Origin of the sequence: Duganella sp. S19_KUP01_CR8 (genome assembly GCF_036688705.1) — a bacterium.
Taxonomy (GTDB): domain Bacteria; phylum Pseudomonadota; class Gammaproteobacteria; order Burkholderiales; family Burkholderiaceae_D; genus Rugamonas.
In genome coordinates this window covers 1-57206 of the sequence record NZ_JAQQPR010000019.1, presented here as the reverse complement: position 1 = coordinate 57206, position 57206 = coordinate 1, and the positions used below count along the sequence as shown (strand labels likewise).

Genomic DNA, 57206 nt, shown 5'->3' with positions numbered 1-57206 from the left:
GCAGCTGGAACGACTGGAGCGACGCACTTGCCGTCAACCAGTTTCTCTGGCTCGACGCACAGTGGCAGATCGCAACCTGGAACGGCATCAGCCGGGGTCCAGTAGCCGGTGCGCCAGCACAGGCCGAACGGGTCGCGGGCGATAACGCCGCGAGCATCCTGAACGTATGCGCTCTTAGGGGTTGCTGCCTTGATGTCCTGGGTAACTGGAGCATACGGAGGAGCGGTTGGAGCGGTTTGTGCGATAGCCGAACCAGCGAATGCAGCCGATACGGCCAACATCGAAATCAGTTTTTTCATATTTTTCTTCCTTTCGGGGGTGATATCCGCAGAAAAACTGCGCGACGTAGTAATACGTGGGGCGAATTCTACCACGCAGGGGCGTCACGCCTGTCTCCCGATTGCGAAACGAGCAATTAACTTCTAATCCATTTTGCCACAAGCTATGTTTGGTCGTGAAAAGGGTCCAACACGACTCCTTTTTGATTCCGACCAAAATGTTGTTTTGTTGCAACGTGATTATCGATAATAATTGAGTAATGTGTCATGAATATTACATGGCGTTACAACGTGCGCGCTCCCTGTCGTAGCGGGGCTGCGCCGGAATTGTGCTGGTTGCTGTGCGCGCATGCTAAAATCGCACGCTTGCCTGTCCGTAGTGAGGGGCGACGCTAGAAATGCAGTAAGTGCGGCATACATTGCTTAATAAACCACAGTCAAAGATCAGTCGACCCGCCAATGGATCAATTCGCAAAAGAAACAATCCCTATTTCCCTCGAAGAAGAGATGCGCAAGAGCTACCTCGATTACGCCATGAGCGTGATCGTCGGCCGCGCCTTGCCGGACGTGCGCGACGGCCTCAAGCCGGTGCACCGCCGGGTCCTCTTCGCGATGCACGAAATGAACAACGTGTGGAATCGCCCTTACGTCAAATGCGCCCGTGTGGTGGGCGAGACGATGGGTAAGTACCACCCGCACGGCGACGCGTCGATTTACGACACGCTGGTCCGGATGGCGCAGGACTTCTCGCTGCGCTACATGCTGGTCGACGGCCAGGGCAACTTCGGTTCGGTCGACGGCGACGGCGCCGCGGCGATGCGTTACACCGAGTGCCGCCTGGACAAGATTTCCGCCGAGCTGCTGGCCGACATCGACAAGGAAACCGTCGACTTCCAGCCCAACTACGACGGCAAGGAAAAAGAACCGACGGTGCTGCCGACCCGCATCCCGAACCTGCTGATTAACGGCTCGTCCGGTATCGCGGTCGGCATGGCGACCAACATCCCGCCGCACAATCTGCACGAAGTGATCGCCGGCGCGCTGCACGTGCTGCGCAATCCGACCTGCTCGATCGACGAGCTGATCGAACTGATCCCGGCGCCGGACTTCCCGACCGGCGGCACCATCTACGGCGTCTCCGGCGTGCGCGACGGCTACCGCACCGGCCGCGGCCGCGTGGTGATGCGCGCCAAGACCCACTACGAAGAGTACGGCAAGGACGGCGGCCGCACGGCCATCATCGTTGACGAGCTGCCGTACCAGGTCAACAAGAAATCGCTGCTGGAACGCATCGCCGAAAACGTGCGCGACAAGAAGCTCGAAGGCATTTCCGACATCCGCGACGAGTCCGACAAGTCGGGCATGCGCGTGGTCATCGAGCTGAAGCGCGGCGAAGTGCCGGAAGTGGTGCTCAACAACCTGTACAAGCAGACGCAATTGCAGGACACCTTCGGCATGAACATGGTGGCGCTGGTCGACGGCCAGCCGCGCCTGCTGAACCTGAAGGAAATGCTGCAGTGCTTCCTGTCGCACCGCCGCGAAGTGGTCACGCGCCGCACCGTGTTCGAGCTGCGCAAGGCGCGCGAGCGCGGCCACGTGCTGGAAGGCCTGGCCGTGGCACTGGCCAATATCGACGACTTCATCGCCATCATCAAGGCCGCGCCGACCCCGCCGGTCGCGAAAACCGGCCTGATGGAACGTTCCTGGGATTCGTCGCTGGTGCGCGAGATGCTGGCCCGCACCGCCGACGGCACCACCATCGGCGGCATCGATGCCTTCCGTCCGGAGCACCTGCCGAAACACTACGGCATGCAGCAGGACGGCATGTACAAGCTGTCCGACGACCAGGCGCAAGAGATTCTGCAGATGCGCCTGCAACGCCTGACCGGCCTGGAACAGGACAAGATCGTCAACGAATACAAGGACGTGATGGCCGAGATCGCCGACCTGCTGGACATCCTGTCCAAGCCGGAACGCGTGACCACCATCATCACCGACGAGATGACCCACGTGGTCAACGAATTCGGCGACCCGCAGAAGGATCCGCGCCGCTCCAACATCGAGCACAACGCGACCGACCTCGGCACCGAAGACCTGATCACGCCGCAGGACATGGTGGTGACCCTGTCGCACACCGGCTATATGAAGGCGCAGCCGATCACCGAGTACCGCGCGCAGAAACGCGGCGGACGCGGCAAGCAGGCCATGGCGACCAAAGAAGAAGACTGGATCGACCAGCTGTTCATCGCCAACACGCACGACTACATCCTGTGCTTCTCCAACCGCGGCCGCATGTACTGGCTCAAGGTATGGGAAGTGCCGCAAGGTTCGCGCAACTCGCGCGGCAAGCCTATCGTCAACATGTTCCCGCTGGCGGACAATGAGAAGATCACCGTTATCCTGCCGCTGTCCGGCGATAACCGCGTCTTCCCTGAAGACCACTACGTGTTCATGTCGACCAGCCTGGGCACCGTGAAGAAGACGCCGCTGAAGGACTTCAGCAATCCACGCAAGGCCGGCATCATCGCGGTCGACCTGGACGAGGGCGACTTCCTGATCGGCGCCGCGCTGACCGACGGCCAGCATGACGTGATGCTGTTCTCCGACGCCGGCAAGGCGGTGCGCTTCGACGAGAACGATGTGCGTCCGATGGGCCGCAACGCCCGCGGCGTGCGCGGCATGAACCTGGACGAAGGCCAGCGCGTGATCGCGCTGCTGGTGGCGGAAAACGAGCAGCAATCGGTGCTGACGGCAACCGAGAACGGCTTCGGCAAGCGTACTCCGATCACCGAGTACACCCGCCACGGCCGCGGCACCAAGGGCATGATCGCGATCCAGACCTCCGAGCGTAACGGCAGGGTAGTGGCGGCGACGCTGGTCGATTCGACCGACGAAATCATGCTGATCACCACCGGCGGCGTGCTGATACGCACCCGCGTTTCCGAGATCCGCGAGATGGGCCGCGCCACGCAAGGCGTGACCCTGATCGCGGTCGAAGACGGCACCAAGCTGTCGGGCCTGCAACGCGTGGTGGAGACCGATATCGACGAAGTCGAGCTGGAACCGGGTCCTGACGCCAAGCCGGACGACGCTCAGCCAGACGAAGCTCCTGCTGAGTAAGTCCTAGCACACACCGCCCCGGACCCAGGTCCGGGGAGAGCGGGGTCAGGTTTATTGCGCGGATAAATGCGACAATAAGACTGATCCCGCTTTTTATTTTCGAACGAACTTTTGAGACGACTATGAAAAAAATTGTAGCAAGTATCGTTGCCGCGTTCGCCCTGGTCAGCGCTCCCGCGTTCGCGCAGGCCGACGCCGCCTCCACGGCGGCCGCGAAAGAACTGTTCGACGCGATGAACTACCGCACGCTGATGACCGGCGTGATGCAGCAGATGTCGCAGGGCATCGGCCAGTCGATGCGCGCCGGCGCCGAGGCGGCCATCAAGGGCAACCCGAAGAGCACGCCCGAGCAGAAACAGCAGGAGCTGGCCAAGTTGGATACCGAGCTGCCGGCCGCCGTCGGCGTGCTGCAGGGCGCGATGAACGATCCGGCCCTGATCGAGGACATCCTGACCGAAACCTTGCCGCTGTACGCGCGCACCTACAGCGCCGACGAGCTGAAACAGATCGCCGCTTTCTACCGCACCCCGATCGGCGCCAAGATGCTGGCCACCATGCCCAAGCTGACGGCCGAGGCGATGCAGATCGGCCAGCAGGTCGCGGCGCGCCGCATCACGCCGCTGATCCAGAAACTGCAGGAACAAAAACAAGCCACCAAATAAGGACCGCAACGTGACTCATATCTATAATTTTTCCGCCGGCCCCGCCGTATTGCCGAAGGAAGTGCTGGCGCAAGCCGCTGCCGAAATGCTGGACTGGCATGGCAGCGGCATGTCTGTCATGGAGATGAGCCACCGCGGACCGGAGTTTATTTCGATTTACAAGGCGGCCGAGCGCGATCTGCGCGAGCTGCTGGCAGTACCGGACAACTACAAGATCTTGTTCATGCAGGGCGGCGGATTGTCGCAGAACGCCCTGGTGCCGCTGAACCTCGTCGGCCACAAGCCGCAGCCAGCGACCATCGATTTCATCCATACCGGTTCGTGGTCGGGCAAATCCATCAAGGAAGCCGCCAAGTACGCCAACGTGAACGTCGCCGCCTCGTCGATGACGTCGGTGCCGCCGCAGTCGGAGTGGAAGCTCACGCCCGGCGCCGCCTATCTGCACTTGTGCACCAACGAGACCATCGACGGCATCGAGTTCGACTTCGACGCCGGCGTGCCGGCAGCGCAGGAAGGCGTGCTGCTGGTGGCCGACATGTCCTCGCACATCCTGTCGCGCCGCATCGACGTCTCCAGGTACGGCCTGATTTTCGCCGGCGCCCAGAAGAACATCGGCCCGGCCGGCGTCACCATCGTCATCGTGCGCGAAGACCTGCTGGGCAAGGCGCTGCCGGCCTGCCCGTCGGCGTTCGACTTCAAGCTGGTGGCCGACAACGAATCGATGTACAACACGCCGCCCACCTACGGCATCTACATCGCCGGCCTGGTGTTCCAATGGCTGAAGCAGCAGGGCGGCGTGGCCGAGATGGAGCAACGCGCCATCGCCAAGGCCAAGCTGCTGTACGACGCGCTGGACGCCAGCGATTTTTACCAGACCCGCGTAGCGAAAACCAGCCGCTCGCGCATGAACGTTCCCTTCTACCTGAAGGATGAAAGTCGGAATGAAGCATTCCTGGCCGGCGCCAAAGCGCGCGGCCTGCTGCAACTGAAGGGCCACAAGTCCGTCGGCGGTATGCGCGCATCGATCTACAACGCGATGCCTATCGAGGGCGTGCAAGCGCTCGTAGACTACTTGAACGAATTCGCCGCCAGTGCGGGCACCGGAAAATAAACCCATCATGAACGACAAACTGACACCCTTGCGCGAGCAGATCGACGCCATCGATGCCCAGATCCTCGACCTGTTGAACCAGCGCGCCAAAGTGGCGCAGCAGGTCGGCCACGTCAAGGCCGAGACCAACGCCCCGGTATTCCGTCCCGAACGCGAGGCGCAGGTGCTGCGCGGCGTGGCCGAGCGCAATCCCGGGCCGATGGGCGACACCGAGCTGCAAACCATCTGGCGCGAGATCATGTCCGCCTGCCGCTCGCTGGAGAAACGCGTCACCATCGCCTTCCTCGGCCCGGCCGGCACCTACACCGAGCAGGCCGCGTACCAGCAGTTCGGCACCGCCGTCGATGTGCTGCCTTGCTCGTCGATCGACGAAGTGTTCCGCGCCACCGAGGCCGGCACCGCCGAATTCGGCGTGGTGCCGGTCGAGAACTCGACCGAAGGCGCCATCGGCCGCACGCTGGACCTGCTGCTGCATACCTCGCTGTCGATCAGCGGCGAAGTGTCGCTGGCGGTGCGCCACAGCCTGCTGACCGGCACCGGCAATATGGACGGCGTCACCGCCATCTGCGCCCACGCGCAGGCGCTGGCGCAGTGCCAGATCTGGCTGAACAACAACTACCCGGACATCGAGCGCCGCGCCGTCTCGTCCAACGCCGAGGCGGCCCGCATGGCGCGCGACGACCACAGCATCGCCGCCATCGCCGGCGAGCGCGCGGGCGTGCGCTACAGCCTGGGCACGGTCAAGGCCAACATCCAGGACGATCCGCACAACCGCACCCGCTTCGCCGTGATCGGCCAGTTGCAGGCCGGCCCGTCGGGCAAGGACCGCACCTCGCTGGCGCTGGCCGCGCCGCACAAGGCCGGTTCGATCTACCGCCTGCTTGGTTCGCTGGCCCGCCACAATGTGTCGATGACGCGCTTCGAGTCGCGCCCGGCCCGCACCGGCACGTGGGAGTACTACTTCTACGTCGACGTCGAAGGCCATGTGCAGGACGAAGGCGTGGCCAAGGCGCTGGAAGAATTGCAAGGCAATGCCGCCTTCTTCAAGGTGCTGGGTTCCTACCCGGTCAGCCTGACCTAATTTTCACTTCAAAATAGAGAGAGATCATGCCCAAGAACTACGGCCCCGAATACGTCCGCGCTATCGCTCCTTACCAGGCCGGCAAACCGATTGCGGAAGTCGCGCGCGAATTTGGCCTCGATGAAGCAGCCATCGTCAAGCTGGCGTCGAACGAGAACCCGTTCGGCGTGCCGCCGTCGGCAGTGCAGGCGATGACCGCCGCCGCCGCGGACCTGGGCCGCTACCCGGACGCCAACGGTTTCGACTTGAAGGGCGCGCTGTCCAAGCGCTACGACGTGCCGGCCGAGTGGATCACGCTGGGCAATGGCAGCAACGACATCCTGGAAATCGCCGCCCACGCCTTCGTTGAGCGCGGCCAGTCGGTGGTGTACTCGCAGTACTCGTTCGCCGTGTACGCGCTGGCGACCCAGGGCGTCGGTGCGCGCCACATCGTGGTCCCGGCCAAGGACTACGGCCATGACCTGCCGGCCATGCTGGCCGCGATCCAGGACGACACGCGCCTGGTCTTCATCGCCAACCCGAACAACCCGACCGGCACCTTCATCCCGGCCGCCGACATCCAGGCCTTCCTGGACCAGGTGCCGGCCAATGTGGTGGTGGTGCTGGACGAGGCCTACAACGAATTCCTGGCGCAAGAAAACCAGTTCGAATCGGCTTCCTGGGTCAAGAAGTATCCCAACCTGCTGGTCTCGCGCACCTTCTCCAAGGCTTACGGCCTGGCCGGTTTGCGCGTGGGCTTCGGCATCGCCCAGCCGGCGTTGACGGACCTGATGAACCGCATCCGCCAGCCGTTCAACGTCAACTCGATGGCGCAGGCAGCGGCCATCGCGGCGCTCAACGACAAGGCCTTCCTGGCGCAGAGCGCGACCAACAACGCCGCCGGCTACCAGCAGTTCACCGAGGCGTTCGACAAACTGGGCCTGCAGTATGTGCCGTCGTACGGCAATTTCGTGCTGGTCAAGGTCGGCGACGATGCGGGCGCCGGCGCGCGCGTCAACCTGGCGCTGTTGAAGCAGGGCGTGATCGTGCGTCCGGTCGGTAACTACGGCCTGCCGGAGTGGCTGCGCATTTCCATCGGCCTGCCGCAGGAGAACGCGGTGCTGATCGCGGCGCTGACCAAGGCATTGGCGGAGTAAGAATGTTGAACAAGGTCGTCATCTTTGGCGTGGGCCTGATCGGCGGATCGTTTGCGCGGTCGCTGAAGAAGGCCGGCGCCGTCGGCAGCGTGGTCGGCATGGGGCGGTCCGCCGCCTCGCTGAAACGCGCGCAGGAGTTGGGCATCATCGACGTCATCGGTGTAGCCGATGCGGGCGGTGGCGGCTGCACGATGGCCGAGGCGCTGGACGGCGCCGACCTGGTGCTGCTGGCCGCGCCGGTGGCGCAGACCGAAGCGATCCTGGCGGCGCTTGCGCCGCATTTGCAGCCTGGTACCGTGGTCACCGACGCCGGCAGCACCAAGTGCGACGTGGTGGCCTCGGCGCGGCGCGCGCTGGGCGGCAAGATCGCCCAGTTCGTGCCGGGCCATCCGATCGCCGGCCGCGAGACCAATGGTCCCGAGGCGGCGATCGACGATCTGTACGTCGGCAAGAAGGTGGTGCTGACGGCATTGGATGAAAACGCGGCGGTGGATGTCGAGCGTGTGGCGGCCGCGTGGCGCGCCTGCGATGCGATCATCCATCGTTTGACGCCGCAAGAACATGACAAGGTGTTTGCCGCCGTAAGCCATTTGCCGCATTTGCTGGCGTATGCGCTGGTGGACGACATCGCGAACAAACCGCATGCAGATTTACTGTTCCAGTATGCGGCCAGCGGCTTCCGCGATTTCACAAGGATCGCGGGATCGTCGCCCGAAATGTGGCGCGACATTAGCCTGGCCAACCAGTCGGCGTTGTTGACGGAGCTGGATGCTTATCTGGCACAATTGACGGGCCTGCGCGCCCGTCTGGCCGCCGGTGACGGGGCAGGGCTGGAGAGCGTGTACAGCAACGCCCAGCGCGCCCGCCACCAGTGGATTACAGCGATCGAGGCGGCCGAGGCGCCGCCGAACCCCGCAAACCAAGGGGGCTGACCCCGTGGGGTCAGACCCCGGCCGCCGCGCAGTGCGGGTTTTGCGGGCGCCGCACACTTTAGAACGGAACAGCATGAACCACGAATTTATCGATCTCCAACCCGTCGCCCATGTTCAAGGCGCGGTGCGCCTGCCAGGCTCCAAATCCATCTCCAACCGCATCCTGCTGTTGTCCGCGCTATCGCAGGGCGACGTCGCCATCGTCGACCTGCTGGCCTCGGACGACACGGCCGTCATGCTGGCCGCGCTGCGCTCGCTGGGCGTGCAGTGGACCGAAGAGAAAACCGCCACCGGCACCATCCACCACGTCAAGGGCGTGGCCGGCGTGCTGCCGAACAAATCGGCCGATCTCTTCATGGGCAACGCCGGCACCGCGATCCGTCCGCTGACCGCGGCGTTGGCCGTGATCGGCGGCGACTACACGCTGCACGGCGTGCCGCGCATGCACGAGCGTCCGATCGGCGACCTGGTCGATGCGCTGAACGCCGCCGGCACCAACGTCGAATACACCGGCAACCCAGGCTTCCCGCCGCTGCACATCAAGCAGGGCAAGATCCACGCGCAGCGCCTGTCGGTGCGCGGCGATGTGTCCAGCCAGTTCCTGACCGCGCTGCTGATGGTGGCGCCGCTGATGGCGCGCGAACACGCGATCTCCATCGACGTGGTCGGCGAGCTGATCTCCAAGCCCTACATCGAAATCACGCTGAACCTGATCCGCCGCTTCGGCGTGACGGTCGAGCAGAACGGCTGGGAGTCGTTCACCATCCAGCCCGGCCAGGTCTACCAGTCGCCGGGCACCATCCACGTCGAAGGCGATGCCTCGTCGGCGTCCTACTTCCTGGCGGCCGGCGCGATCGCCGGCGGCCCGGTGCGGGTCGAAGGCGTGGGCAAGGACAGCATCCAGGGCGACGTGCGCTTCGCCGCCGCGCTGGAGCAGATGGGCGTGCAGATCACCATGGGCGACAACTGGATCGAGGCCAAATCGAACGGCGTGCTGAAAGCCATCGACGCCGACTTCAACCACATCCCCGATGCGGCGATGACCATCGCCATCGCCGCGCTGTACGCCGACGGCACCAGCACGCTGCGCAACATCGCCAGCTGGCGGGTCAAGGAAACCGACCGCATCGCCGCCATGGCGATCGAGCTGCGCAAGGTCGGCGCCATCGTGGAGGAGGGGGCCGACTACATCAAGGTCACGCCGCCTGCCGTCATCACGCCTGCTACTATCGACACCTACGACGATCACCGCATGGCGATGTGCTTCTCGCTGGTGTCGCTGGACGGCGCCGCGCGCAAGGGTAATGTCATGCGCATCAACGATCCTAAATGCGTGGGCAAGACCTTCCCCGAGTATTTCGCGGCATTTGCCGCTATAGCAAAATAAATAAAGTAGATTAAATGGTAACTTCCGCAATTCCAGTCATCACCATCGACGGCCCTACCGCATCCGGCAAGGGCACTGTCGCGCATCGCGTCGCCGATAAGCTCGGCTTCCACTACCTGGATTCGGGTGCCCTGTACCGTTTGACGGCGCTGTCGGCCATCCGCCGCGGCACCGACCTGAACGACGAGCACGCGCTGGCCAAGCTGGCCGAGCACCTGCAGTGCAGTTTCCAGGGCGGCGACATCATCCTGTCGCACGAAAACGTCAGCGAGGCCATCCGTGCCGAGGAGGTCGGCAACACCGCTTCAAAAATTGCAACATTCCACGCAGTGCGCCACGCGCTGCTGGGGCTGCAGCTGGGATTCCGCAAGGCTCCCGGCGTGGTGGCCGACGGCCGCGACATGGGCTCGGTGATCTTCCCGAACGCCGTGTTGAAGGTGTTTTTGACCGCCAGTGTGGCGGCCCGTGCGGAACGCCGCTATAAGCAATTGATTGGCAAAGGAATTTCTGCTAATATGGAAGACCTACTGATGGATTTGCAGGCGCGTGACGATCGGGATACGAACCGGACCATCGCGCCGCTGGTCCCCGCAGAGGGGGCGCATGTGCTCGATACCTCGAATTTGACCGCTGATGAAGCGGTTGCCCAGGTGTTGCAGTGGTATGCGGCCATCGGTAAATAGCTGGTGTTGCGGTCGCTCTGATGTCCGCAACGTTTATTAACCCTAACCCAACTGAAGTCGCATATCGCGAGCCTTGTTGGTAACCTGGAAGTTACAATGTCTAATATGGAAAGTTTTGCAGCCCTCTTCGAAGAATCCCTGTCGCGTCAAGACATGCGTTCGGGCGAAGTGATCTCGGCTGAAGTCGTTCGTCTGGATCACAACTTCGTGATCGTCAACGCCGGCCTGAAATCGGAAGCATTCATCCCTGTTGAAGAATTCAAGAACGACCACGGCGAACTGGAAGTCAAAGTAGGCGACTTCGTTTCCGTGGCGATCGAATCGCTGGAAAACGGTTTCGGCGATACCATCCTGTCGCGCGACAAAGCCAAGCGTCTGGCTTCGTGGCTGGCACTGGAAAAAGCAATGGAATCGGGCGAAATCGTCGTCGGTACCGTCAATGGTAAAGTCAAGGGCGGCCTGACCGTTCTGACCAACGGCATCCGCGCGTTCCTGCCAGGCTCCCTGGTTGACACCCGTCCAGTTAAAGACACCACCCCATTCGAAGGCAAGACCCTCGAATTCAAAGTGATCAAACTGGATCGCAAGCGTAACAACGTGGTTCTGTCCCGCCGCGCCGTCATCGAAGCTTCGATGGGCGAAGAGCGTCAGAAACTGATGGAAACCCTGAAAGAAGGCACCGTGGTTACCGGCGTCGTCAAAAATATCACCGACTACGGCGCGTTCGTGGATCTGGGCGGTATCGACGGCCTGCTGCACATCACCGACCTGGCATGGCGTCGTGTGCGTCACCCATCGGAAGTGCTGACCGTTGGCCAGGAAATCACCGCCAAGGTTCTGAAGTACGATCAAGAGAAGAACCGTGTGTCCCTGGGCGTCAAGCAACTGGGCGACGATCCTTGGACCGGTCTGTCCCGTCGTTACCCACAAAGCACCCGTCTGTTCGGTAAAGTAACGAACCTGACCGACTACGGCGCGTTCGTTGAAGTTGAACAGGGCATCGAAGGCCTGGTTCACGTTTCCGAAATGGATTGGACCAACAAAAACGTCGCTCCAAACAAAGTTGTCCAGCTGGGCGACGAAGTTGAAGTGATGGTTCTGGAAATCGACGAAGAGCGTCGCCGTATTTCGCTGGGCATGAAACAGTGCAAAGCAAATCCATGGGATGACTTCGGCGTTACCCACAAGAAGGGCGATAAAGTCCGTGGCGCGATCAAATCGATCACCGACTTCGGCGTGTTCATCGGCCTGGCCGGCAACATCGACGGCCTGGTACACCTGTCCGACCTGTCCTGGACCGAAACCGGCGAAGAAGCCGTGCGTCGCTTCAAGAAAGGTGACGAACTGGAAGCCATCGTTCTGGCCATCGACGTTGAGCGCGAGCGCGTTTCCCTGGGCGTCAAGCAACTGGAAGGCGATCCATTCAACAACTTCGCAGCCATGAACGACAAGGGCGCACTGGTAACCGGCACCGTTAAATCGGTTGAGCCTAAAGGCGCCGTGATCCAACTGTCCGAAGAAGTTGAAGGCTACCTGCGTGCATCCGAAATCTCCCGCGACCGCGTGGAAGATGCCGGTACCCACCTGAAGGTTGGCGATTCCGTTGAAGCCCTGGTCATCAACATCGATCGCAAAGCTCGCAGCATCCAGCTGTCGATCAAAGCGAAAGACAATGTCGAGACCCAGGAAGCCATGCAGAAAATGGCAGCGACCGACAACAACGCAGCTTCGGGCACCACCAGCCTGGGCGCGCTGTTGAAAGCCAAGTTCGATAACAAGAACTAAGAACTAGTCGATGACTAAGTCCGAATTGATCAACCGCCTGGCTGAGCGTTATTCTCAGCTGGTGGCCAAAGATGCGGAGTATGCCGTCAAGACCATTCTGGATGCGATGACCAACGCCCTGGCGACCGGTCAACGCATCGAGATCCGCGGTTTTGGCAGTTTTGCTCTGAATAGCCGGCCACCGCGTATCGGACGTAATCCGAAGTCGGGCGACAAAGTGATGGTGCCCGAAAAACGGGTGCCTCACTTCAAGCCGGGCAAGCAATTGCGCGAGCGGGTTGATGCGATGGTCGGGCAACCGATCATTGAGGACTGAAGCGTCTGATGAGTTAAAATAAAAGCGGCGTCTACGGATGCCGCTTTTTTTTAGAAATACTGAACAGGAAACCTGGCTAATGAAATTCATATCCACGATTATTGGATTCGTTCTTTTCGTCCTGTTTTTTGGCTTTGCCCTGAAGAACACGCAGGAAGTCGATCTGCATTTCTTCCTTCACTACGATCTGCACGGACCGCTGGTCCTGATGCTGCTGGGCTTCTTTGTGGCCGGCGCCTTCCTGGGCGTGCTGGCACTGACGCCGACCGTGTTCCGCCACCGCCGCGAAACGAACAAGCACAAAACCACGATCACCACGCTGCAATCGACCGCGCTGCAAGCCAACGCCCAGCCGCAGCCGGACAGCGTCAATACACAATAAACGCACAATAAAAAATACAAAGCATGGAATTCGAACTCTGGTGGTTATTGGGGATCCCGGTCTTCTTCGGACTGGGTTGGGTCGCCGCGCGCGTCGATATACGTCAACTGGTGTCGGAATCGCGCACGCTGCCGCGCGGTTATTTCAAGGGCTTGAACTTCCTGCTCAACGAGCAGCCGGACAAGGCCATCGACGCCTTCATCGAGATCGTCCGCATGGACCCGGAAACGGCCGACATGCACTTCGCGCTGGGGAATCTGTTCCGCCGCCGCGGCGAGACCGAACGCGCCATCCGCGTGCACCAGAACCTGCTGTCGCGTCCCGACCTGCCGCAGGAGCAGAAGGAGCATGCGCAATATGAACTGGGCATGGATTACCTGAAGGCCGGCCTGCTGGATCGTGCCGAGGAAACCTTCAACGCCATGGTCAGCGGCCAGTACGCCGTGCAGGCGCGCCGCGCGCTGCTGGAGATCTTCCAGCGCGAAAAGGAATGGCCGCGCGCCATCGAGGCGGCGCTGGGCTTGCAGGAATCGGGCGCCGGTTCGCGCCAGAAGGAAATCGCGCAGTTCTACTGCGAGCTGGCGCAGGACGCGCTGGTGCACATGCATCCGGAACAAGCCTTGCCGCTGCTGGAGAAGTCGCTGCAGGCGGACCGCGTCAATGTGCGCGCCACCATGCTGAGCGGCGATGCCCAGCTGGCGCAGGGCGAGGTCGAAGCCGCGCTGCTGACCTGGCGCCGCGTCGAGCAGATCAGCGTGCCGCATACGGCGCTGGTGGCGCAGCGCATCATGGATGCCTACCGCAAGGTCGGCCGTCCGCAGGAAGGCGTCAACCTGCTCAAATCGTATCTGGAACAGGCTTCGTCGATCGACCTGATCGAAGTGGTGTACAAGGCGGTGCTGGAGCTGGACGGCGTGGACGCCGCCAAGCAGCTGGTCAGCAATGAGCTGCGCCGCACGCCGACCCTGCTGGGCCTGGACAAATTGCTGGAGGCGCGCCTGATGGATGCGCCGGCCAACCTGGTGCCTGAACTGTCGATGGTGAAGAACCTGGTACACGGTTATACGCAGAAGCTGGCGCGCTATCAGTGCAGCCACTGTGGTTTCAAGGCGCGCCAGTTCTACTGGCAGTGCCCGGGATGCAGCCGCTGGGAGACCTACCCGCCGCGCCGCACCGAAGAACTCAACGTCATGAATTAAGAAGAGCACCAACATGAAAATCACCATCATCGGCACCGGCTATGTAGGCCTCGTCACCGGCGCTTGCCTCGCCGAACTGGGTAACGACGTTTTCTGCCTCGACGTCGACCAGAAGAAAATCGACCTGCTGAACAACGGCGGCATCCCTATCCATGAGCCGGGCCTGGAAGAAGTGGTCGCGCGCAACCGCGCCGCCGGCCGTCTGCAGTTCTCCACCGACGTCGCGGCCTCGGTCGCCCACGGCTGCCTGCAATTCATCGCCGTCGGCACGCCGCCGGACGAAGACGGCTCGGCCGACCTGCAATACGTGCTGGCCGCCGCCAAGAATATCGGCAAGTACATGACCGAGTTCAAGGTCATCGTCGACAAGTCGACCGTGCCGGTCGGCACCGCCGACCGCGTCAAGGCCGCCGTGCAGGCTGAGCTGGCCACGCGCGGCGACGCCTCCAAGTTCTCGGTGGTGTCGAATCCCGAGTTCCTGAAAGAGGGCGCGGCGGTGGAAGACTTCATGCGTCCCGACCGCATCGTCATCGGCTGCGACAGCACGCCGGAAGGCGAGAAGGCCCACGGCCTGATGAAGAAACTGTACACGCCGTTCAACCGCAACCACGAACGCACCTTCTGGATGGACGTGCGCTCGGCCGAGTTCACCAAGTACGCCGCCAACGCCATGCTGGCGACCCGCATCTCGTTCATGAACGAACTGGCCAACCTGGCCGACCAGGTGGGTGTGGACATCGAGGCGGTCCGCCACGGCATCGGTTCCGATCCGCGCATCGGCCACAGCTTCCTGTACGCCGGCGCCGGCTACGGTGGTTCCTGCTTCCCGAAAGACGTGCAGGCGCTGGAGCGCACCGCGCGCCAGTACGACCAGGACCTGCTGATCCTGCGCGCGGTGGAAGCGGTCAACGACAAGCAAAAGCTGGTGCTGGGCCAGAAAGTGGTCAAGCGCTTCGGCGAGGATTTGAGCGGCAAGCACTTCGCCATCTGGGGCCTGGCCTTCAAGCCGAACACCGACGACATGCGCGAAGCCCCGGCCCGCGTGCTGGTCAAGCAGCTGCTGGACGGCGGCGCGACGGTGGCGGTCTACGACCCGGTGGCGATGACCGAAGCCAGGCGCGTGCTGGAGCTGGACCTGACTGCCGACGAAATGACGCGCATCCGTTTCGCCACCACGCCGATGGACACGCTGACCGGCGCCGAGGCGCTGGTGATCGTCACCGAATGGAAGGCCTTCCGCAGCCCGGACTTCGACCGCATCAAGTCGTCGCTGAAGCAAGCCATCATCTTCGACGGCCGCAACCTGTTCGAGCCGGAAGTGATGGCCGAAGCAGGCTTTGAATACCACGGCATCGGCCGTTCCATCCTGACCCGCGTTTAAACGAGGTATCTGTGAGCACCAACGTCACGACTTATCAAGCACCGGCACTGGATAAAGTGCGCATCCTGGTGGTAGGCGATGTCATGCTGGACCGTTACTGGTTCGGCGATGTCAGCCGCATTTCGCCGGAAGCGCCGGTGCCTATCGTTCGCATCGAGAAGCGCGAAGCGCGCCTGGGCGGCGCCGCCAACGTGGCGCGCAACGCCGCAGCGCTGGGCGCGCGCGCCGGCCTGCTGGGCGTGGTCGGCGCCGACGAAGCCGGCAACGAAGTGGAGCAGATGCTGCAAAGCGGCGGCATCCACAGCTACCTGAAGCGCGACGAGGCGATTTCCACCATCATCAAGCTGCGCGTGATCGGCCGCCAGCAGCAGATGGTGCGCATCGACTTCGAGGAAGCGCCGACCGACACCGTGCTGCGCGACAAGCTGCTGCAGTTCAAGGCGCTGCTGGCCGACTACGACGTGATCGTGCTGTCGGACTACGCCAAGGGTTCGCTGGTCAACGTGGCCGACATGATCGCTTCGGCGCGGGCCGCCGGCAAGGTGGTGATGGTCGACCCGAAAGGCGACGACTTCACCCGCTACGCCGGCGCCACCGTGCTGACCCCGAACAAATCGGAAATGAAGCGCATCGTCGGCAGCTGGAACAGCGAAGAGCAATTGACCGCCAAGGCGCAGCAACTGCGTACCGAACTGAAACTGGATGCGTTGTTGCTGACCCGCTCGGAAGAGGGCATGACCCTGTACACCGACGGCGAGCAATTCCACATGCCGGCGCAGGCGCGCGAGGTGTTCGACGTGTCCGGCGCCGGCGATACGGTGATCGCCACCATGGCCGCCATGCTGGGCGCAGGCGTGGGCTGGAATGAAGCGGTGCAGACGGCCAACCGCGCCGGCGGCATCGTGGTCGGCAAGCTGGGTACGGCGACGGTCACGCGCGAGGAGTTGTTCAGCCTTTGAGCGATGTCATCAAAGCTTCATGGATTTTCTGTCAACCGTCGTCGAGGCTGGCCGTTAAGGGTGTTCAAGGCGCGGTTGTCGCCCTTGCTTTTCACCCACCGTCATGGAGATTGAGACATGTTCAAGAAAATTTTGCTGGCAGTTGCGACCCTGATCGTAACCATGGGCTTCGCTTTCGCGCAGGTCGACGTCAACAAGGCTGACGCCGCCGCGCTGGATGCGGTCAAGGGCATCGGTCCGGTCAAATCGAAGGCCATCCTGGAAGAGCGTAAAAAAGGCGATTTCAAGGATTGGGCGGACTTCGAGAAGCGCGTGAAGGGCATCGGCGAGAAAAGCGCCGTCAAGCTGTCGCAAGCCGGCCTGGTAGTGAACGGCAAGCCACTGGACGGCGCGCCGGCCGCAGCGGCACCGGCCGTCAAGGCCGATAAAGCCGCCGACAAGGCAGCCGCCAAAGCCGACAAGGCCGCAGCGAAAGCCGCCAAGGCCGACAAAGCCGCAGCAGCTTCCACGCCAGCCGCTCCGCCTGCCAAGTAATTCCGCAGTTGCTGAAACCCACCAGCCTGAACGCGCTCAAGATCGCGTTCAGCGCAGGTGGGTTTTTTTGTTGATGATTTGTTTCCGAACGTAAATTACTCACGGTTACGTGAGAAGATATTGCGACCATTTCACCGGAGACAGCAGATGCATAAAAATTCGCTCATCTTGTCCGCACTGACCGTGCTGGCCGCCGTGCCCGCCGTCGCGGCCACCCCCGACACAGCCCGCCACCAGGCCCAGATCGACCAGATCGTCCAGGAGATTTCTCCGGCCCGCATCGAAGGCTATATCAACAAGCTGGTTGGTTTCCGCACGCGCCACACGATGTCGGACACGGTCTCCGAGACCGAAGGCATAGGCGCGGCACGGCGCTGGATCAAGAGCGAACTGGAGCGCTGCGGCGCGTCCCAGGGCGGCCGCCTGCAAGTGGCGTTCGACAGCCACATCGCGCCGGTCTCCGCGCGCATCAGCCGTCCGACCGAGATCGTCAACGTGGTGGCGACCTTGCCGGGCACGCAGCCCGCGTCCGTGGATCGGATGTACGTGGTCAGCGGCCACTACGACTCGCGCAACACCGACATCATGGACGCAAAGGGCGACGCGCCCGGCGCCAACGACGACGCCTCCGGCACCGCAGCCGTGATGGAGATGGCCTGCGTGATGGCCAAGTACAAATTCGACGCCACGCTGGTGTTCATGACGGTGGCGGCGGAAGAGCAGGGCTTGCTGGGCGCGGCGCACTGGGCCGAGCAGGCCAAACAGAAAAACCTGAACATCGCCGGCATGTTCACCAACGATATTATCGGCAGCTCGCGCGACGAGCACGGCAAGGTCGACAACACGCAAGTGCGCTTGTTCGCCGAAGGCTTGCCGGTGCAGAAGGAAAACAGCGACGCCGTGCGCACCTTGATCCAGACCGGCGGCGAGAACGATTCGCTGTCGCGCCAGCTGGCGCGGGCGGTGAAGGAAGCGGGCGAGCGTTATGTGCCGAAGTTCAAGGTCAACGTCATCCAGCGCCGCGACCGCTACCTGCGCGGCGGCGACCACATGCCGTTCCTGGAGCGCGGTTATGCGGCGCTGCGCTTCACCGAGCCGGCCGAGGATTTCAATCACCAGCACCAGAACATCCGCACCGAGAAAGGCGTGCTGATCGGCGACCTGCCGCAGTACGACGACTTCAACTACATCGCCCAGGTGGCGCGGGTGAACGCGGCGGCCTTGTCTTCGCTGTCGCTGGCGCCGGCCGCGCCGGCCAAGGTGCAGGTGCGCACCGCCAAGCTGCAGAACGATACCGAGCTGGTATGGCAGGCCAACGCCGAGCCGGACCTGGCGGGCTACCGCATCGTCTGGCGCGACACCTCGTCGGCCGAATGGCAGGGCAGCCAGTTCGTCGGCAAGGCCACCGAGTTCACGCTGCCGCTGTCGAAGGACAACTACTACTTCGGCGTGCAAGCCATCGACAACGACGGCAACACCAGTCCGGCCAGCTATCCGACGCCGCTGCGGTGATAACATGGCGGGATGACGCTAAAAATCTCCCGCATCCTGCACGCAGGCTATGTCTTCGAATGCGATGGCACGCTGATCGCATTCGATCCCATATTTGAAAACCCGTTCAGCAGGAATTGCCACGCCTTCCCCGATGTGCGCTTCGATCATGCGCTGATACGCGGAATGAAACCGGATGCGGTGTTCATCTCGCATTTCCATGACGATCATTGTTCGCTGGAGAGCCTGGACCTGCTCGACCGCGATACGCCGATCTACCTGTACTGCCTGTTCGACGAACTGTTCGCGATGATACGGGAACTGGGCTTCGTCAACGTGCTGCCGTTGAAGGTGGATGCGTCGGTGCAGATCGGTGCGATCGAAGTTATTCCGCGCAAGGCTCTGGACTCTGATGTCGATTCGATGTTCCACATCCGCGCCGCCGGACTGAATGTGCTCAACGTAGTCGATTCGTGGATGGACCCGGAAACGCTGGAGCAGCTCAAGCCCTACGCGCCGTGGGACATGGTGCTGTGGCCGTTCCAGACCATGCGCGAGATCGACGTCATCGCGCCGTCGCGCGCGGAGGGCGGCGTGCCGCAGTTGCCGGAAGAATGGCCGGAGCAGTTGCAGGCGCTGGCGCCGCGCTACGTGGTGCCGAGCTCCTGCCAGTTCGTGCAGGAGCCGTGGTCCTGGTACAACCACGCGCTGTTCCCGATCACCTACCGCCAGTTCGCCGACGAGGTCAGCGCGTGGCTGCCCGGCGCAACTGTCGTGCGCCTGAATCCTTCGGTGTCGGTGGGGCTGACGCCGCAAGGGCTGGCGCCATCCGCGCCGCTGCCATGGGTGCAGCCGGTCGGCGAGCAGGATGTCGACTACCAATACGACGCCGATATCGCGCCGCCGCCAACGTCCGACATCGCCCGCCACTTCGCCCCGCTGAGCGCAGAACACACCGCGCTGGCGCTGGACTACTGCCGCACCGGCCTGCTCGAAAAATACCGCGACATGGAGCTGACGCCGGACAGCTACTTCGAAACGCCCTGCATCTGGCAGCTGTCGGTCTACGCTCATGACGGCGTGGCGCAGCAGTTCCGCTACCGCATCCACGGCGACGACATCGCGCTGGCCGGCGACGAGGAGGCGCCGACCTGGATGACGGAAATCCCCATCGCCAAGCTGTACGCCGGCCTGGCGCTGGGCGAGTCGCTGACGTCGATGTACATGCGCATCAACGGCGCGCCGCCCGATGCCGACATCGTCGATGATCCTTTGATACGCTGCATGTTTAACGACGCCTTCGGCGCCTACCAGTCGGCACAACTGAAACGCATCAAGGAGCGAACTGCAGAATGACGTCATTGATACCGGCGCTGGGTCGCTCCCTGGTTATCGCTGCTGCGCTGTGCGCCTTCACCGCGCAGGCGCAATCGGCGGCCGCCGCTTTGGACGACGGCCCCAGGCTGGAAACGACACCTGCGCCCGATCCGAAAGATACGCCTAAAATGGCGCAATGCCGCGCGCTGCTTGCCCCGCCGTTTCCGATAGCGCAGTTTGAAGCGCTGTTCAAAACGACGTTGATACTGGACGTGAAAAGGACGACACGAGAATGCATGTACGGCTATTTCGACAAGGCCCATCCCGATGCCGGCGCGCTGCTGGTGTTGAGTTTTTCACCCCGCGACTATTCGCTGAAGAACTATGAGTTAGCAAAAACCTTGCCGCGCGGTGAAGCGCCTCACCCGCCCGGCACTGTATTCGACCTTCAGTACCTTGAGTTCGGCCTGTACTTCGTCCAGGCGCTTACCGACGACCAGGACTGGGTGGTGGTGGCGACTTCGCGCAAGCAGGCCTTGCCCGAAGCGACGGCGCTGGCGATCAATTTCATGAAAACGGCGCCGATGCAGAATTGGGCGCGCCTGCCGGAATAGGTTTCGTTAGCCAATCAATATCACCGGGAAGCAACAGTATTGCCTGCCGTTCTGTTGAACGCGCCAGATTGGTGCGCTTGGGTCTACAATGATCCGAGAACCGATCACTGGGGGCCTTCATGAAAAGCAAATTCTCTATCAAGAATATTTTCATCGTGTTCTTTCTGGTCAGCCTCTCGCTGTCCAGTCTGACCTTGTGGGCGCTGGTGCGCATCTCGACCAAGGAGGGCGATCTGAACCGTGCGAACGAGGCGCGCTACCACTCCTACCTGCTGGCCGACGAATTGCGGCAAAGCTCGGACGACCTGACCCGGCTGGCCCGCACCTACGTCGTCACCGGCGATCCCAAGTACGAAAAAGAATACCTGGACATCCTCGATATCCGCAACGGCAAGAAGCCGCGGCCGCAGCACTACGAGCGCATCTACTGGGACTTCGTCGCGGCCGGCATCGACAAGCCCACGCCCGACGGCGACACCGTCGCGCTGGCCGAGCTGATGCGCCAGGCCGGGTTCACCGATGAGGAATTCGGCAAGCTGAAAGAGGCGCAGGCCAATTCGGATGGTCTGGTGAAAACCGAAGTCATCGCCATGAACGCCGTCAAAGGCCTGTTCGACGACGGCAGCGGCAAGTTCACCAAGACCGGGCCGCCCGATCCGGAAATGGCGCGCAAGATCATGCACGACGAGCAGTATCACAAGAACAAAGCCAAGATCATGCAGCCGGTGAACGAGTTCCTGGTGCTGCTGGACCAGCGCACCGGCGCGGCCGTGGCGAGCTCGACCCAGAGCACCAGGATGGCGTTCTGGACCGCGATCGCCTTGCTGGCGCTGCTGGTCGGCGTGTCGCTGTTCTGCCTGTTCATGATTTACCGCCATATCAAGCTCAGCTTCGACCACGCGATCGATACCGCGCGCAATATCGCGGCAGGCGACCTGGATCACGACATCCGCATCGAACGCGATGACGAGGTCGGCCACCTGATGGATGCGATGAACACCATCAACACCAACCTGACCAGCATGATAGGCCGCATCCGTTCCAGCACCGACGAGATGCTGGTGGCCACCGACGAGATCGCACGCGGCAATGCCGACCTGTCGTCGCGCACCGAGGCCCAGGCCAGTTCGCTGGAGCAGACCGCCAGTTCGATGGAACAATTGACCGACACCGTCAAGCAAAACGCCGACAGCGCGCGCTCCGCCAACCAGTTCGCGGCCGACGCCTCCACCGTGGCGGTGCAGGGCGGCGCGATGGTGGCGCAGGTGGTCGATACGATGGGCTCGATCAAAGCCAGTTCCAGCCGCATCGTCGACATCATCGGCGTGATCGACGGCATCGCTTTCCAGACCAACATCCTGGCCCTCAACGCCGCCGTGGAAGCGGCGCGCGCCGGCGAGCAAGGGCGCGGTTTTGCGGTGGTGGCGTCGGAGGTGCGCAACCTGGCGCAGCGCAGCGCGGCGGCGGCCAAGGAGATCAAGCAACTGATCGGCGCTTCGGTGGAAACGGTCGATGCCGGCAGCAAGCTGGTGAACGACGCCGGCAGCACCATGACGCTGCTGGTGGCCTCGGTGCAAAAAGTGGCCGACATCATGGCGCAGATCACCGCCGCCAGCCAGGAGCAAAGCACCGGCATCGGCGAGGTCAACCGGGCGGTGACGCAGATGGACGATATCACGCAGCAAAACGCCGCGCTGGTGGAGCAGGCGGCGGCGGCGGCGGAAAGCTTGCAGGAGCATGCGCAGGCATTGGCGCAGTCCGTCAAGGTATTCCATTTGAAGGGGGAGGCGGCGGCCCATCTGCAACGGCCGCAGCCAGCCGCGCGGACGGCGGCGCCTGTCCGGCTGGCGCTGCCAGGCCGGACGTAGCGCCGAGGTTAGCTGAACACCTTGTCGGCCGGCAGGTTGGCCAGGAAGGCGTGGATCTGCGAGACCACGGCCGCGCCTTCGCCCACCGCCGCGGCGACCCGCTTGGTCGAACTGGCGCGCACGTCGCCGATGGCGAACACGCCCGGCACACTGGTCTCCAGCGCCGCGCGCGACGGCAGGTCGCGCGGGTACACGCCGTCGGAGAAGTTGGCCCGGCACTGCGCCTTGGTGACGTCGAATCCGGTGCGGATGAAGCCGTGGGCGTCGACGTCGACGCCGCAGTCGCTGAGCCAGTCCGTATTCGGATCGGCGCCGATGAACAGGAACACGCGGCACACGTCGTAGTCGCATTCCTCGCCGCTTTTGGTGCCACGGATGCGGACCTGCTTCAAGCCATCCTCATCGCCTTCCAGCGCGACGATTTCGGTTTGCGTGTGCAGCTCGATGTTGGGCGTGGCCTGGATGCGCTCGATCAGGTAGCTCGACATGGTCGAGGCCAGGCTGTCCTTGCGGATCAGCATATGCACCTTGGCCGCATGGCCAGCCAGGAACACCGCCGCCTGGCCGGCCGAATTGCCGCCGCCGACCAGCACGATCTCTTCGGTCTTGCACAGCTTGGCCTCGATCGGCGAAGCCCAGTAGTACACGCCCTTGCCCTCGAACTGGCGCAGGTTGGCCAGCGACGGCCGGCGGTAGCGCGCGCCGCACGACAGCACCACGGTGCGCGCCTTCAGCCGTTGCAGGCTGCCGCACATTTCCACTTGCAGCGGATAGGTGTCGCAGATCAGGCGGCCGGCCGGGGCGGGGATCATCACCTCGACGCCGAACTTCTGCGCCTGCACGTAGGCGCGGCCCGCCAGCGCGCGGCCGGAGACGCCGGTGGGGAAGCCCAGGTAGTTCTCGATGCGCGCACTGGCCGCGGCCTGGCCGCCGTAGGCGCGCGTTTCCAGCGCCAGCACCGACAAGCCTTCGGAGGCGGCGTACACCGCCGTCGCCAGGCCGGCGGGACCGGCGCCGACCACGATCACGTCCCAGACTTTTTCGCTGTCGATCTCGGGCAGCATGCCGAGGCAGCGGCCGATGTCGACCACGGTCGGATTCTTCTTCACCACGCCGTCCGGGCACACCACCAGCGGCAGCTCCTCCGGCTTGGGCTGGTAGTGCGCCATCAGGTCGGCGGCCTGCTGGTCCAGTTCCGGATCGAGCACGCTGTGCGGGTGACCGTTGGCCGACAGGAAGCTTTGCAGCGTGTGGATGCGGCCGTGGCCGCGCGGGCCGACGATCACCGGTCCGCCGGAGTTCTGCTCGATCAGGCCGACGCGGCGCAGGATCAGCGCGCGCACGATGCGCTCGCCCAGGTCGGCGTGCGCCACCAGCAGCGCGCGCAGCGATTCGGACGGCAGCTCCAGCACCTCGACCGCGCCGATCGCCAGGCCGTTGCCCAGCGAAGGCCGGCCCGACAGCTGCGCCACTTCGCCGCTGAACTGTCCGGGGCCGTGCGTGGTGATGTAGGATGTATTGCCCAGGCCGTCGTAGCGGCTGACTTCGATGCCGCCTTTGAGCACCAGCATCAGGCCGAAGCTGGTCTTGCCGGCTTCGAAGATCAGTTCGCCGTCGTTGAAATGGCGCACGCGGCCGAAGCGGTGCATATGCTTGATGTCGGCCGCGCTGAGCGTGGGGAAGATCTGGTGGCGGCGCTTTTCCAGGTCGAGACCGGTGAGCGGAGTCGGCTCGTCCGGCGTGTCTTCGGGGAGCAGTTCCATAGGGGTTGTAGCCATGACGATTCCGGAAAATGAAAGTGGTGACAGAAGTGTTGCAAGTCTAGCGCAAGGCGGCCGCCCGGTGCAAAATCTTCAAGCTCGGGCAGCTTGCCATACGCGCAATCCGAACTCGGATTAAAATGCCTCTTTTGGCGAAATAACTGAAGATAGAACACGATGGCTTACAAGACTCTGGAAGATACGATAGGCAACACGCCGCTGGTGCAGCTGACGCGCCTGCCGGGCGCCGACGCGCTGGCCCGTAACAACGTGATACTGGGCAAGCTCGAAGGCAATAATCCGGCCGGTTCCGTCAAGGACCGCGCCGCCATGTCGATGCTCAAGCGCGCCGAGGAACGGGGCGACATCAAGCCCGGCGATACGCTGATCGAAGCGACCAGCGGCAACACCGGCATCGCGCTGGCGATGGCGGCCGCGCTGCGCGGCTACAAAATGCTGCTGCTGATGCCGGAGAACCTGAGCGTGGAACGGCGCCAGAGCATGGCCGCCTACGGCGCCCAGATCATGCTGACGCCCAAGACCGGCGGCATGGAGTACGCGCGCGACATGGCCGAGCAATTGCAGAAGGACGGCAAGGGCATCATCCTCGACCAGTTCGGCAACGCCGACAATTCGCGCGCCCACTACGAAGGCACGGGCCCGGAAATCTGGCGCGACACCGAGGGCCGCGTGACGCACTTCGTCAGCGCCATGGGAACCACCGGCACCATCATGGGCGTGTCGCGTTATTTGAAGGAACAGAATCCGCAGGTGCAGATCATCGGCGCCGAGCCGGAAGAGGGCTCGTCGATTCCCGGCATCCGCAAATGGCCGGAAGCCTATCTGCCGAAAATCTACGACCGCGCGCGGGTCGACCAGGTGGAGCCGGTGTCGCAAGCGGCGGCCGAACGCATGGCGCGCCGTCTGGCTGCCGAGGAAGGCATCTTCTGTGGAATTTCGGCGGCGGGCGCCTGCGAGATTGCGCTGCGCATATCGCAAACGGTGGAGAACGCAACCATCGTGTTCATCGTTTGCGACCGCGGCGATCGCTACTTGTCGACCGGGGTATTCCCGGCGTAAGGTGTTGCTTCCCTCTCCCCTGGATAAGGGGAGGGAGTCGCTACAGGACGGCGGCTGGAATCAGCCTTGGCCGCCTGGTTCGCCTTCTTTAGGCTTGAATTGCTTGTCGCTGATGCGGAACTTGTTGCGGCGATCGCCCATCAAGTAACGCAGGTCGCGGATGCTCAGGTCGCTCACTTCGTGCATGCGGATCAGCAGCGAAGCGCCAACCGGCAGGCGGTGGTGGCGGATTTTGCTGATGACCGGCGGCGCCACTTCCAATGCGCGCGACAGGGCTGCATCGTTTTTCAGACGCAGGTTCTCGATCAGGGTATCGAGCAGGCGGTTGGGATTGTATTGCAGCAGATCATCGCCATCCGCATCGTTGTTCATATCTATGCCGACTTGGTTTGTCATGATTTCGTCTTTTCCTTCTGTAAAGTTGTCCTGCAAAGTAAAACACTCGGAGCTCGCTTTGCTGCGTTAATGTTCATCCTTACCAAGGAACGAATTCACACACGGACGGATTCCGGGATAACAAGTTTCATAATATATACACAATTGTACAACAACACGCCTTCTAATACTCATAAGCAATAAAAAAACCTGATTGCCATGGGTTATTGTTGTCCGGTTGCAACATTGTGTGAGAATTATACACCCACTGATATGCTAAGCTGCCTGTGCACACTTTTAATGAACACACAAAGTTAATTATAAATTAATTTTGTTGTAGAACGGCTTACGTTTGCCGCGCAGTTACCGCAAGTTTGTACAAATAATTGCCAAGTGTCAACTAAACAATACAGCCAACAAGTCTGCGCGGCAACATACTTTACGCTTCCTTACAAACCGCCGCGCGCCAGACGCACGGCGCGCCCCAGCTCCACCACCGACATCGCATAGAAATAACTGCGGTTGTATTGAGTGATCGCAAAGAAATTATTGTTGGCCAGCCAGTACTCGGTGGGCTCGGCGCCGTTCTGCAAATCCACCAAACCGTAAGTCTGCTGTTCCGGCACCGGCACCGTGGTGGTGACGCCTGCCGCCGCCAGTTCCTGCGGCCGGTACTTGGCGCTCAAGCCCTGGTTGGTCATGCTTTCCCAGGCGCGGTTGGGCGACACGGCGGCAGAGTATACCAGCGGGCCGCCGACGTCGCGCTGCCAACCGTGCGCCACCAGGAAGGCCGCCACGCTGCCGATGGCGTCGACACCGGAGTTGAGCAGGTCGACCTTGCCGCTGCCGTCGAAATCGACCGCGTACTTCATTACGCTGCTGGGCATGAATTGCGGCATGCCGATGGCGCCGGCGAACGAGCCGCGCAGCGACAGCGGATCGAGCTCGTTCTGGCGCGCGAACAGCAGCGTCGCTTCCAGCTCGCCGCGGAAGAAGGCCATGCGCTCGGTGCGCTGCGGCGCCTCGGGATAGGAGAAGGCCAGCGTGGTCAGCGCGTCGACCACGCGGAAGCGGCCGGTGTTGCGGCCGTACACGGTTTCCACGCCGATGATGCCGACCAGGATTTCGGCCGGCACGCCGTACAGGGCTTCGGCCCGCTCCAGCGCGTCGCGGTTCTCGTTCCAGAATTTGACGCCGTTGTCGATGCGTACCGGGTCGACGATCAGGCGGCTGTAGGCTTGCCAGTTCTTCGGCTTGCCCGGCGGCGCCGGCTTGACCAGCTGCACCGCCGAATCGACGTAGCGCACCTGGCCCATCAGCGTGTTCAGGGCGGCGCGGTCGAAGCCGTCGCGGCTGGCGACCTCGTCGAGGAAGGCGCGCACTTCCTTCCATTCGCCGAAGTTGACGAACTCGCCGACGTAGTCGATCGGCGGCGGTCCCTTCTTGGCGGCGGGCGCTTTTTTCTTCGGTTGCATGCTGGGCGGCAGCTTGTAGCCGTAGGGGTCGACGGCGGCGGCCTGGCTTAAGGTGGCGGCGCCCAGCAGCAGGGCGGTAATCAGAGTCTTCATCGGCATAAGGGTAGCAGTGTTTTCAACGTCGTCAGCGACGCCGAGCGTGATTCGGAACCGGCGTCGCCATACTTCAGCGCGCCGTACAGTATTAAAAATTTCTCCATCGCGGCATGCTTGTCCGGGCCGGCCTGCATGGTGCGCAGGCGGGCGGCGTAGCTGAGCGGGCCCTCGTCCGGGCGGCGCGCGTAACCGTGGCGCGCCTGCTGCCGGCAAAAACGGTGGTACAGCCCGTCCAGCGGCGCCAGCGGCCGCTGTTGCCGCCGCCAGTACAGCCCATACAGCAGGCCGCACACCAGCGCCGCACCGAGTGCGCTGCGCCAGTTGGCGAAGGCCGAGCTTAGTTCTTCAAGGAAACCTCGCTGCCTCTCTGGATTGTAATCCAGGACCCATTGATTCCAAGCATTATTCAACGCGGCGTAGTTGAATCTCAGCTTGCCCAGCCACGAATTGGGGTCGTTTTGCAGGTTCAGCAGGGGGCCGAGGCCGAATCCGGACGACTGCGGCAGCGCCTGCGCCAGGTTGTGGGCGATGCGTTCGGGGGCGACGGCGGCGGTCGGGTCGATGCGGCGCCAGCCGGCGCCGGGCACCCAGAATTCGGCCCAGGCGTGGGCGTCGGACTGGCGCACGGTCAGGTAGCCGTCCACCGGGTTCAGTTCGCCGCCCTGGTAGCCGGTCACCACCCGCGCCGGCACGCCCATGGCGCGCATCAGCACCACGAAGGCGCCGGCGTAGTGTTCGCAGAAGCCGGCCTTGCTGCCGAACAGGAAGTCGTCGACCGCGTCGCGGCCCAGCAACGGCGGCTGCAAGGTGTAGGCGTAGCCGCCGTCATGGAAGCGCTGCAGCACTTGCAGCGCGGCGCCGGCGGCTTCGCGCGCGGACAGCGCGGTGTTGGCGGCGGCGTTGGGGGCGGCGCCCTGGCGCAGCGCGCGCGCCAGCGCCAGCGTGCGCGGGTTGAAGCCGGACGGCAGTTCGGTCCAGCGCGCCATGCGTTGCGGCTGCTCGTCGGCCTGCACGCGGAAATCGGTCCAGGCCTGGGCTTCGTAGCGCACCCGCTGCGTGACCGGCTCGCTGGTGAAGAATTCCAGTTCGTCGGAATCGCGCACGCGGTAGCCGGGCAGCGACAGCATTGGTCCGCTCAGCTCCAGCGCCGCCAGCCAGCGGGTGTTGGTGGGCTCCATCGTGATTTCGTGGCGGGTCGGCTGGCCGCGCGTGGCGACGCCGATGTCTAGCCGTTGCAGGCCGCGCCGGCGCGGCACGCGGGTCCAGGTGCGGCCGTCGTAGTCGCCCAGCACGATGCTGCGCCAGTACAGCTGGCTTTGTTCCGGCATTTTGTCGAGGAAGCGCACGCGGAAGGCCACCGCGTCCGACTGCGCCAGCGACGACAGCGTGCCCGGCGCCATGCTGTCGGAGATGCCGGTGTGGCCGCTGTGGGCGTCGCCCGGCAGGCCCCACAGCGGTCCCTGGATGCGCGGGAAGCCGACGAACATCAGCAGCGCCAAGGGCGCCGCCAGCAGCGCGGTCTTGGCGGCGGTGCGCAGGCGTTTGAGCAGCGGCGGCACGGCGCCGGTGTACTGGAACGATTGCTGCGCCGTCAGCAGCACGATCAGGGTGGCGCCCATGCACAGCGCGGTCAGCATGGTTTGCGAGTAGAAGAAATTCGTCAGCAGCACGAAGAAGCTGAGGAAGATCACCACGAACAGGTCGCGCCTGGCGCGCATTTCCAGCAGTTTGAAGGCCAGCAGCAGCGCCAGCATGGCGACGCCGGCGTCGCGCCCCAGCAGCGTGTGGTAGCTGCGGTAGACGCCGGCCATCGCGGCCACGGAGATCGGCAGCAGCAGCCACAGCGGCGGCATGCGCTTGCCGCGCCAGGTGATGGCGGCGCGCCACAGCAGCGTGCCGCACACCACGGCGCTGGTCCACAGCGGCAGGTGGTCGAAGTGCGGCGCCAGCACCATCAGCGCGGCGGCCAGCAACAGCAAGGTGTCGGACTTGTCGCGGGTCAAGCGCAGCGCCAGGCGGCCGCGCGCGCCCGCGCTGGCGGGCGACGGCGGTGGCACTGGCGCGGCGTTCACGCCTGCCCCTCGCGGCCGAACAGCGCCAGCGCGCGCAGGCAGGCGGCTTGGTGGGCGTCGCCCAGCGCCGGGCCGTATTCGTGCTGCGCCAGGCGGAAGGTGTAGGGCAGGGCGCGCTGCTCGGCCTCCAGCACCCAGCGCGTCATGCGCGACAGCTTCAGTTCCAGCGCCATCGACAAGGGCAGCTCGGCGAAATCGAGGCACAGCTCGGCCACGGCGCCGCCGTCGAAATGCTTGGTGACCAGCTGCCCGCCCAGCGCCGGATCGTGGCGGGCGATCTGGCGCCAGGCCAGGTGGCGCATCGGGTCGCCCGGCTGGTAGCTGCGGATGCCGGCGAAATTATCCAGCCCCACGGTGCCGTGGCCATCCTCGCTGGCGGCGCCGCTGGACGGCAGCGGCTGCGGCGGGAATTCGGGCGCCGGATACACCAGCGCCTTCAGTTCCGGCCGCCAGTAGCTCCAGGCGCGGAACAGGCCCAGCGGGAAACGGGTGACGAGGCGGATGCGCGGCGCCTCCAGCCAGCCGCGTTCGCTGGTGGCGGCCGACAGCCGCACCGCGCTGGCGCCGCCGGCCAGGATGTCGGTGACCTGGCGCGGTTCGCCGTCGGCCTGGAAGCCCAGCCAGACGGCGTAGCGATCGAGCTTGCCGCGGTTGTGCAGGTGCAGCTCGAACTGCGCCTCCTCGCCGGCGAACACCGCCTGCGCGCGCCCGGGCGCCAGCTGCAGGCGGGCCAGGTTGCTGGCGGTCTGGACCATGTCGGCCACGGCGCAGGCGCCGGCAAAGAAGGTCAGCGCGAAACCCAGGCCGAGGTTGTAGTTGAGGGCGCCGATCAGCATCAGCAGCAGCAGGCCGGCGAAGGCCAGGCCCGGCCGCGTCGGCACGATGAACACGCGGCGCATCGTCAGCGTGACTTCGCCCGGCTCGCTGGCGCCCAGCTGGAACAGCCACTTGTCGCGCGCCCGTCGGTAAAACTCGTACAGCGATGGCAGCGGGCCGTTCATGGCGGCCTAGACCGGCACCGACTTTTGCAGTTGCAGCACCAGGTCGCGGCTGGCCAGCGCCACGCCGTGCGCCGATTTTAATGGGCGCAGGCGGTGCGCGCAGACCGGCACCAGCACCGCCTGCACGTCTTCCGGCAGCACGTGGTCGCGCCCCTCCAGCGCGGCCCAGGCGCGCGCGGCCTGCAGCAGCGCGATGGCGGCGCGCGGGCTCATGCCCTCGGCGAACAGGCCGTTCTGGCGCGAGGCGGCGGCCAGCGCCTGCACGTAGTCGATCAGCGCCGGCGCGGCGTGGATCTGCCTGAGCGACAGCTGGGCTTCGGCCAGCTCGGCCGGCGCCATCGCCGGTTGCAGGGCCTTGAGCAGCACGCGGCGGTCTTCGCCCATCAGCAGCGCGCGCTCGGCGGCGGCGTCCGGGTAGCCCAGCGACAAACACATCAGGAAGCGGTCCAGCTGCGATTCCGGCAGCGGGAAGGTGCCGATCTGGTGGGTGGGGTTTTGCGTGGCGATGACGAAGAACGGTTCCGGCAGCGGCCGGGTGACGCCGTCGGCGCTGACCTGGCGCTCTTCCATCGCCTCCAGCAGGCCGGACTGGGTCTTCGGCGTGGCGCGGTTGATCTCGTCGGCCAGCAGCACCTGCGTGAAGATGGGGCCGGGGTGGAACACGAAGCCGTTCTTCTCGCGCTCGTAGATGGAGATGCCGTGGACGTCGGCCGGCAGCAGGTCGCTGGTGAACTGGATGCGGTTGAAGCGCAGCCCCAGCGAGATCGCCAGCGCGTGCGCCAGGGTGGTCTTGCCCACGCCCGGCACGTCCTCGACCAGCAGGTGGCCGCCGGCCAGCAGGCAGGTCAGCGCCTGGCGGATTTGCAGGTCCTTGCCGACGATGATGCTGCCGACCTGCCGGGCCACGGCGTGCAGTTTTGTGTACATGGTATCGATGGGAGTTGTGCGCTGTACAGATTCTATGCGAGAAACTGCCCAGGCGATACCATGCGGCCAGGCCGGTTATTCGGCCTGCTTCAGATTACGGTCGAGGAAGGTCTCGACCTGCTGCCAGAAGGCGATGCGATTTTCCGGGTGGCGCCAGCCGTGGCCCTCGTTGTCGTAGATGATGGAGGTCACGTTCGGGTTGTTGACCTTGACGGCGGCGGCGAAGCTGTTGGCGTGCTCGATCGGTACGCGGCGGTCCATCAGGCCGTGCGCCATCAGCAGCGGTTGCTTGAGTTCGGCGGCGCGCAGCAGCGGCGAGTTCTGGCGCAGCATCTCGGCGTCGGCCGGGTTGTCGGGATCGCCGACCAGCAGGCGCAGGCTGTAGCCCAGGGTTTCCCTCGACGCATCCGACTCGGTCGACGTGAAGCGCAGCTTGATGTCGGTCACGCCGGCCCATTCGACGCCGCAGCGGAACACGGCCGGGTCCTTGATCAGGCCCATCAGCGTGGCGTAGCCGCCGTAGCTGGCGCCCATGATGGCGACGCGCTTGGGATCGGCCCAGCCCTGCTTGGCGGCCCAGCGCGCGGCGTCGGCCAGGTCGTCCTGCATGGTGCCGCCCCATTGCTTCCAGCCGGCCCGGAAGTGCTCGCCGCCGAAGCCGGTGCCGCCGCGGAATTCCGGCTGGATCACGACATAGCCGCGCGAGGCCAGGAAAGCCGCCTCGGCGTCCCATTCCCACGAGCCGCCGCGCACCATCGGGCCGCCGTGCACCAGCACCACGGCCGGCTGCGGACCGCTGGCCTTGGCGGCCGGCAGCGTGACGTAGACGGGGATGGAGCGGCCGTCGCGCGCCGCGTAGTGGTGGAAGCTGCGCTTGCCCATCTGGGCCGGCTTGAGGTCGGGATGGGTGCCGCCCAGGCCGATCAGGGCGCCGGTGGCGCGGGTGTAGAGGATGAATTGCTGCGGCTGGCGGTCGGAGTTCGAGGCGATCAGCAGCACCGGGCTGGCGGCGCAGTCCTGGGCGCAATGCACGGTGTTGATGGTGCCGGGCAGGGCGGCGTCGATCCTGGCCTGCTCGGTCTTCATCACCGGGTCGAGCCAGGCGGTGGTGCCGGCGTCGGTGTGCAGATGGATGCCGAGCAGCTTCTTGGTGACGCGGTCGATTTCGGGGCCGCCGATGAAGTCGTAGCCCGGTGTTTCAACGAAGGGTTCGGCGTCCATCTTCATGGTCTTCAGATCGTAGCGGAACAGCGCGCCGTAGCCCTTGTAGTTGGCGCGCACGTACAGGGTGTCGGTGCCGTCGAAGAACAGCGGCGTGAAGCGCTGATCCTGGAAGCAGACGCTGTTGCCGATTTCGCGCCAGCTGGTGTCGTCGGCGTTGCGGTAGGAGGTGATGCAGCGGCCCTTGAGCTGCGCGCTCACCACGCGCGGCACGTCGTTGCCGTCGGTCAGCCAGGACTTGACCGCTTCCGGCTGGTTGCCGTCGAAGGCGCGGCGCAGCGCCTGGGTGCGGGTGTTCAGGCGCATCAGGCGCGAGTGGTCGGGCGCGCGGTCGGTGTTGTTCCACATGTAGCGCTCGACCAGGATGTCGTCCGAGCCGTCGTGGGTGACGCTGTTGTAGGCATATTCGGCGGTCAGGGTGCGGTTGACCAGATTGCTGCCGGTCTGCTTTTGCTGGTGGTTCCAGTTGCCTGCGATCAGGTGCACGCGGTTCTCGCCGTTGCGGTCGATGGCGAATTCGTCGAGATTGCCTTCGAATTCGATATCCAGGTTCTTGACCGTGAAGCCGAGGCGTTTTTCGTTGATCCAGTGGATGCTGGTGACGGTGGCGCGGTCGATGGCGGTCTTGGCCAGCACGGTCACCTTGCTCAGGTCGCTGGTGTCGCGCACGGCCAGCGCCTGCACGCCGCCGGGCAGCATGGTGGTGATGGCCACGTAGCCGCCCTTGGGCGACAGCTTGGCCTGGCCGATCTGGGGCGTATCAAAGAAGCTGGCGACGGCCGGGACGGCGTCGGCGGCATGGCCGTCAAGACTGAGCAGCGCGGCCGACGCCAGCGCAAGGGAGCGGAAGAAAGGAAAACCTGCCATGCATAACCTTCATTGTTAAATAATCGGCAATGATATGCGGCAATTGTTTTTTTGTCCATCTGATGGCGGCAGGCCATTCGGCCGGAGGGCTATCTATGGTAGATTAGCGCCTACAGAGCAGACCTTCGCGACATGACTACAGCCATCTACAGCCATCCCGATTGCGCCCGCCACGACATGGGCGAGTGGCACCCCGAATCCCCCGCCCGCCTGCAAGCGATTGCCGACCAGCTGATCGGATCGCACATCCACGACCTGCTGGAGCACCGCGAGGCGCCGCTGGTGGCGATCGCCGACCTGGAGCGCAACCACAGCCGCAACGCCATCGCCATCGTGCGCGACAACGTGCCGGCGCCGGGCGACAGCTATCCGATCGACGGCGACACCTCGCTCAACCACTACAGCTGGCGTGCCGCCCAGCGCGCCGCCGGCGCCGCCGTGGCCGCGACCGACGCCGTCATCGACGGCGAGATCTCCAACGCCTTCTGCTCGGTGCGTCCGCCCGGCCACCATGCGCGGCCGGTGGAGCCGATGGGCTTCTGCCTGTTCAACAACGTCGCCGTGGCCGCCAAGCACGCGCTGGACGCGCGCGGCCTGGCGCGGGTGGCGGTGGTGGATTTCGACGTCCACCACGGCAACGGCACCGAGGAGGCGCTGCTCGACGAGCCGCGCGCCCTGATGGTCAGCTTCTACCAGCATCCGTTTTATCCTTACACCGAGCCGGAGCCGATCAGCGCCCACATGGTCAACGTGCCGGTGCCGGCCCACACCCGTGGCGAGGCGGTGCGCAAGATCGTGCTGGAGCAATGGCTGCCGGCGCTGCACGCGTTCCAGCCGGAGATGATCTTCATCTCGGCCGGCTTCGACGCCCACCGCGAGGACGACATCGGCGGCATGGGGCTGGTCGAAGCGGACTATGCGTGGATGACGCAGCAGGTGATGGAGGTGGCCCGGCTGTACGCCAAGGGGCGCATCGTCAGCTGCCTCGAAGGCGGCTACAACCTGTCGGCGCTGGGCCGCAGCGTGGTGGCGCACGTGAAGGCGCTGGCCGACCTGTGACGCGGCGCCGGCCCTACTCGGCCTGTCGGAGGTGCCGCTCCAGGAAGGCCTCGACTTGTTTCCAGAAATCGATGCGGTTGTTCTCGTGGCGCCAGCCATGCCCCTCGTTGTTGTAGATGACGTAGCTGACCTTGGCGTTATGTGCCTTGACCGCGTCGCGGAAGCGGTCCGCGTGCACCAGCGGCACGCGCCGGTCTTCAAAACCGTGCGCCATCAGCAGCGGCTGTTTCAGCTCGGCGGCGCGCAGCAAGGGTGAGTTGGTGCGGAACAGCGCGGCATCGGCTTGCGGATCGCCGATCAGCGTGCGCATGCTGTAGTTCAGGCTTTCCTCGGAGGTGTCCGACTGGGCGGTGGTGAACATCAGCGAGATGTCGGTCACGCCCGCCCATTCGACGCCGCAACGGAAAATGTCGGGATCTTTGATCAGTCCCATCAGCGTGGCGTAGCCGCCATAACTGGCGCCCATGATGCCGATGCGCTTGGGGTCCGACCAACCCTGCTTGACCGCCCACCGGGCCACGTCGGCCAGGTCGTCCTGCATGCCGGCGCCCCATTGTTTCCAGCCGGCCTGGAAATGGTCGTAGCCAAATCCGGTGCTGCCGCGATAGTCGGGCTGGATCACCACATAGCCGCGCGTCGCGAGGAATTGCGCTTCGTCGTCCCAATCCCAGTAGCCGCCTCGCACATAGGGACCGCCATGCACCAGCACCACCGTCGGCCGTGGGCCCTCGGCCTTGCCGGGCGGCAGGGTGACGTAGGCGGGAATGTCGCGGCCGTCACGGGCCTTGAAGTGGTGCAGGTCACGCAAGCCCATTTGGCGCGGGTCAATCTCGGGATGCGCGCCGCCCAGCCCGTCCAGCTTGCCGCTGGCGCGCGTGTACAAGATGTACTGGTCCGGCTGGCGATCGGAGGAGGCGACCACCAGCAGCACCGGCGCGCTCAGGCAATGTTGCGTGCAATGCAGGGTGTTGGTCGTAGCGGGCAGTGCGGCGTCGATTTTGGCCTGGTCGGCCTTGAGCACCGGATCCAGCCAGTAGCTGGTGCCGGCGTCGGTCTGCATGTGGATGCCGAGCAGTTTGCCGGTAGCGCCATCGAGTTCGGGTGTGCCGTTGAAATCGAATCCCGGCACCGAGATGAACGGCTCGCCGGCCCGCTTCATCGTTTTGAGATCGTAGCGAAACAGCGCGCCGTAGCCCTTATGGTTGGCGCGCACATACATGGTGTCGTCGCCGTCGAGGAACATCGGCGAGAAGCGCTCGTCCTGGAGGCAGTTGCCGTTGGAGAGTTCGGTCCAGCCGGCGGCTTTATCCTTGCGGTAGGAGGTGATGCAGCGGCCCTGGCGCACCGACGTCGCCACCCGCGGCACGTCGTGGGCGTCGGTCAGCCAGTTGCGGACCGCGTCCGGCTGCGGGCCTTCGAAGGTGCTGCTCAGTTGGTAGGTGCGGGTGTTGAGGCGGAACAGCCGCGAATAATCGGGTGTGCTGTCGATGCCGTTCCAGTAGTAGCGTTCGACCAGGATATCGTCCGAGCCGTCGTGGGTCGCGCCGTAGTACGCGTAGTCGGCCGTCAACCGGTGCGTTTTGATGGAGCTCCCCGTCACTTCCTGCTGGTGATCCCAGCTGCCGGAGATCAGGTGAACCAGATTGGCGCCGTCGCTGTCGGCCGCCATCTCTTCCTGGTTGCCCTCGAATTCAGTGCGCAGGTTTTTGACGGTGAAACCGATGCGCTTTTCGTTGATCCAGTGGACCGCGGTGATGGTCTCGTCGATCGACGTCTTGATGACCACCTTGAACTTGGATAGATCGGCGGTGTCGTGCACCACCAGGCCGGCGGTGCCGCCCGGCAGCGCCATCACCTTGGCGACATGGCCGCCCTTGGGCGAGAGCGTCACGTGGTTGACTTGCGGGGTCTGGAAGAAGGCGGAGGCTTCAGGCGCCGGGGCGGCTGCGGCGCAGGGCAGCAGGGCGGTCAGCAGCAGTGGGATAAAACGGGACAGCGGAGTGTGGAACATACGAGCCTCTATGATTGCATTTAGGCATCATAGAGGCTGCTTGTTTCTTTGTCTATCAGGCGGCGACGTTGCGGCCGCTCTTGGCCGACCAGCGGTACAGTCCCCACACCATCGCCACGCCGAGGATCAGCGCGACAATCATGGCCTGCGCTTCGCTCAGCGAGTTGGCGATGGCCAGCGGCTCGCCCTTGCCGGAGACGACGATCAGGCCGGCCAGCGCGACGTTGAACAGGCTCTCGCCGACGATGAAGCCGGACATCACCAGCACGCCCAGGCGCTTGGCGGTGTCGCCGCCGACCTTGTGCTCCATCGCGCGGTCGAACAGGTAGCCGGCCACGGCGCCGATGCACACCGGCGTGATCACGGCGCTCGGCAGGTAGATCGCCAGGCCCACGCCCAGCGGCGGCAGCGAATACTTGCCGTTGCTGGACTTCTTCAAGGCGAAGTTGATCGCCACCAGCGCCAGGCCGACTAGCGCGCCGTAGCCCAGCAGGTCCCAGCGCAGTTGGCCGCCGATGACGCCCTTGGCCAGGGTCGAGATCAGCAGCGCCTGCGGCGCGGCCAGCGGCTGGTCCGAGATCGAATTGAGGTTGGGCGCGCCGACAAAGCCGTTCGCATGGTTCAGCAGCTCCAGCACCGGCGGCACCACGCACGAACCGGCGACCACGCCGATCAGCAGGCCGACCTGCTGCTTCCACGGGGTCGCGTCGACCAGCTGGCCGGTCTTCAAGTCCTGCAGGTTGTCGTTGCCGATCACGGCCACGGCCAGCACCACGGTGGTGACGAACAGCGCATAGGCAATCAGCGCCTGGGCCACTTCAGGACCCATGATGCTGCGGCCGACCATGCCCACGCTCAGCGCGGCGCCGAGGATGGTCAGGATGGCGATGCCGGACACCGGCGAATTCGAGGAGCCGATCAGGCCCGCCATGTAGCCGCAGACGGCGGCGGCGAACATGCCGGCGATCAGGATGTAGCCGATGCCGACCGCCACCAGCGGGAAGGCCAGCGACGCCAGCGGACCGCCTTGCAGGAAGCTGGCCAGCAGCCAGCCGGCCGGCACCATCGACAGCAGCGTGACCAGGCCGACCACGAAGATCGGCAGATCCTGCTCGGTGCGATCGAGCACGCCGCCATTGAGCTTGGCCTTGCGGGCCGATTCCATCGCCGACTTCAGGCCGCCGAAGATAGGCTTGGCCAGGCCGGCCAAGGTGATGATCGCCGCCATGCCGATCACGCCGGCGCCCATCATGCGTACTTCCTTGGACCAGATGCCCAGCGCGTGGGCGCTGGCATCGACGCCGGCGGCGGCCGGGCTCAGGGAGGTCATCAAAGGCACCATGATGCCCCAGGCGATGACCAGGCCGGCCAGCATCGCGATGCCGACCGTGATGCCCATCAGGTGGCCGGCGCCGATCAGGGCCAGCGAGCTCGATGCGCCGATGCCGGTGGCGCCTGAGCCGGTGCGGAAATAGATCGCCACTTCGCCGGCCATCAGCTTGACGGCGGCGAATGCGGCGAATGCGGCGGAAGCGACGCTGCCCCAGATCACGGCCCACAAACCGGCCTTGCCTTCGGCGGCGCCGGCGCGCGAGGCCATGCCGACCTTCAGCACTTCAGCGGCGGCCACGCCTTCGGGATACGGCAGGTCGGACTGCGACACCAGCGCGCGGCGCAGCGGCATGGTGTACATCACGCCCAGCACGCCGCCGATGGCGCAGGCGCCGAAGGTCGGCCAGAACGGCACCTTGGCCCACCAGCCTATCATCAGCAGGCCAGGCAGCACGAAGATCACCGAGGCCAGCGTGCCGGCGGCCGAGGCGATGGTCTGGACGATGTTGTTTTCCTGGATGGTGGCATCCTTGAAGGCGCTCAGCAGCGCCATCGAGATGACCGCCGCCGGGATCGAGGTGGCGAAAGTCAGGCCCACTTTCAGCCCGAGGTAGACCTGAGCCGCCGTGAAGACCAGCGTGATCAGTACGCCCAGGATGATGCCGCGAACGGTGATTTCCTTGGGGTTGGACGGTGCAGCTATGCTCATCTTCAGCACTCCGATGGAGAAAGAATATTGTTTATATGGTCAGAAAAAGGGAAAGGCGCCTCATGATATCCGAAGTCTAGTCGAGCCAGCAGGTAAAATAGCGGATTGTCAGAACGATTTTGAAGGTCAGAGCATGTCGATACAATGGTACCCAGGGCACATGAACGCCGCCAAGAAAAAGGCGGCCGAGCAGATGGAGAACACCGATCTGGTGATCGAGGTGGTCGACGCCCGCCTGCCCGAGGCCAGCACCAATCCGATGGTGGAGGAGCTGCGCAAGTTCCGCCAGCGTCCGTGCCTGAAGATCCTCAACAAGATCGACCTGGCCGATCCGGCCGCCACGGCGGCCTGGGTGGCCTACTACAACGCGCAGGAAGGCGTGACCGCGTTCGCGATGACCACCAAGAAGCCGGCCGACGTCACCCGCGTGCCGGAACTGGCCAAGCAGCTGGCGCCGCACCGCGGCGTGCCGACCAAGCCGCTGCGCATCATGATCATGGGGATCCCCAACGTCGGCAAGTCGACCCTGATGAACGCGCTGCTCAAGCGCAAAGTGGCCAAGGTCGGCGACGAGCCGGCGGTGACCAAGCAGCAGCAGAAGCTTTACCTGGACAAGAACACCATCCTGGTCGACACGCCGGGCATGCTGTGGCCGAAGATCGCGCTGCCGAGCGACGGCTTGATGCTGGCCGCCAGCCACGCGATCGGCTCGAACGCGCTGATCGAGGAGGAAGTGGCGGTGTTCCTGGCCGACGAGATGCTGAAGACCTACCCGCAGCTGCTGGTGGCGCGCTACGGCTTCAAGGATATCGAGAGCTTCGACGGCATCGCGGTGGTGGAGGGCGTGGCGGCCAAGCGCGGCTTCCGCCAGAAGGGTGGCGACCTCGATTTCGAGAAGGCCTCGCATACCTTCCTGGGCGACTACCGCAGCGGCATCCTGGGCCGCATCTCGCTGGAGACGCCGGCCAGCCGCAAGGGCCGGCTGGAAGTGCACGACGCCGAGATGGCCGTCAAGAACGCCGAGAAAGCCGCCATCGCCGCCGCCAAGGCCGCCGACTACGCCAACGGCAAGCGCGGCACCTAGTACCCAACCCGCAGAGCCGAGCAGGGGTCGGACCCCCTACGGGGTCCGACCCCGCGTCCGCATTGCGGGGTGGCAGCCCGACTAGCCGAAACGGAAGCTGGTCACGGCCAGCGATCCCATGAACGCATCCTCGTGGTAGGGCACGGCCGCCGCGTCGTTCTCCGCCGCGCCCAAGGCCACCATCAACGGCAGCAAATGCTCCTCGCGCGGATGCGCCATGCGCGCGGCCGGCGCCTGTTCCCATTCCAATAGCTGCGCCGCGCGTTCCTGCGGCGGCAGCGCCATGGTCGCGCGCAGCCAGCCGTCGAAGGCGTGCGAGGCCGCCGCGCCCTGCGCGTTGAAGGCGCGCAGGTTGTGGTAACTCAGCCCACTGCCGACGATCAGCACCCCCTGCTCACGCAAGGGCGCCAGCAAACGGCCCACTTCCAGATGCGTCAACGGATCGAGGCCGCGCTTGAGCGACAGCTGCACGATGGGCACGTCCGCATTCGGATAGATCGGGTACATGGCGCTGAAGGTGCCGTGGTCGAAGCCGCGCTGCGCATCCAATTGCGCCGGGAAGCCGCCCGCATCGAGCAACTGCTGGACCTGCGCCGCCAGCTCCGGCGAACCCGGCGCGCTGTACCGCACCTCGTAGGTGTGTGGCGGGAAGCCGCCGTAGTCGTAGATCATCGGCGGTTTGGCCGACGACGACAGCATGAAATCACGCTCCTCCCAATGCGCGGTAATCACCAGCACCGCCTTCGGCGTCACGCCGAGCTGGCGCGGAATGTCGCGCAGCGAGGCGTCCAGCTGGCCGTACAGATGGCCCACCTGGTCCATCATGAACGGCCACGGGCCGCCGCCGTGGGACAGGAAATAGGTTGGCAATGCAGTCATGGAAAGCTCCGGTTTGAGTATGACCTCACTATAAGGACCGTAGCCGTTGCGATCAATGCACGAAATGTAGATAGGTCCTATCTAAAAAGTTAATGATCCGGGGCACGCGCGTATAATGCCGGGGTTCTGGTGCTTGCCCATGTGCTCACATGCGCAGTTAAACGGGAAACACAAGGCCGCCCGCGCAGACAGCGCGACGGCCAAGGTGTGCTGCCCCCGCAACGGTAACGCAAGGCTGCTGCAGCCTTGCCAGCCCGGATATCGGCCAGACTGGGGGAAGCCCGCGTGGCTTCCGTACACTTCCAGCCTGCGGGGACGCGGGCGGATGTCTCTTTTGAAAATGACCTGACATGCAATCCTCCGCCTTCCAACCGCGCCTGCTGGCCGCCGCCGTCTCCCTGTGCTTTGCCGCCGCCGTTCCCGCCGCCGCCCAGATATCCGAGGCGCTCGCGCCGATCGTCATCACCGGCTCGCGTTTCGACGCCAACGCGGCGCTGACGCCGATCGGGGCCATCGTCATCAGCGCTGAAGACATCCAGCGCTCCGGCGCCAACGACGTCAACACCGCGATCCGCAAAGTGGGCGGCGTGTACGGCCGCCAAAGCCTGGACGGCAGCCCGGACTTCAGCCTGGACCTGCGCGGCTTCGGCTCCAACAGCAGCCAGAATATGGTGATCGTGCTGGATGGCGTGCGCCTGTCGGAAAATGAACTGAGCAACGCCATCCTGTCGACCATCCCGATCGACACCGTGGACCACATCGAAATCACGCGCGGCGGCGCCAGCGTGTTATACGGCGACGGCGCCACCGGCGGCGTGATCAACATCGTCACCAAGCGCCCGGTCAAGAACAGCCGCCGCGGCAGCGTGTTCGTCGAGGGCGGCCAGTTCCGCGCCGGCGAAGCGCGCGTGTCCGGCTTCCAGGCCTGGGACGGCTTCGCCGCCGACGCCACGCTGGACACCCAGCGCACCGACAACTACCGCGACAACAATGAGTTCAAACACACCCACTTCAGCGGCGGCGCCCAGTGGTTCGACAACGCCGGCCGCGCAGGCTTCCGCTACGAAGGCGCGCGCCAGGACATGCGCCTCCCGGGTTCGTTGAGCGAGGAGGCGTACAACGCCAATCCACGCAAGGCCAGCACCCCCGACGATTACGCCAAGCTCGATAGCGACCGCTTCACCGCCTTCGGCCAGCGCCGCATCGGCGCCTACGAACTGGCGGCCGACCTGTCGTACCGCAAGAAGACGGTGGAATCGGCTTACAACTTCGGCGGCCCGCCGTCGATCGCCACCTACGACAGCAAGCAAACCCAGTTCTCGCCGCGCGTGCGCCGCCTGGGCGAGATCGGCGGCCTGCTGAACGAGCTGGTGGCCGGCTTCGACTGGACCGTCTGGAACCGCACCGCCACCACCAGTGCGCGGTACTCCGCGGCCGATGCGACGCAGCATTCGAAAGCCCTGTACGTCCGCGACGAACTGCGTTTCGACGCCGCCCATGAAGGCCGCGTATCGGCCGGCGCGCGCCGCGAGATCTTCAACAAGGACTTCAGCGATCCGCTGAACGGCTTTGGCAGCAAGGCCTACAAAGTGACGCAAGGCCTGAACGCATGGGAGCTGCAAGCGAGCTACATGCCGGTCACTCACCTGACCGTGTATGGCAAGGCAGGCCAGAGCTATCGTGTCGCCAACTCCGATGAGAACTCGCTGACGCCGAACTACAACAAGCCACTGTTGTCGCAGCAGTCGCACGATCTGGAACTGGGCGTCAGCTATGGCACCGCCGCGCAGAAGATCACCGGCCGCGTGTTCCGCCACAACCTGAGCAACGAGATCTTCTTCGATCCGACGATCTACGCCAACACCAACCTGGCGCCGACCCGCCGCGAAGGCTTCGAGATCGACGCCGAGCAGCGCATCAACGCCGCCTGGAACCTGACCGCGCACTACCAGCACGTGGACGCCAAGTTCACCGAAGGCGTCAACAACGGCAAGGAGATGGTGCTGGTGCCGAAGAACACGCTGACCGCGCGCCTGAGCTGGACCCCGGCCAGCGGCCACACCGCCGATGTCGGCGCGCAGTGGGTCGACAGCCAGCGCAACGGCGGCGACTTCGACAACAAGTGCCCGGCGCAGATCCCTTCCTACACCACGCTGGACGCGCGCTACGCCCGCAAGTTGGGCCAGTGGGAGTTCGCCGTGTCGGGACTGAACCTGAGCGACAAGCGCTACTTCTCGCAAGCCTTTAGCTGCGACAAGGGCATCCAGGGCGGCATCTACACCGCCGACGGCCGCCAGCTGAAACTCTCGGCCCGCTACGAGTTCTGATGCGCGCCATGACCACGACCGCTCGCCCAGCCTCGCTGTCGCTGTCGCTGGCGCTGGCGTGCACGGCGGCCTGCGCGCAGGCCGCCGTCACCGTGCAGGACGACGCCGGCAACAGCGTCAGCGTCGCCAAGCCGGCGCAGCGCATCATCTCGATGGCGCCGCACGTCACCGAGCTGCTGTTCGCGGCCGGCGGCGGCGAGCGCGTGGTCGGCGTGATGAACTACAGCGACTATCCGGAAGCGGCCAAGCGCATCCCGCAGGTCGGCAGCAACGCCACCATCGACATGGAGCACGTGCTGGCGCTGCGCCCGGACCTGCTGGTGGTCTGGAAGAGCGGGAACACCGCGAACCAGCTGGAGCAGCTGAAAAGCCTGGGCATCCCGGTCTTCTACAGCGATCCGAAAAAGCTGGAGGAGGTGGCCACCAGCCTGACTCGCCTGGGCCAGTTGATGGGCACCGAGGCCGCCGCGCAAAAGGCGGCGGCGGACTATCGCCAGCGGATCGCCAAGCTGTCGGCCACCTATGCGCAACGGCCGACGGTGCGGGTGTTCTACCAAATCTGGGAAAAACCGATCTTCACCCTCAGCGGTGAGCACATCGTCAGCGACGCGATCCGCGTCTGCGGCGGCCAGAACGTGTTCGCCGCGCTGAAGATGCCGGCGCCCACCGTCAGCACCGAGGCGGTATTGCAGGAAAACCCCGAAGCCGTCTTCGGCGGCGACAAACACGACGCCGAATCCGGCATCAATATCTGGAAGCCGTACAAGGGCATGCTGGCGGTCCAGCGCGGCAACCTGTTCATGATCGACGGCGAACAACTGGTGCGCGCCACGCCGCGCATCGCCGACGGCATCGCCGTGCTGTGCGAACGGCTGGAGACCGCGCGCCGGCGCCGCCCCTGAGGCTTGACGCCGCCGTCATTTGCACATCGTGGAAAAGGTGGTAATCTCGCGGCGTTTGCCACTCACCTTGTTGAAGGACTGTTATGCGTTTCCTGAACTTGCTGCGCCCCCTGATTGCCACCGTCGCCTTCATGGCCGTCGCCGCCGGCGCCCATGCCGCCGATTTCAAGAACGGTGTGGATTTCACCACGCTGGACACGACCAGCCGTCCGGATACCGGCAAGAAGGTCGAAGTGCTGGAAGTGTTCATGTACCACTGCCCGCATTGCAACGCGCTCGAAGCGCCGCTGGCGGACTGGGTCAAGAAGCAGGGCGACAAGATCGTGTTCCGCCGCATGCACCTGGGCGAGGATGCGCAAGCCAAGGCCTTCTTCACGCTGGAATCGATGAACGCGCTGGGCAACGGCCTGCACGAGAAGTTCTTCCATGCCGTTCACGTCGAGCATAACCGTCTGAATACCGATCAGTCCATCCTGGACTTCGTCGTCAAGAATGGCGTCGACAAGACCAAATATCTGGAATTTTTCAATTCGTTCGCGGTCCAAACGAAGATGAAACGTGGCGTGCAACTGGCAAACCAGTATAAACTCGACAGCGCACCGGCCCTGGTGATCGATGGTCACTATACGACCTCGCCAGCCATCGCCGGCCACGGTCTGACGTCCGCTCCGGCGGCGCACGCGGCCATGTTTGCGGTGATGGATAGCCTGGTTGCCAAGTCGGCCCAGGAACGCGCCGCCAAGAAGTAAGGAAAGAAAATGAAAGAAATCAGCGAAGAACGCAAGGCGGCCGAAGGTGAGGTCATGAAGATCTACAAGGAATCCTCGCCGGTCATCGAAACCCTGTTCGAATGGGCCTACATCAACCATGTCGCCTGGAGTCTGGCGGTGCTGGCGCTGGGCTTCATCGTCTGGCTGCTGATCGCGCTGAGCAACGCCGAGAACCAGCGCAACGCGCTGATGACCAAGCAGTGCGCCGATCCCGTCTTCAAGGGAGAACTCGACAAGAAGTGCCTGCGCACCGTGCACTCGCGCGAACACTGGTGGGAGCACGTGAGCTACGCGCTGACCCACGTCAGCCCGGAAAAATAAGCATGACACCAGCCCGCAGCAGCGGGCTTTTTTCTGTGATAAGGCATACGATGAAACAAGTGATACTGGTCACCGGCAGCAGCCGGGGCATAGGCGCGGCGACCGCGCTGATGGCGAGCCGCCGCGGTTATGCGGTGTGCATCAACTACCTGCGCGACGCGCAGGCGGCCGCGCAGCTGCGCGCGCAGATCGTGGCCGAGGGCGGCGAGGCGATCGCGGTGCAGGCCGACGTCAGCGTGGAGGCCGACGTGCAGCGCCTGTTCGAGACCATCGACGAGGAACTGGGGCCGCTGACGGCGCTGGTCAACAACGTCGGTATATTGGAGCAGCAGTGCCGCCTGACGGAGATGTCGGTGGAGCGCCTGCAGCGGGTGTTCACCACCAATGTGATCAGCTACTTCCTGTGTTGCAAAGAGGCGGTCAAGCGCATGTCGACCGCCGATGGCGGGCAGGGTGGCGGCATCGTCAACCTGTCGTCCGGCGCGGCCCGGCATGGGGCGCCGAACGTCTACATCGACTACGCCTCGTCCAAGGGCGCGATCGATGTGATGACGCTGGGCTTGTCGAAGGAAGTGGCGGCCGAAGGCATCCGCGTGAACTGCGTCCGGCCGGGCATGATTTATACCGGTATCCACGCCAGCGGCGGCGACCCTGGCCGCGTGGCGCGGCTGGAGTCCAACGTGCCGATGCTGCGCGGCGGCCAGCCGGAGGAAATCGCCGAGACGATTTTGTGGCTGCTCAGCCCACAATCGTCCTACGTCAGCGGCGCCATCATCGACGCCGCCGGCGCGCGCTAGCCGGCGCGGCGATTTTCAAACGCCGCAAGCAAGTGTTTCAATGGCCAGCCCACTTCTCGCGGAGAGGCAGGTGGCGCACAATCCGGGCATTCAAACAACGTAAGGACTCGCCCATGAAACGCTGCTTCCTGCTCGCCGGCTTGCTGCTGGCCGGCGCCGCCAACGCCGACGATCTCACCGTTCAAGCGGCCCGCCGCTACGCCGCCTTCTGGAACACCGGCGACCCGGCGCTGGCCAGACAGGCCCTGTCGCCCGACTTCATGGATCGCACCTTGCCGGCGGGCCGCGAGCAGGGCGTCAACGGTCCGCTGCAAGCGTCGAAAGGCTTTCGCACCGCCGTCCCCGACCTGAAGGCGGAAATCACCGACATGGTCGTCGACGGCGACCGCGTCGCCGTGCACCTGCATTTTAGCGGCCACTTCACCGGCACGTTCGGCGCAACGCAAGGCAAGGGCCAGGCCATAGATTTCCAGGCCTTCGACCTGTATCGCGTTGCCGACGGCCGCATCGCCGAGAACTGGCACCTGGAAGACAACCTGACCCTGTTGCGGCAGATGGGCATCGTTCCAGCCTCGCCTTGATGCTCTTAGCTGTGGATCACTACCGTGCAGGTAGTGCCGGCCACCAGCTCCAACCCTTTCGGCTGCTGGTCGATGTGGATCCGAACCGGCACCCGCTGCGCCAGCCGCACCCAGTTGAAGGTCGGGTTGACGTCGGCCAGCAGCTCGCGGCCGGTATTGGCGTCGCGGTCCGTGATGCCGTGGGCGATGCTTTCGATATGGCCGTGCAGCTGGGCTGCGCCGCTCATCAGGTGTACTTCGACGGCGTCGTTTACCTTCAGCAGCGGCAGCTTGGTCTCTTCGAAATAGCCGACCACATAGTACGAGGCGCTGTTGATCATCGCCAGCTTGGCCGCGCCGACGGCGGCGAAGTCGCCCGCGTGCACATTCAGGTTGGTGACGTAGCCGGTGACGGGCGCGCGCACCACCGTGCGTTCCAGGTTCAGCTCCGCCAGGCTGCGCGCCGCCAGCGCCGCCTGGTACTGCGCCGCCGCCGTGCCGACCGCGAATTCCGCCGTCTCCTTGCTCTCGGCCGAGATGATGGAATTGTCCAGCCCCGCGCGGCGATTGGCTTCCTTGCTGCGCCGGCCTTTCTCCACCTGTTGCGACGCCAGCACGGCGTTGGCCTGCACCAGCGCGCTCTGGTAGCGGGCCTTGTCGACCACGAACAGCACCTCGCCCTGCTTGACCAGCTGGTTATCGTGCACCATCACCTCGGTGACGGTGCCGGCGACGTCGGCGCTGATGGTGACCACATCGGCCTTGATACGGCCGTCGCGGGTCCAGGCGGATTCCATGTAGTGCTCCCAGGCCGAGCGTCCCATCCACAGGGCGGCGGCCAACAGCAGCATGGTCAGGAAAAAGCGGAAGATTTTGGATGCACTCACGACGGGCTTTCTGATTGAGTTAAATTATTTATACTTATTTATACTTATTTGTACAACGTGACCAGCAGGGCGCTGAAGATGCAGGCGAACAGGCACAGACGCACCAGCGCCGGGTGCCAGCTGCGGCGGTAGGCGCCGAGGTGGCTCAAGGCGCTGTCGAGCGCCACTTGCAGCACCAGGCTGACAAGGAACAGCGGCAGCACGCCGGGCAGCAGTACGCCAAAAAAGTCGATCTCACGCGGCATGGCCGGGTTCTCCTGTAGTGATCTGGTCCAGCAGGGACGTGTAAATGGAATGCAGGTCGGTCAGTGCGGTGTGCAGGCGTAGCTGGCGTTCCGGGGTGGCGGAGGGCAGGGCTGCGCGCACGCTGGCGCCGGCGTCCAGTATCGATTGCAGCGCCGTCTCGCCGCTGGCGCGCGCCGGCGCCCGCAGGTAGGCGGCCAGCTGGCGCACCACCAGTTTCAGCGCCACCGGCACCGGGCCAGGCTGCGAACCGGCGATCAGCTGGCGCAGTTCGATCACGGCGTGGCCCAGCTCCAGCAAGGTCAGGCCCTGGCGCACCACGGCGCGCGCGGCTTCATTGGGCGCAGGACCGGAGGCGGCGTTCAGTTGGCTGAGCAGGTCGCGCACGCGGTTGTCGAAGCGCCGCTTCAAACGGTACAGCGACGCAGTGCAAGCGCCTTGCGCCTCGCGCCACAGGGCGGCGGCCACATGGTCCTTCTGGCCCATGGTGTGCTCCGGCAGGATCACCTTGAACATCAGGTAGGCCGCCGCCACGCCCATCGTCAGCGACAGTTCGCTGCTCATGAAGCTCTCGACGTCGTAGTGCATCAAGTTGGTCGGCACCACCAGCGTGGCGCAGAACATGCAGATGCCGATGCCCACGCCGGCCCAGCGCGGGCTGGTCATCAGATAGCTGCCAAACACGAAGATCGGCAGGGCGGCGATGATCAGCGTGGGGAAGTCATTGGCGCGGGCGACCAGGAAGAATTCGGTGGCGAAGGCCAGCGGCGACGCCACCAGGAAGCCGATCAGTACCTGTTGCACCAGCGCCGTCGGCCGTGGCGACGACGAGGCCAGCGCGCAGAAGATGGTCGCCATCAAAATGGCGTTGCCGAGGAAGGGCCAGGCCAGCCAGTACCATACGCCGGCCGTCAGCAGCAGCGTGACGCCGGCGCGGAAGCCGCTGGCGACGATGATGGCCGGCGGCGTCTTCGGCGTGTAGGCGCCGGGATCGCTGACCTGCTGCTGCTTCTCCTGCGCCAGGCCGTGATACAAGCCGGCGAAGGCTTCCATGTCGCGCACGTAGCGCTCCAGCAGTTCCACCGCAGTGTCGAAGTCGATCTGCTGCGCGCGTTCGAGCGGCGCCGCCGCCAGTTGCAAGCGAGCGCCGGCGATGTCGCTTGCCAGGCCGGCGCGCATCTGCGCCATGCGTGCCGCCGTCAGCTCGTCGCCCATGGCCTGCGCCAGGTGCGCGTGCATCGGCTCGACCAGCGCCAGCACCGGCCGCGCATGCGCCGCAGCCGCGCCGCGCAAGCGATGGATCAGGCGGTGCAGCGTGTAGAAGGTGGTCAGCACCGTCATGAAGGCGGCGTTGAAGGCATGCAGCTGGCGCGTATGCGAGCGCGGATGGTCGGCCTCGAAGAAGGCGGCGGCGCGGCCCGATTCCAGCGCGGCGATGTCGGCCGCGAACTTCAGGTGGCTGAGTTCCGTCTCGGCCGGTGTCAGGCGCTGTTCCAGCACCTGCGTGCAGAAGGTGATGAAGCTGGCGTAGCGTGCCTGCACGGTGCGCATCACGGCGCGCGAATGGCGGCGCGGGAAGACCACGTCGTGCACCACGGCGGCGCAGATGATGCCCAGCCCGACCTCGGTCACGCGCGTGACGGCCAGCGTGAACACGCGGTCCGGCGCGTCGATGGCGGGGACGGCGATCATGCAGGCGGTGTAGCCGGCCAGGACGAAGCTGTACGATTGCTGGTTGCGGTGCATGGCGGCGCCGCCGGTGCACAGCGCGATCCACACCGCCACACCGATGAACAGCAGCGGCGGCGATTGCGGGAACAGCGCCACCAGCAGCAGCGATGCCGAGCAGCCGACCAGCGTGCCGAGAAAACGGTAGAAAGCCTTTTCCAGCACCATGCCGCTGCTGGGCAGGGCCAGGATCACGGTGGTGGCGAGTGCGGTATAGGGGGCGTCGAGGCCGAGGCGGAAGGCCAGCCATAGCGCGGAGAAGGAAGCCAGCATAGTCTTGGCGACGAACACCCAGCGCTCGCCCTCGGTGCTGAACCAGCCGGCGGTTTGCGCCGCCAACCAGCGCAACGCTCCCCTTGCCGCACTTGGGTCCTGGAGGGGAGTGGCGGCTAGGGGAGAGTTCATGGCGTCAGTTCAGGCTATGTCAATGCTTCGAGATTATCCAGCTGCCTTTTCAGCAGCGCTTCAAGTACTTTAACTTCTTCAGGGCTGTAGCCGTCGTAGGCGCGGGTGGTGGTCGCCCAGACTTCCGGCAGCACCTTGGCGGCCAGCTCGCGGCCGGCGTCGGTCAGCGTGATCATCACGCAGCGGCGGTCGCCGGGGCGGTTGCCGCGCGAGATCAGGCCTTGCGATTCCAGGTCGTTGCATACCCGCGTCAGGTTGGCCGGCTTTTCCATGCAGGCCTCGCCCAGCGTGGACGCCGTCGATGTCTCGTCGTCCGAGCCGTACAGCACGGCCAGCACCATGTAGCTGGCGTCCACCAGTTCATATTTGCGCAGCGCCGCATTGCTCAGGTCTTTCATCCGTTTCTGGATGTGGTAAGTCATACGCAAGACGCGCATCAAATCCTCGGGGAACTCCGGCATTCGGGCATGGATGTTTTTCAGGCGTTTTTTAGTCGCTTCAAAACTGCTCATTGCCTGCTCCTCACACTGTTTTTCAAAGGATTTGATTGTACTATCTAAGCATCATGGCAATTCCAGTTTTATGCCGCCACCCAGCGCGGTCATCAACAATGTGTAGTTATCTAGTTGTTTGCTAGCCACTTGCGCCATCTGCTGTTCTTCGTTCAATAGCGTCAGCTGCGCGTTAATCACGTTCAGCGCGTCGGTCATGCCGGCGCGGTAGGCGCGTTCCGCCAGTTCCTGCTGGCGGCGGGCCGAGGCCAGGGCGCGCTGCGCCAGCTGGTCCTGCTGCCTGACCGAGGCGATGCGCGCCACCGCGTTGGCCACATCGGCCATGGCCTGCACCACGGCGGCGTTGTACTGCTCGACCGCGCCGTCGTAGAGCGCGGTCTGGTTGCCGAGTTGACTGCGCAGTCGGCCGCCTTCGAAGATCGGCAGGCTGATGGCCGGCGTCACGCCGCGCATGGCGGAGTTGGCGTCCAAAAAATGCGTGAATCCCAGCGACTGGAAGCCGACGAAGGCCGCCAGGTTGATGTTCGGGTAAAAATCGGCCTTGGCGCCGGCGATGCGCGCGCTGGCCGCTTCCATCCGCCAGCGCTGGGCCGCGATGTCGGGCCGGCGGCCGACCAGTTCCGCCGGCAGCGAGGCGGGCACCGCGTCGCCATGGCCGGCATCGAGGGCCAGCATCGGCCGGGCGATCGCATCGCCGTCGCCCGGTCCTTTGCCGATCAGTGCCGCCAGCTGGTTGCGCAGCAGGGCGATCGATTCGCCGATCTGCTCATGCTCGCGCCGTCCCGCCGGCAGCGTGGTTTCTATGCTCGCGACTTCGATCTCGCTGGCCAGCCCTGCGGCCTGGCGCTTGCGCGTGATCTCCAGGATGCGCTGGCGCTGCGCCAGGTTCTGCGCCACGCTGTCCTGTAGCGTGTACTCCAGCGATAGCTGGATGTAGCTGCGCACGATGGCCGATTCCAGCGTCAGCCGCGCCATCTGCGATTCGGCCGACGCCATATGCACCTCGTCCAGCGCGGCGGCCAGCGCATCGCGGTTGCGGCCCCACAGATCGAGGTCGTAGGAACCGGACAGCGCGGCCGTGTTCTTCCACGCATAGTTGCCGGCCAATGGAGCGGGCACGGTGCTGTGCGCGGAATACAGTTCGTGGTCGGCGCTGGCGGCGGCGCTCACCTGCGGCAGCGTGCCGGCCTTGGCGACGCCGGCCAGCGACTCGGCCTGGCGCACGCGCGCCTGGGTGGCGCGCAGCGTCGGGTTGTCGGCCAGCGCGGCGGCCACCAGTTGGTTCAGCTGCGCGTCATGCAGCGCTTCCCACCATTGCTGCTCCGGCCAAGCGACAGTGGCGCTGGCGGCGGCGATGGCTTTGCCGGGATTCAGTTCGGCCGGTTTCAGCGCGACTGCCTGCGGCTTGATCTTGCCCATGTCGGCGCAACCGGCCAGCACCGCCAGCACGCAGGCTGCGAGGGCGAAGGACTGGACGGCGCGTGGCGATTTCACGGGGCAGTTTCCGATTACTTGACGTTGTGCTTCTTGGTCTGGGCGACATCCATGTCGGCTTCGGTCTCGATCAGCGTGCCGTTCTTGCGCGCTTCCAGGAACTCTGCCTGCACTTGGGCGCGGGTCAGGCCGGCCGGTTGGGCTTTGGTGGCAGTCGCCAGCGCGCCGTTGGCGACGGCGGTTTGCGCGGCGGCGGTGGTTGCGGTGGTGGTGGCCGCAGCCGGCGCGGTGGTCTGCGCAAACGCGTTGGTGACGGTGGTGGCCGTGGCGGCGATAGCAAATGCGGCGGTGGCGGCGGCGGTGATCAGGTTTTTAGTCGTGATACTCATGGTGCTACTCCTTGGGTTGGCTGCGGTATGAGTTAACTATAGAGATGAATAATACATTTGTAAAGTAAAAAATTCCTATCGGCACGATAGCTTTTATGCGCGGACACGCACGGAACGGCCACGACGACGGTGGTCAAATGGAGGTTTTCACAGGGAGGAGCAGATCATGTCTGACAGTACCTTGGACCCGGACAACATACCGGTAGGCACCGACCGCACCTTGGGGCGCGGCCATGGAACGCGGGCGCTGGGGCCCAGCGACAACTCCGACAGCGGCAGCGACGTCCCCGGGGAGCCGGACATCGGCCTCGATAGCGACACCGACGCCGAAGGCACCGGCGAGCGCGCCAGCGTGGACATCGAGTCGCTGCCGGCGGATACGGATATCGGCTTCGATCACATCGAGACGATACCGGTGGTGGACGGCGCCTTCCACGACGCCGCGCCGGACGAACGCCCGGAGCGGCGCGACTGGTCGCGGACTAACTAGGCCTCATTTGTGGCTGGACGATCCGGCCCACAGATTGATGGCGCCTTCCTTGGCCAGGACATCGATGTCGGCCAGCTCTTTGGCGCTGAAGGCCAGGTTCTGCAAGGCCGCCACGTTCTCGCGGATCTGCGCGCTGCTGCTGGCGCCGATCAGCGTGGACGTGATGCGCGGATCGCGCAGCACCCAGGCCAGCGCCATTTGCGCCAGCGTCTGGCCGCGCGCCTTGGCGATCTCGTTCAGGCCGCGCACACGTTCCAGGTTTTCATCGCTCAGGTGCGCCTTCTGCAAGGAGCCGCCGCCGGGGCGGTTCACGCGCGAGTCTTCCGGAATGCCGTTCAGGTATTTGTCGCTCAGGATGCCCTGCGCCAGCGCGGTGAAGGTGATGCAGCCCATGCCCTGCGCGGCCAGCGTGTCGAGCAGGTCTTCCTCGATCCAGCGGTTCAGCATATTGTAGGACGGCTGGTGGATCAGGCACGGCACCTTCCACTCGGCCAGCAGGCGCGCCGCCTCGGCGGTCTTTTCCGCCGAATAGGACGACACGCCGACATACAGCGCCTTGCCTTGCTGGACCGCGTGCGCCAGTGCGCCCATGGTTTCTTCCAGCGGCGTGTCCGGGTCGAAGCGGTGCGAGTAGAAGATGTCGACGTAGTCGAGGCCCATGCGTTGCAGGCTTTGATCCAGGCTGGCCAGCACATACTTGCGCGAACCGCCGCCCTGGCCGTAAGGACCGGGCCACATGTCCCAGCCGGCCTTGGTGGAGATGATCAGCTCGTCACGGTAGGGTTTGAAGTCCTTCTGGTACAGTTCGCCGAAATTGGTTTCGGCCGAGCCGTACGGCGGGCCGTAGTTGTTGGCCAGGTCGAAGTGGGTGATACCCAGGTCGAAGGCGGTGCGCAGCATGTCGCGTTGCGAGGCGAGCGTGCTGACGTCGCCAAAATTGTGCCACAGCCCGAGCGACATCAGCGGCAGTTGCAGGCCGCTGCGGCCGCAGCGGCGGTACTGCATGGCGTCGTAGCGGTGCGGCGAAGCGTGGTAGGTCATGGTTGGGGTACTCCAGGATTGAACAGGGTATCTGCGATTATAGGCATGTCGGCCGGATTGCGCCGTGCAATCCAGCCGTCCGTTCTTGCAAACCGTCGCGGCTTATGGCGTTTCGTCGCATTCCTGCGGCTTGCCTGGTCAAGGTTGGGCATGCTGCGGTTTTTATATCGGACGCGGCGAGATGTTCAGACTATCGTTTTCCATGATGCTGCGCGACTGGCGCGCGGGCGAGTTGCGGTTTTTGCTGGCGGCGCTGATGCTGTCGGTGGCGGCGCTGTCGTCGGTGAACTTCTTCACTGCGCGCATGGGCGCCGGCATCGCGCGCAATGCCAACCAGGTGTTGGCCGCCGACCTGGTGCTCGCGTCCGACCAGCCCCTGCCGGCCGACGTGCGTGTCGAAGCGCAGCGGCGCGGCCTGCGCAGCGCGGACACGGTCGCCATGCTGAGCATGGCCGTCGCCGGCCGGGACGAGCAGGGCGTGTCGATGCTGGTCGCGCTGAAAAGCGTCAGCGATGCCTATCCCTTGCGCGGCCACCTGAAGCTGCGCCGCGACGGCCAGCCGGACGACGTGGCCACGGCCATCCCCGCAGCGGGCACCGTGTGGGTCGATGCGACGCTGGCGGCGGCGCTTAACCTGCACAACGGCTCCATGCTGCGCATCGGCGACCGCAGTTTGACGGTGGCCGGGGTGATCGCCTCGGAGCCCGATGCCGCCGCATCCTTCTTGACGCTGGCGCCACGCGCCATGATCTCCAGCGCCGACCTGATGTCCACCAATCTGCTGCAACAGCATGCCATCGCCACTTACCGTTTGCTGCTGGCGGGAGAACCGGCGCAGGTGGCCGGCTTCGAACAATGGCTCAAGGCGCGCATCGCCGCCACGCCCAAGCTGGGCATCGAAATCAGCTCGCTGGCCTCGGCGGGCAAGGACAGCCAGTCCATGCAGGACCAGGTGCGGCAGTTCCTGTCGCTGGTCAGCCTGTTGTCCGCGCTGCTGGCCGGGATCGCGGTGGCGATGGCGGCAGGCCGCTTCATGCAACGCCACCTCGACGCTTGCGCCGTGCTGCGCTGCCTGGGCCAGACGCAGTCGCAGCAGACGCGCATGTATTTGCTGGAGTTCCTGATGCTGGGCGCGGCCGGCAGCGTGGCCGGCGTGTTGCTGGGATTCGGCTGCCACTTCGTGCTGCTGGAATGGCTGGGCAAGCTGGTCGCCGCCGACCTGCCGCCGCCCGGCTGGCAGCCGGCGCTGCAAGGGCTTGCGGCGGGACTGTTGCTGCTGCTTGGCTTCGCGCTGCCGCCGCTGCTCCAGTTGCGCAATGTGTCGCAGGTGCGCCTGCTGCGCCGCGAGCAGGAGGCGCCGCAGGCGCGCACCGTGGTTGGCTATGCGCTGGGCGCCGCCGCCTTTACCGCCTTGCTGGTGTGGCAGACCGAGGATGTCATGCTCGGCCTGATGGCGGCCGTCGGTTTCGCGCTGTGCGGTTTCGTTTTTGGCCTGGTGGCTTGGCTGGGCGTCGGCTCGTTGCAGCGCTTGCGCCGCCTGTTCAATCATCCCGCCTGGCGTTTCGCCATCACCGACATGCGCCGACGCCCGGCGGCCAGCGTGACGCAGATCGTCGCGCTGGCGCTGGGCCTGACCGCCTTGCTGCTGCTGACGGCAGTGCGCGGCGACCTGCTGGCGGCCTGGCACCAGGCCACGCCGGATGGCGCGCCGAATCACTACATCATCAACATCCAGCCGGACCAGCAGCAGGAACTGGCGGCGCGCCTGAAGAACTACGGCCAGCCGCAGATGCATGTGCTGAGCCGTGGACGACTGATCGGCATTAACGGCAAGCCCGCCAAATCGGACGACCCGCGCGCGAAGGAACTGGTCGAACGCGAACTCGAAATCGAGCAGGCCGACCAGCTGCGGGCGCCCAACACCCTCACCGCCGGGCGCTGGTATGACGGCGTTGCGGCGGAAGTGTCGGTTGACAAGGGCATCGCCGAAATCCTCGGCATCAAACTGGGCGACACCCTGAGCTTCGACGTGGCCGGCGAAACGCTGGAGGTCAAGGCCTCCAGCCTGCGCAAGATCGACTGGCGGTCGCACCAGGTGGGCGCCGCATTCCAGGTGGCGCCGGGGCTGATGGTCGGCATGCCGATGACATTGGCGACGACGGTGCACGTGCCGGCCAACGACCGGCGCTTCGCCTACCTGCTGGCGCGCGACTATCCGAACCTGAGCGTGTTCGATATAAGCGCCTTCATCCAGCGCATGCAGGACACGCTGGCGCAGGTCAGCGCGGCGGTCGAATTCCTGTTCGGGTTCACGTTGATATCGGGATTGCTGGTACTGTACGCTGCGATGGCGGGATCGCTGGATGCGCGCAAGCGCCAGGCGGCCCTGCTGCGCGCGCTGGGCGCCACGCGCAGGCAGCTGTCGCAGGCCCAATGGATAGAACATCTGCTGACCGGCGCCCTGGCGGGCTTGCTGGCAGCCGGCGGCGCAACGGCCGCCAGCTGGGCGCTGGCGCGCTTCAGCTTTCACCTGGAATGGCAATGGTCGCCGCTGTTGTGGATTGCCGGCCTGGCCGCCGGTGCGCTGTGCGCGCTGTTGGGCGGCTGGGCGGGTCTGCGCGGTGTGCTGAACCAGCCGCCATTACTCAGTCTTCGGGAAACTTAGGAGTATCAATGACGAATATGAATCTCGCCGCCAGCCTGCTGCGGCCTGCGATTGCGGTAAAAAACCTGTGCAAGCGGGTGGCCGACGCCACCGGCGAACTGACCATCCTGCATGACGTCGACCTGACGGTGCAAGCTGGCGAGACGCTGGCCATCGTCGGCGCGTCCGGCTCGGGCAAGTCGACGCTGCTGGGCATACTGGCGGGGCTGGACTTGCCGACCAGCGGCACGGTGGAGCTGGAGAACACCGACATCTTCCAACTCACCGAAGACGGCCGCGCCGTGTTCCGGCAGCAGAACGTGGGCTTCGTGTTCCAGTCGTTCCAGCTGCTGCCGCATTTGACGGCGCTGGAAAACGTCATGCTGCCGCTGGAGCTGCGCGGTGAAGGGCAGGCCAGGGAGAAGGCTGCGGCGATGCTGGAGCGGGTGGGCTTGTCGGCCCGCCTGCGCCACTATCCCAAGTACATGTCCGGCGGTGAGCAGCAGCGGGTGGCGCTGGCGCGCGCCTTCGTCTGCGAGCCGCCGCTGCTGCTGGCCGACGAGCCGACCGGCGCGCTTGATGCGGCCACCGGCGCGGCGGTGATCGAGTTGATGTTCGCACTGAATCGCGAACGCGGCTCGACGCTGGTGATGGTCACCCATGATTTGTCGATCGCCGCGCGTTGCGGCAGGACCGTTACGATGACCGCGGGCCGCCTGGGCCACGCTTGAGAAAGAGGACTGAATGCGTTTGTCACAGCTGATGTTGATCCCGGTGCTGGCGCTGGCCGGCACCGCCGCCCACGCCGACGGCCTGGCCGATCTGAAGGCCGCGCTGGAGCGTTTGCAGGAACCGGTGCCGTTGAAGGCCTCGCTGGATTCGAACGTGTGGCGCCGCAACGGCGAAGGCAAGGATGCCGATGAAACCAGCGGCCAGGCGGTGGTCGCCATCGAGGACGGCCAGCGCGGCATGCAGCTCAGCTACAGCCGCGAGATGCTGGCCAAGCTGGACGCCGAGGCCATGAACGTGGCGCGCAACCCCAACGCCAAGACGCCGACCTTGAACGCGGCCCGCGAATTCAGCCCGACCGACCTGCGGCCGATGATCTCGGCGGCCAGCAGCCTGTCGCACATGCTGGAGAAGACCAGCTTCCTGGCCGAGAAGGCCGACGTCTATCAGGGCAAGCCGGCGCGCCTGCTGACCTTCGCGCAGGGCATCGACGCGCTGAGCGACCGCGATCGCAAATACGTCAAGGAGTTCGACGGCCGCCTGCACGTATGGATCGGCGCCGACGGCACGCCGCTGGCCAGCCGCGTCACGCAGAACGTCTACGGCCGCGCCTTCATCGTCGTCACATTCGAGGCGAAGAACGAAGAGTCCAGCGTCTACGCGCTGTCCGGCAACCGGCTGGTCGCCATCCGCAAGGAGAGCCGCAACACCGCCTCCGGCGCCGGCGAGAAGAGCGACTTTAAAACCGTCAAAACCCTGCAACTACAATAAAAAAACCCGGGGTCAGGTCCCCCATTTGAGCATGAGCCCGGTTAATACAACCGGGCTCATGCTCAAATGGGG

At 64.6% G+C, this 57206-nt stretch carries 50 protein-coding genes and 1 riboswitch (1 of these 51 running past the window's edge); of the genes, 32 read left to right on the top strand and 18 right to left on the bottom strand.

The window, feature by feature from the left end; genetic code table 11:
* A protein-coding gene (gene ompA, locus V6M89_RS19450) for an outer membrane protein OmpA (RefSeq protein ID WP_332854714.1) crosses the window boundary here: on the bottom strand, positions 1 to 299 show its beginning. The gene continues 415 nt to the left of window position 1, outside the view; only the first 299 of its 714 coding nucleotides appear in the window; the start codon lies at positions 297 to 299; its stop codon lies off the left edge, out of view.
* Between the two features lie 438 nt (positions 300 to 737).
* Between ompA and gyrA the strand changes: the two genes are divergently transcribed.
* The 19 genes from gyrA to V6M89_RS19355 all read left to right on the top strand — a co-directional run bounded on the left by gyrA (position 738) and on the right by V6M89_RS19355 (position 22236).
* Entirely contained in the window at positions 738 to 3398 is a 2661-nt protein-coding gene (gene gyrA / locus V6M89_RS19445) for a DNA gyrase subunit A (RefSeq protein WP_116992865.1), read from the top strand.
* Between the two features lie 122 nt (positions 3399 to 3520).
* On the top strand, positions 3521 to 4060 hold the full coding sequence (locus V6M89_RS19440; RefSeq protein WP_332854713.1) for a DUF2059 domain-containing protein: 540 nt from the start codon (positions 3521 to 3523) through the stop codon (positions 4058 to 4060).
* 10 nt (positions 4061 to 4070) lie between these two features.
* Positions 4071 to 5171: a 3-phosphoserine/phosphohydroxythreonine transaminase gene (gene serC, locus V6M89_RS19435; RefSeq protein WP_332854712.1), complete on the top strand. Its 1101-nt coding sequence runs from the start codon at positions 4071 to 4073 to the stop codon at positions 5169 to 5171.
* 7 nt (positions 5172 to 5178) lie between these two features.
* Entirely contained in the window at positions 5179 to 6252 is a 1074-nt protein-coding gene (gene pheA, locus V6M89_RS19430; RefSeq protein WP_332854711.1) for a prephenate dehydratase, read from the top strand.
* Between the two features lie 26 nt (positions 6253 to 6278).
* Positions 6279 to 7388, top strand: a complete 1110-nt coding sequence (gene hisC / locus V6M89_RS19425; protein ID WP_332854710.1) for a histidinol-phosphate transaminase — start codon at positions 6279 to 6281, stop codon at positions 7386 to 7388.
* 2 nt (positions 7389 to 7390) lie between these two features.
* The gene (locus V6M89_RS19420) at positions 7391 to 8320 is read left to right on the top strand and encodes a prephenate dehydrogenase (protein WP_332854709.1); all 930 of its coding nucleotides are present in this window, start codon (positions 7391 to 7393) and stop codon (positions 8318 to 8320) included.
* Between the two features lie 73 nt (positions 8321 to 8393).
* The gene (gene aroA / locus V6M89_RS19415) at positions 8394 to 9707 is read left to right on the top strand and encodes a 3-phosphoshikimate 1-carboxyvinyltransferase (protein WP_332854708.1); all 1314 of its coding nucleotides are present in this window, start codon (positions 8394 to 8396) and stop codon (positions 9705 to 9707) included.
* A 14-nt stretch (positions 9708 to 9721) separates the two neighbouring features.
* The gene (gene cmk, locus V6M89_RS19410) at positions 9722 to 10390 is read left to right on the top strand and encodes a (d)CMP kinase (RefSeq protein ID WP_332854707.1); all 669 of its coding nucleotides are present in this window, start codon (positions 9722 to 9724) and stop codon (positions 10388 to 10390) included.
* Between the two features lie 105 nt (positions 10391 to 10495).
* On the top strand, positions 10496 to 12175 hold the full coding sequence (rpsA, locus tag V6M89_RS19405; RefSeq protein WP_020705490.1) for a 30S ribosomal protein S1: 1680 nt from the start codon (positions 10496 to 10498) through the stop codon (positions 12173 to 12175).
* A 10-nt stretch (positions 12176 to 12185) separates the two neighbouring features.
* Complete coding sequence (locus V6M89_RS19400) at positions 12186 to 12491, top strand: integration host factor subunit beta (RefSeq protein ID WP_008446215.1); 306 nt, start codon at positions 12186 to 12188, stop codon at positions 12489 to 12491.
* A gap of 79 nt (positions 12492 to 12570) precedes the next feature.
* On the top strand, positions 12571 to 12873 hold the full coding sequence (locus V6M89_RS19395; protein ID WP_116992872.1) for a LapA family protein: 303 nt from the start codon (positions 12571 to 12573) through the stop codon (positions 12871 to 12873).
* A 23-nt stretch (positions 12874 to 12896) separates the two neighbouring features.
* On the top strand, positions 12897 to 14072 hold the full coding sequence (lapB, locus tag V6M89_RS19390; protein WP_332854706.1) for a lipopolysaccharide assembly protein LapB: 1176 nt from the start codon (positions 12897 to 12899) through the stop codon (positions 14070 to 14072).
* 13 nt (positions 14073 to 14085) lie between these two features.
* Positions 14086 to 15453: a UDP-glucose dehydrogenase family protein gene (locus tag V6M89_RS19385; protein ID WP_332854705.1), complete on the top strand. Its 1368-nt coding sequence runs from the start codon at positions 14086 to 14088 to the stop codon at positions 15451 to 15453.
* 11 nt (positions 15454 to 15464) lie between these two features.
* Positions 15465 to 16412, top strand: a complete 948-nt coding sequence (gene rfaE1, locus V6M89_RS19380) for a D-glycero-beta-D-manno-heptose-7-phosphate kinase (protein WP_332854704.1) — start codon at positions 15465 to 15467, stop codon at positions 16410 to 16412.
* Positions 16413 to 16529: 117 nt separating this feature from the next.
* Complete coding sequence (locus V6M89_RS19375; RefSeq protein WP_332854703.1) at positions 16530 to 16946, top strand: ComEA family DNA-binding protein; 417 nt, start codon at positions 16530 to 16532, stop codon at positions 16944 to 16946.
* Between the two features lie 147 nt (positions 16947 to 17093).
* Positions 17094 to 18458 carry a M28 family metallopeptidase gene (locus V6M89_RS19370; RefSeq protein ID WP_332854702.1) on the top strand — a complete coding sequence of 455 codons (1365 nt, stop codon included), beginning with the start codon at positions 17094 to 17096 and terminating at the stop codon, positions 18456 to 18458.
* Positions 18459 to 18470: 12 nt separating this feature from the next.
* Complete coding sequence (locus V6M89_RS19365) at positions 18471 to 19793, top strand: MBL fold metallo-hydrolase (protein ID WP_332854701.1); 1323 nt, start codon at positions 18471 to 18473, stop codon at positions 19791 to 19793.
* Positions 19794 to 19798: 5 nt separating this feature from the next.
* Positions 19799 to 20368, top strand: coding sequence for a hypothetical protein (locus tag V6M89_RS19360; protein ID WP_332854700.1), 570 nt, complete (start codon positions 19799 to 19801; stop codon positions 20366 to 20368).
* 119 nt (positions 20369 to 20487) lie between these two features.
* A complete protein-coding gene (locus V6M89_RS19355; RefSeq protein WP_332854699.1) occupies positions 20488 to 22236 on the top strand; it encodes a methyl-accepting chemotaxis protein in 1749 nt (582 codons plus the stop codon).
* Between the two features lie 8 nt (positions 22237 to 22244).
* Here V6M89_RS19355 and V6M89_RS19350 read toward each other — a convergent pair whose 3' ends face one another.
* Positions 22245 to 24014 (bottom strand): FAD-dependent oxidoreductase, encoded by a 1770-nt coding sequence (locus V6M89_RS19350; RefSeq protein WP_332854698.1) that lies wholly within the window; start codon positions 24012 to 24014, stop codon positions 22245 to 22247.
* A 159-nt stretch (positions 24015 to 24173) separates the two neighbouring features.
* Between V6M89_RS19350 and cysM the strand changes: the two genes are divergently transcribed.
* A complete protein-coding gene (gene cysM, locus V6M89_RS19345; protein ID WP_332854697.1) occupies positions 24174 to 25076 on the top strand; it encodes a cysteine synthase CysM in 903 nt (300 codons plus the stop codon).
* Between the two features lie 60 nt (positions 25077 to 25136).
* Here cysM and V6M89_RS19340 read toward each other — a convergent pair whose 3' ends face one another.
* From V6M89_RS19340 to V6M89_RS19315, 6 genes are all read right to left on the bottom strand, one after another.
* The gene (locus tag V6M89_RS19340) at positions 25137 to 25472 is read right to left on the bottom strand and encodes a hypothetical protein (protein WP_008446241.1); all 336 of its coding nucleotides are present in this window, start codon (positions 25470 to 25472) and stop codon (positions 25137 to 25139) included.
* Between the two features lie 428 nt (positions 25473 to 25900).
* Positions 25901 to 27025, bottom strand: coding sequence for a lytic murein transglycosylase B (gene mltB / locus V6M89_RS19335; RefSeq protein ID WP_332854696.1), 1125 nt, complete (start codon positions 27023 to 27025; stop codon positions 25901 to 25903).
* Positions 27016 to 29094 carry a transglutaminase TgpA family protein gene (locus V6M89_RS19330; RefSeq protein WP_332854695.1) on the bottom strand — a complete coding sequence of 693 codons (2079 nt, stop codon included), beginning with the start codon at positions 29092 to 29094 and terminating at the stop codon, positions 27016 to 27018. The genes mltB and V6M89_RS19330 overlap by 10 nt, the downstream gene beginning before the upstream one ends.
* Positions 29091 to 30095, bottom strand: coding sequence for a DUF58 domain-containing protein (locus V6M89_RS19325; RefSeq protein ID WP_332854694.1), 1005 nt, complete (start codon positions 30093 to 30095; stop codon positions 29091 to 29093). Before V6M89_RS19325 ends, V6M89_RS19330 begins: the two co-directional genes overlap by 4 nt.
* A 6-nt stretch (positions 30096 to 30101) precedes the next feature.
* Positions 30102 to 31022 carry an AAA family ATPase gene (locus V6M89_RS19320; RefSeq protein ID WP_332854693.1) on the bottom strand — a complete coding sequence of 307 codons (921 nt, stop codon included), beginning with the start codon at positions 31020 to 31022 and terminating at the stop codon, positions 30102 to 30104.
* Positions 31023 to 31097: 75 nt separating this feature from the next.
* Positions 31098 to 33110, bottom strand: coding sequence for an alpha/beta hydrolase family protein (locus V6M89_RS19315; protein ID WP_332854692.1), 2013 nt, complete (start codon positions 33108 to 33110; stop codon positions 31098 to 31100).
* A 132-nt stretch (positions 33111 to 33242) separates the two neighbouring features.
* Between V6M89_RS19315 and V6M89_RS19310 the strand changes: the two genes are divergently transcribed.
* Positions 33243 to 34169 (top strand): histone deacetylase family protein, encoded by a 927-nt coding sequence (locus tag V6M89_RS19310; RefSeq protein ID WP_332854691.1) that lies wholly within the window; start codon positions 33243 to 33245, stop codon positions 34167 to 34169.
* A gap of 13 nt (positions 34170 to 34182) precedes the next feature.
* Here V6M89_RS19310 and V6M89_RS19305 read toward each other — a convergent pair whose 3' ends face one another.
* Together V6M89_RS19305 and V6M89_RS19300 are read right to left on the bottom strand one after the other, a co-directional pair.
* Positions 34183 to 36180 carry an alpha/beta hydrolase family protein gene (locus V6M89_RS19305; protein WP_332854690.1) on the bottom strand — a complete coding sequence of 666 codons (1998 nt, stop codon included), beginning with the start codon at positions 36178 to 36180 and terminating at the stop codon, positions 34183 to 34185.
* A 55-nt stretch (positions 36181 to 36235) separates the two neighbouring features.
* The gene (locus V6M89_RS19300) at positions 36236 to 38221 is read right to left on the bottom strand and encodes an OPT family oligopeptide transporter (RefSeq protein WP_332854689.1); all 1986 of its coding nucleotides are present in this window, start codon (positions 38219 to 38221) and stop codon (positions 36236 to 36238) included.
* A 133-nt stretch (positions 38222 to 38354) separates the two neighbouring features.
* On the opposite strand from V6M89_RS19300, the gene ylqF reads away from it, so the two are divergent.
* A complete protein-coding gene (ylqF, locus tag V6M89_RS19295) occupies positions 38355 to 39305 on the top strand; it encodes a ribosome biogenesis GTPase YlqF (protein ID WP_332854688.1) in 951 nt (316 codons plus the stop codon).
* An 81-nt stretch (positions 39306 to 39386) separates the two neighbouring features.
* Here the strand turns inward: ylqF and V6M89_RS19290 are convergent, their stop codons facing one another.
* Positions 39387 to 40184: a DODA-type extradiol aromatic ring-opening family dioxygenase gene (locus tag V6M89_RS19290; RefSeq protein WP_332854687.1), complete on the bottom strand. Its 798-nt coding sequence runs from the start codon at positions 40182 to 40184 to the stop codon at positions 39387 to 39389.
* A 110-nt stretch (positions 40185 to 40294) separates the two neighbouring features.
* Positions 40295 to 40468, top strand: a riboswitch (cobalamin riboswitch).
* 66 nt (positions 40469 to 40534) lie between these two features.
* Here V6M89_RS19290 and V6M89_RS19285 point away from each other — a divergent pair.
* The 6 genes from V6M89_RS19285 to V6M89_RS19260 all read left to right on the top strand — a co-directional run bounded on the left by V6M89_RS19285 (position 40535) and on the right by V6M89_RS19260 (position 45882).
* Complete coding sequence (locus V6M89_RS19285; RefSeq protein ID WP_332854686.1) at positions 40535 to 42511, top strand: TonB-dependent receptor; 1977 nt, start codon at positions 40535 to 40537, stop codon at positions 42509 to 42511.
* Positions 42511 to 43413, top strand: a complete 903-nt coding sequence (locus V6M89_RS19280) for a cobalamin-binding protein (protein WP_332854685.1) — start codon at positions 42511 to 42513, stop codon at positions 43411 to 43413. The genes V6M89_RS19285 and V6M89_RS19280 overlap by 1 nt, the downstream gene beginning before the upstream one ends.
* An 83-nt stretch (positions 43414 to 43496) precedes the next feature.
* On the top strand, positions 43497 to 44162 hold the full coding sequence (locus tag V6M89_RS19275; RefSeq protein WP_332854684.1) for a thiol:disulfide interchange protein DsbA/DsbL: 666 nt from the start codon (positions 43497 to 43499) through the stop codon (positions 44160 to 44162).
* A 9-nt stretch (positions 44163 to 44171) separates the two neighbouring features.
* Positions 44172 to 44504, top strand: coding sequence for a hypothetical protein (locus V6M89_RS19270; RefSeq protein ID WP_332854683.1), 333 nt, complete (start codon positions 44172 to 44174; stop codon positions 44502 to 44504).
* 50 nt (positions 44505 to 44554) lie between these two features.
* Positions 44555 to 45301, top strand: coding sequence for an SDR family oxidoreductase (locus V6M89_RS19265; RefSeq protein WP_332854682.1), 747 nt, complete (start codon positions 44555 to 44557; stop codon positions 45299 to 45301).
* Between the two features lie 113 nt (positions 45302 to 45414).
* Positions 45415 to 45882 (top strand): ester cyclase, encoded by a 468-nt coding sequence (locus V6M89_RS19260; protein ID WP_332854681.1) that lies wholly within the window; start codon positions 45415 to 45417, stop codon positions 45880 to 45882.
* A gap of 5 nt (positions 45883 to 45887) precedes the next feature.
* Here V6M89_RS19260 and V6M89_RS19255 read toward each other — a convergent pair whose 3' ends face one another.
* From V6M89_RS19255 to V6M89_RS19230, 6 genes are read right to left on the bottom strand one after another with little or no spacing between them, the layout of a single operon-like run.
* The gene (locus V6M89_RS19255; protein WP_332854680.1) at positions 45888 to 46748 is read right to left on the bottom strand and encodes an HlyD family efflux transporter periplasmic adaptor subunit; all 861 of its coding nucleotides are present in this window, start codon (positions 46746 to 46748) and stop codon (positions 45888 to 45890) included.
* A 44-nt stretch (positions 46749 to 46792) separates the two neighbouring features.
* Complete coding sequence (locus V6M89_RS19250; protein WP_008446277.1) at positions 46793 to 46993, bottom strand: DUF1656 domain-containing protein; 201 nt, start codon at positions 46991 to 46993, stop codon at positions 46793 to 46795.
* Positions 46983 to 49124 (bottom strand): FUSC family protein, encoded by a 2142-nt coding sequence (locus tag V6M89_RS19245; protein WP_332854679.1) that lies wholly within the window; start codon positions 49122 to 49124, stop codon positions 46983 to 46985. Before V6M89_RS19245 ends, V6M89_RS19250 begins: the two co-directional genes overlap by 11 nt.
* 14 nt (positions 49125 to 49138) lie before the next feature.
* On the bottom strand, positions 49139 to 49636 hold the full coding sequence (locus V6M89_RS19240; RefSeq protein ID WP_026335152.1) for a MarR family winged helix-turn-helix transcriptional regulator: 498 nt from the start codon (positions 49634 to 49636) through the stop codon (positions 49139 to 49141).
* 51 nt (positions 49637 to 49687) lie between these two features.
* Positions 49688 to 51130 carry an efflux transporter outer membrane subunit gene (locus V6M89_RS19235; protein WP_332854678.1) on the bottom strand — a complete coding sequence of 481 codons (1443 nt, stop codon included), beginning with the start codon at positions 51128 to 51130 and terminating at the stop codon, positions 49688 to 49690.
* Positions 51131 to 51144: 14 nt separating this feature from the next.
* Positions 51145 to 51459, bottom strand: coding sequence for a DUF4148 domain-containing protein (locus V6M89_RS19230; RefSeq protein ID WP_332854677.1), 315 nt, complete (start codon positions 51457 to 51459; stop codon positions 51145 to 51147).
* Between the two features lie 166 nt (positions 51460 to 51625).
* Between V6M89_RS19230 and V6M89_RS19225 the strand changes: the two genes are divergently transcribed.
* Positions 51626 to 51949 (top strand): hypothetical protein, encoded by a 324-nt coding sequence (locus V6M89_RS19225; protein ID WP_332854676.1) that lies wholly within the window; start codon positions 51626 to 51628, stop codon positions 51947 to 51949.
* A 3-nt stretch (positions 51950 to 51952) separates the two neighbouring features.
* Here the strand turns inward: V6M89_RS19225 and mgrA are convergent, their stop codons facing one another.
* Positions 51953 to 52990, bottom strand: coding sequence for an L-glyceraldehyde 3-phosphate reductase (gene mgrA / locus V6M89_RS19220; protein ID WP_332854675.1), 1038 nt, complete (start codon positions 52988 to 52990; stop codon positions 51953 to 51955).
* A 181-nt stretch (positions 52991 to 53171) separates the two neighbouring features.
* Between mgrA and V6M89_RS19215 the strand changes: the two genes are divergently transcribed.
* Genes V6M89_RS19215 through V6M89_RS19205 form a run of 3 tightly spaced genes read left to right on the top strand, consistent with a single transcriptional unit; the run spans position 53172 to position 57134 of the window.
* Positions 53172 to 55655 carry an ABC transporter permease gene (locus V6M89_RS19215; protein WP_332854674.1) on the top strand — a complete coding sequence of 828 codons (2484 nt, stop codon included), beginning with the start codon at positions 53172 to 53174 and terminating at the stop codon, positions 55653 to 55655.
* Between the two features lie 8 nt (positions 55656 to 55663).
* A complete protein-coding gene (locus V6M89_RS19210) occupies positions 55664 to 56365 on the top strand; it encodes an ABC transporter ATP-binding protein (RefSeq protein ID WP_332854673.1) in 702 nt (233 codons plus the stop codon).
* A 13-nt stretch (positions 56366 to 56378) separates the two neighbouring features.
* Positions 56379 to 57134 carry a hypothetical protein gene (locus V6M89_RS19205; protein WP_332854672.1) on the top strand — a complete coding sequence of 252 codons (756 nt, stop codon included), beginning with the start codon at positions 56379 to 56381 and terminating at the stop codon, positions 57132 to 57134.
* The last annotated feature ends 72 nt before the right edge of the window (positions 57135 to 57206 follow it).

What these genes read in the sequence shown, in the direction of transcription:
- cmk (WP_332854707.1), top strand. Translation starts at nt 9,722, where the DNA reads ATGGTAACTTCCGCAATTCCAGTCATCACCATCGACGGCCCTACCGCA.
- V6M89_RS19230 (WP_332854677.1), bottom strand. Translation starts at nt 51,459, where the DNA reads ATGAGTATCACGACTAAAAACCTGATCACCGCCGCCGCCACCGCCGCA.
- V6M89_RS19350 (WP_332854698.1), bottom strand. Translation starts at nt 24,014, where the DNA reads ATGGCTACAACCCCTATGGAACTGCTCCCCGAAGACACGCCGGACGAG.
- pheA (WP_332854711.1), top strand. Translation starts at nt 5,179, where the DNA reads ATGAACGACAAACTGACACCCTTGCGCGAGCAGATCGACGCCATCGAT.
- V6M89_RS19290 (WP_332854687.1), bottom strand. Translation starts at nt 40,184, where the DNA reads ATGACTGCATTGCCAACCTATTTCCTGTCCCACGGCGGCGGCCCGTGG.
- hisC (WP_332854710.1), top strand. Translation starts at nt 6,279, where the DNA reads ATGCCCAAGAACTACGGCCCCGAATACGTCCGCGCTATCGCTCCTTAC.
- rpsA (WP_020705490.1), top strand. Translation starts at nt 10,496, where the DNA reads ATGGAAAGTTTTGCAGCCCTCTTCGAAGAATCCCTGTCGCGTCAAGAC.
- V6M89_RS19355 (WP_332854699.1), top strand. Translation starts at nt 20,488, where the DNA reads ATGAAAAGCAAATTCTCTATCAAGAATATTTTCATCGTGTTCTTTCTG.
- V6M89_RS19310 (WP_332854691.1), top strand. Translation starts at nt 33,243, where the DNA reads ATGACTACAGCCATCTACAGCCATCCCGATTGCGCCCGCCACGACATG.
- V6M89_RS19275 (WP_332854684.1), top strand. Translation starts at nt 43,497, where the DNA reads ATGCGTTTCCTGAACTTGCTGCGCCCCCTGATTGCCACCGTCGCCTTC.
- V6M89_RS19440 (WP_332854713.1), top strand. Translation starts at nt 3,521, where the DNA reads ATGAAAAAAATTGTAGCAAGTATCGTTGCCGCGTTCGCCCTGGTCAGC.
- V6M89_RS19395 (WP_116992872.1), top strand. Translation starts at nt 12,571, where the DNA reads ATGAAATTCATATCCACGATTATTGGATTCGTTCTTTTCGTCCTGTTT.
- V6M89_RS19340 (WP_008446241.1), bottom strand. Translation starts at nt 25,472, where the DNA reads ATGACAAACCAAGTCGGCATAGATATGAACAACGATGCGGATGGCGAT.
- V6M89_RS19365 (WP_332854701.1), top strand. Translation starts at nt 18,471, where the DNA reads ATGACGCTAAAAATCTCCCGCATCCTGCACGCAGGCTATGTCTTCGAA.
- V6M89_RS19325 (WP_332854694.1), bottom strand. Translation starts at nt 30,095, where the DNA reads ATGAACGGCCCGCTGCCATCGCTGTACGAGTTTTACCGACGGGCGCGC.
- ylqF (WP_332854688.1), top strand. Translation starts at nt 38,355, where the DNA reads ATGTCGATACAATGGTACCCAGGGCACATGAACGCCGCCAAGAAAAAG.
- V6M89_RS19315 (WP_332854692.1), bottom strand. Translation starts at nt 33,110, where the DNA reads ATGGCAGGTTTTCCTTTCTTCCGCTCCCTTGCGCTGGCGTCGGCCGCG.
- lapB (WP_332854706.1), top strand. Translation starts at nt 12,897, where the DNA reads ATGGAATTCGAACTCTGGTGGTTATTGGGGATCCCGGTCTTCTTCGGA.
- V6M89_RS19300 (WP_332854689.1), bottom strand. Translation starts at nt 38,221, where the DNA reads ATGAGCATAGCTGCACCGTCCAACCCCAAGGAAATCACCGTTCGCGGC.
- V6M89_RS19385 (WP_332854705.1), top strand. Translation starts at nt 14,086, where the DNA reads ATGAAAATCACCATCATCGGCACCGGCTATGTAGGCCTCGTCACCGGC.
- V6M89_RS19225 (WP_332854676.1), top strand. Translation starts at nt 51,626, where the DNA reads ATGTCTGACAGTACCTTGGACCCGGACAACATACCGGTAGGCACCGAC.
- V6M89_RS19210 (WP_332854673.1), top strand. Translation starts at nt 55,664, where the DNA reads ATGACGAATATGAATCTCGCCGCCAGCCTGCTGCGGCCTGCGATTGCG.
- mgrA (WP_332854675.1), bottom strand. Translation starts at nt 52,990, where the DNA reads ATGACCTACCACGCTTCGCCGCACCGCTACGACGCCATGCAGTACCGC.
- V6M89_RS19280 (WP_332854685.1), top strand. Translation starts at nt 42,511, where the DNA reads ATGCGCGCCATGACCACGACCGCTCGCCCAGCCTCGCTGTCGCTGTCG.
- V6M89_RS19370 (WP_332854702.1), top strand. Translation starts at nt 17,094, where the DNA reads ATGCATAAAAATTCGCTCATCTTGTCCGCACTGACCGTGCTGGCCGCC.
- V6M89_RS19260 (WP_332854681.1), top strand. Translation starts at nt 45,415, where the DNA reads ATGAAACGCTGCTTCCTGCTCGCCGGCTTGCTGCTGGCCGGCGCCGCC.
- V6M89_RS19240 (WP_026335152.1), bottom strand. Translation starts at nt 49,636, where the DNA reads ATGAGCAGTTTTGAAGCGACTAAAAAACGCCTGAAAAACATCCATGCC.
- mltB (WP_332854696.1), bottom strand. Translation starts at nt 27,025, where the DNA reads ATGCCGATGAAGACTCTGATTACCGCCCTGCTGCTGGGCGCCGCCACC.
- V6M89_RS19320 (WP_332854693.1), bottom strand. Translation starts at nt 31,022, where the DNA reads ATGTACACAAAACTGCACGCCGTGGCCCGGCAGGTCGGCAGCATCATC.
- V6M89_RS19245 (WP_332854679.1), bottom strand. Translation starts at nt 49,124, where the DNA reads ATGAACTCTCCCCTAGCCGCCACTCCCCTCCAGGACCCAAGTGCGGCA.
- cysM (WP_332854697.1), top strand. Translation starts at nt 24,174, where the DNA reads ATGGCTTACAAGACTCTGGAAGATACGATAGGCAACACGCCGCTGGTG.
- V6M89_RS19265 (WP_332854682.1), top strand. Translation starts at nt 44,555, where the DNA reads ATGAAACAAGTGATACTGGTCACCGGCAGCAGCCGGGGCATAGGCGCG.
- V6M89_RS19420 (WP_332854709.1), top strand. Translation starts at nt 7,391, where the DNA reads ATGTTGAACAAGGTCGTCATCTTTGGCGTGGGCCTGATCGGCGGATCG.
- V6M89_RS19375 (WP_332854703.1), top strand. Translation starts at nt 16,530, where the DNA reads ATGTTCAAGAAAATTTTGCTGGCAGTTGCGACCCTGATCGTAACCATG.
- V6M89_RS19215 (WP_332854674.1), top strand. Translation starts at nt 53,172, where the DNA reads ATGTTCAGACTATCGTTTTCCATGATGCTGCGCGACTGGCGCGCGGGC.
- V6M89_RS19285 (WP_332854686.1), top strand. Translation starts at nt 40,535, where the DNA reads ATGCAATCCTCCGCCTTCCAACCGCGCCTGCTGGCCGCCGCCGTCTCC.
- V6M89_RS19270 (WP_332854683.1), top strand. Translation starts at nt 44,172, where the DNA reads ATGAAAGAAATCAGCGAAGAACGCAAGGCGGCCGAAGGTGAGGTCATG.
- V6M89_RS19205 (WP_332854672.1), top strand. Translation starts at nt 56,379, where the DNA reads ATGCGTTTGTCACAGCTGATGTTGATCCCGGTGCTGGCGCTGGCCGGC.
- gyrA (WP_116992865.1), top strand. Translation starts at nt 738, where the DNA reads ATGGATCAATTCGCAAAAGAAACAATCCCTATTTCCCTCGAAGAAGAG.
- V6M89_RS19305 (WP_332854690.1), bottom strand. Translation starts at nt 36,180, where the DNA reads ATGTTCCACACTCCGCTGTCCCGTTTTATCCCACTGCTGCTGACCGCC.
- V6M89_RS19250 (WP_008446277.1), bottom strand. Translation starts at nt 46,993, where the DNA reads ATGCCGCGTGAGATCGACTTTTTTGGCGTACTGCTGCCCGGCGTGCTG.
- aroA (WP_332854708.1), top strand. Translation starts at nt 8,394, where the DNA reads ATGAACCACGAATTTATCGATCTCCAACCCGTCGCCCATGTTCAAGGC.
- V6M89_RS19400 (WP_008446215.1), top strand. Translation starts at nt 12,186, where the DNA reads ATGACTAAGTCCGAATTGATCAACCGCCTGGCTGAGCGTTATTCTCAG.